This window comes from Aureimonas sp. Leaf427 (genome assembly GCF_001425485.1).
GTDB lineage: Bacteria > Pseudomonadota > Alphaproteobacteria > Rhizobiales > Rhizobiaceae > Plantimonas.
Window position 1 is genome coordinate 54695 of record NZ_LMQW01000005.1, and the last position, 52822, is coordinate 107516.

The window sequence follows — 52822 nt, forward strand, 5'->3', positions numbered from 1 at the left end:
AGGCCGGTCTCGGCGGCGATGCGGTTCAGGATCTCGTCCATAAGCGGTTCTGCCTTCGAAGGATGGTGGAGACCCGGCGTCCCGAGGGATTCGGAAAATGCGCCGCCGGAGGTCGTGCGGACCATTGCAAACGACGCCGGGCCGCGCAACCGTTCGGCGCGGGCCGCTGCATGCGGTGCCGGGCGCGGCAACCGGTTTCTCTCGGCCGGCGGCGCGTTATAACCATCGGGATGGCACCCGCCGATGCGGGGAGAGCGGGAGGCGTCATGCTGGAAGACGGTCGCATTTTTCTCGGCGCCAGCCGCGGACCCGACGACACGGTGCGCGAGGGCGAGTATCTCGACCTGAAGCTCGCCAATCGCCACGGCCTCGTGACCGGCGCGACCGGCACCGGCAAGACCGTGACGCTCCAGATCCTCGCGGAAGGGTTCTCGGAGGCCGGCGTCCCCGTCTTCTGCGCCGACATCAAGGGCGATCTCTCCGGCATCGCGGCGCGCGGCGAGGATAAGGACTTTCTCGTGGCCCGCGCCAAGGAGATCGGCCTAGATCCCTACTATCACGACGTCTATCCCGTCATGTTCTGGGACATTTTCGGCGAGAAGGGCCATCCCGTCCGCGCCACGATCGCCGAGATGGGCCCGCTTCTCCTGTCGCGGCTCATGGGCCTGTCGGAGGCGCAGGAGGGCGTCCTGAACATCGCCTTCAAGATCGCGGACGAGGAGGGCATGCTGCTCCTCGATCTGAAGGATCTTCAGGCCATGCTCGCCCATGTCGGCGAGAATGCCGAGGAGATCGGCCGGCTCTACGGCAATGTCGCCAAGCAGACGGTCGGCGCGATCCAGCGGGCGCTCCTCGTCCTGGAAGGGCAGGGGGCGGCCGAGTTCTTCGGCGAGCCCGCGCTGAAGATATCCGACCTCATGCGCACCGATCGCGACGGGCGCGGCTACGTGAACGTCCTCGCCGCCGACCGGCTGATGATGAACCCGCGCCTCTACTCGACCTTTCTCCTCTGGCTGATGTCGGAGCTCTTCGAGGAACTGCCGGAGGTTGGCGATCCCGAGAAGCCCAAGCTCGTCTTCTTCTTCGACGAGGCCCATCTCCTCTTCGACGGCGCGCCGAAGGTGCTGACCGACCGGATCGAGCAGGTGGTCAAGCTCATCCGCTCCAAGGGCGTCGGCATCTACTTCGTGACGCAGAACCCGCTGGACGTGCCCGACGCCGTGCTGGCCCAGCTCGGAAACCGAGTGCAGCACGCGCTGCGCGCCTACACGCCGCGCGAGCAGAAGGCGGTGAAGGTCGCGGCCGAAACCTTCCGGCCCAATCCCGACTTCTCCAGCTTCGAGGCCATCACCAAGCTCGGCGTCGGCGAGGCCCTCGTCTCGACGCTCGCCAAGGGCGGCGTGCCCTCCATCGTCCAGCGCACGCTGATCCGCCCGCCCGCCGGCCGCGTCGGCCCGATCACCGATGCCGAGCGGTCCGAGATCCGGCGGAGGAGTCCCGTCGCCGGGGAATACGAGACGCGGATCGATTCCGAATCGGCCTACGAAATGCTGGTCGGGCGCACCGAGGAAAAGCTCGCCCGGGAGGCCGAGCGGGAGAAGGCGGAGGCTGAAGGGCGCGCCCGCGCCCGCAGCGCCGAATCCACCCGCCGCGCCGAGGCGGCCCGCCGCCGGGCCGACGAAGCGGCCGAGGAGCCCGAGCCGGAACCGGAGCGTCGCGGCGAGATCGAGATCGGCGGCTTCCGCCTGCCCGATTTCGGCCTCGGCCGCAGCGAGGAGCCGGAGGCGCCGCCCGCGCCCCGCCGCCGCGCGCCGGCCACCCGCGCCAAGACCTCCTCCGGCTATCAGCGCCAGACGATCACCGAGACCGTGCTGAAACAAGTCGGGCGCACCGCCGCGACGACCGTCACCAACGCGATCCTTCGCGGCATTCTGGGAAGCCTGAAGCGGGGGCGCTGACCCGCCTTTCGCAAGGCGCCTCTCCCGATCGCGTTCCGGCCTTCCTATCTAACGAAGAGACGAGATCTTTCGAAACGATGGAGAGCGGACGAGATGCGATCGGGATGGGCGGCCTATCTGACATGGGCCCTGTGCTTCATCGGCTTCTGCGGCCTGCACCGCTTCTATCTTGGAAGGCCCTGGACGGGCCTTCTCTGGCTCCTCACCTTCGGTCTTCTCGGCATCGGCCAGATCATCGATCTCTTCCTGATCCCCGGCATGCTGCGCGAGAATTCGACGGAGCGCCGGCTCGGGCGCATCGAAGCCGAGCAGCGGGCTCTGCGGCGCATTTGATCGATCGGCGGCGATGATGCGCGTCACCCTCGAACGCACCGCCGAACCCGAGGCCGCGGACCTCTCCCGCCTCGGCGCCTCGCTCGCCGCCTTCAACGAGGGCGATGTCGGCCCGTCCGACCGCCGGGCGCTCGCCGTCTTCGCACGCGACGATGGCGGGGAGATCCTGGCCGGTCTATCCGGCTACACGGCCTGGGGCTGGCTCTACGTCCAGTGGCTCTGGGTGGCAGAGGCCGCGCGCGGCCGGGGGCTCGCGGCCACGCTTCTCGCGGAGGCGGAAGCCGAGGCGCTGGCGCGCGACTGCCACGGCGCCTGGATCGACACGTTCAATCCCGTCGCGCTCCGCGTCTACGAGGCGGCCGGCTACACGCCCTTCGGCGCGCTCGACGAGTTCCCCAGAGGGCGCGCCCGAACCTTCCTGCAGAAGCGGCTGCGGGACTGAGAGCTCACGCATTCCCGGCAGCACCTGCCATGGCGCGGGCAAGGCCTTCGTAGACGCGGGCGTCGCTCATCTGGGCGACGTTGAAGCGCATGAAGTCCGTCTGCGACTGCGAGGTGCTGAAGACGTTTCCGGGCGCCAGCACGATGTCCTCGGCCAGCGCGTGCCGCGCGACCTCCGCGGCATCGAGCCCGTCCGGCAGGCGGCACCAGAGATAGAAGCCGCCGCGCGGCATCAGCCAGGGCCGGATGCCCAGCGCCTCGAGCCGCATCGCCGCCTCCCGCCGCGCGCCCGCCAGATAGCGGCGAAGGCCTTCGAGGTGCCTCGCGTATCCCCCGTCGCCGAGGCTGGAGAGGACGATCTCGGCCGCAACCGGGCTCGGACCGCCGAAGGACGTCGCGACCTGGAGGTCCACCAGCCCCTCGATCCAGTCGGCCCGCGCGGCGATGTAGCCGCAGCGGACGGAGGCCGAGAGTGTCTTGGAAAAGCTCCCGATGCGGATGACCCGCGCCAGCCCGTCCAGGGCGGCAAGCCGAGTGGAGGGCTCCGGTTCGAAGCCGGCGAAGATGTCGTCCTCGACGATGGTGACACCCGCGGCCGCGGCCGTGCCGAGCAGGCGATGGGCCACCTGCGGCGAGATCGTCGCGCCCGTCGGATTGTGGAGCGCCGAATTGGTGATGTAGAGGCGCGGCCGGTGCGCGGCCGCAGCCTCCGCGAAGAGTTCGGCATCCGGCCCGTTCGGCCGATAGGGCACGCCGACGATGCGCACGGGATGGGCGCGCAGCAGCGCCTGGAAGTTGAAGTAGCAGGGATCGTCGACGAGCACGGTGTCGCCGGGACGCAGAAGGAAGCGGCAGACGAGGTCGATCGCCTGCGTGCCCGAGCCCGTCAGCACGATCTGCTCGGGGCCGGCCGTGATGCCCTCGTCGGCGAGCCGGCGTGACAGAAGCCGCCGCAGCCCCGGAGAGCCGCGCGTGCCGCCGTAATCGGCGAGGAGCGCATCGTCGGCACGGGCGAGCTGGCGCAGCGCCCGGCGCAGTGCCGCATGCGGCATGCGCTCGGCGGGAAGCCAGCCGCAGCCGGGCTTCAGCATGGCCGCGCCGGCATCGAGCGACTGGCGTGACACCCAGAACGGATCGATCGCCCGGTCGAGCCGGGGCCGGGCGTCGGCGAGGGTCAGCGGTGGCAGGCTGCCCGAGAGGTAGAAGCCCGAACCCGGCCGCGAGCGGATCAGCCCTTCGGCCGCCAGCCGGTCGTAGGCCTCGACGACGGTCGAGGGCGAGACGCCCATCGTCGCGGCAAAGCCCCGGATCGAAGGCAGACGTTCGCCCGGCGCCAGCGACCGGCTCGCGGCCCTCTGCCGGATCGCCTCCATCACCTCGGCCGTGCGCGATCCCGCCCGTTCGCCCATGCCCTCGCCTCCGCCTACCGTATGGGTCGATACAGCCATACGGTTCGGCCGGATCGTATGGGATCGTGCCTGTCTGTGCCAGGGCCGCGCGCGTAGAGCGTTGGCCGGCAGGAGAGGGGCGCGACATGCAGCGGACGACGGATGGATGGGGCAGCGGGCTCCTCGGCGTGATCATCTTCAGCGGCTCGCTTCCCGCGACACGCGTCGCGGTCGGCAGCTTCGCGCCGCTCTTCCTCACCTCCGCGCGCGCCGTCGTCGCCGCGCTGATCGGCGCGGCGCTTCTCGGCCTTCTCCGGCAGGCCCGGCCGAAGCGGAGCGACCTGACCTCGCTTCTCATCGTCGCCCTCGGCGTCGTGGTCGGCTTTCCGCTTCTGACGGCCCTGGCGCTCCGGCACATCACCTCCGCGCATTCGATCGTCTTCATCGGGCTTCTGCCGCTGGCGACCGCGATCTTCGGTGTGCTGCGCGGAGGCGAGCGGCCGAAGCCTGCCTTCTGGCTCTTCTCGGGGGTGGGCAGTCTTCTCGTCGCAGGTTTCGCCCTCTCGCAGAGCGGCGGCGCGTCGCTGGCGGGCGATCTTCTGATGATCGCGGCGATCGTCGTCTGCGGGCTCGGCTATGCGGAAGGGGCCGCTCTCTCGCGGCGGCTCGGCGGCTGGCAGGTCATCTGCTGGGCGCTGGTCCTGGCGCTGCCCGCCATGGCCGCGCTTGCGCTGGCGACGCTGCCAGATGACTGGAGCGGGATCACGGCGCCGGCCTGGGCGGGCCTTGCCTATGTCTCCGTCTTCAGCATGCTGATCGGCTTCGTATTCTGGTATCGCGGCCTCGCCCTCGGCGGCATTGCCGGGGTCGGGCAGCTTCAGCTGCTCCAACCCTTCTTCGGCCTCGCCTTGGCCGGTCTGCTTCTCGGCGAGCCCGTCGCCTGGACCATGATCCTGGTGACGGGGCTCGTCGTCTTCTGCGTGGCGGGAGCCAAGCGCTTCGCCTGAAGCTGAAGCGCCGAAGCGGGCTTCAGACCATGCCGGACTGAAGCACCACGACGGGAGAGCCGTTCGGTACGCGATCGTAGAGATCGATGATGTCGTGGTTCATGAAGCGCACGCAGCCGGACGAGACGGCCTTGCCGATCGTCCAGTATTCCGGCGTTCCGTGCAGGCGGTAGAGCGTGTCCTGCTTGTTCTGGAAGAGGTAGAGCGCGCGGGCGCCGAGCGGGTTCTTGAGGCCCGGCTGCTGGCCGCCGTTGCGATACTTCTCCAGCTCCGGCTGGCGGTCGATCATTTCGGAGGGCGGCGTCCAGGTCGGCCACTTGCGCTTCCACTGCATCACCGCATTGCCCGACCAGGAGAAGCCCTGCCGCCCGATGCCGACGCCGTAGCGCATGGCGCGTCCGCCGCCTTGCGTGAAATAGGCGTGGCGCCCTTCCGTGTCGATCACGACCGTGCCGGGCGCCATGCCCGTCGGGTCCGCGACCTCCTGGCGGTAGAATTCCGGGGGCACGCGCTTCAGGTCGATGCCGGGAATGAGATAGCCCTCGTCCTCGATCGGACCGTACATCGAGGCATAGTCGATGCCGGCCGTGCCGTCGTCGCCATAGCCACCGTAGCCGCCATAGCCGTCGTTGGCCGAGAGGAGGATGGCCCGGCGTCCGCCGGTGGAGCAGCCGGCGAGCGAGGTCGCCGCGCCGAGGCCGAGAGCCGCGAGGAAGTGGCGGCGCGAAAGCCGGCGGTCGGAAAGTTCGGTCATGTCCAGCCTAAGACGTGGGAGGGCGCGGCCTCTTGATGGGCCTGCGCTGGGGAACTCATCGTGTCGTCGGAAAACATGGCGGGACCGGGTTCGTTCCTGGCGGCCGCCAAAGGAAACGCGGAGCGTGTCCTTCCGGTGACAGGATAGTTGACGAAAGGTTGCACGCCGCCCTCAGCCGAGAGCGGGCAGGCCCGTGAGGTCAGGCAGGATGGCGCGCGGCGGCAGGTCGCGATACTCGTCGGGCTCGCCGCCCCGGTTGATCCAGACCGTCGAGAAGCCGAAGCGCCCGGCGCCCGCGATGTCCCAGCGGTTGGAGGACTGGAAGGAGACGGCGGAGGGATAGAGCCGGTAGGCGGTCGTGGCGAGCTCGTAGATCTCGGGCGCCGTCTTGAACGTGCCCGCGTCCTCCGCCGAGAAGACGCGGTCGATCAGCGTGTCGAGCTTGGCCGAGCGGATCGCCCGCTCCAGCATGGCCACCGAGCCGTTGGAGAGGATCGCCAGCCGCGCGCCCTGGTCCTTCAGCGTGCGCAGGACCGAGGGCACCTCCTCGAACGTGTCGAGATCGCGATAGGCTTCGAGCAGGCCCTCGCGCATGGAGCGGTCGATGGCCGGGACCTTGGCCAGCGCGAAATCGAGCGCGTCTTCGGTGAGATCCCAGAAGGTGCGGCTCCTGTCCTTCATCAGCGAGCGCACCCAGGAATATTCCAGCTGCTTGCGCCGCCAGATATCCGCGAGACGCCGGCCCTCCTCGCCGAAATCGGCGGCTTGGCGCGCGACGGCCGCCGATGTGTCGAAGAGCGTGCCGTAAGCATCGAAAACGTAAAGAGAAGGCAAGGTCGTGGTCCCCGGACGGGTCGTTGCATCCCCCGTCTTCTAACGCGAAAGCGGGGCGGGGGTAGAGCCGAGATCGCCGTCTCCGCCCTTTCCCTCCGCGCTCCGGAGTGCCAAGAGTGCCCTTGGCCGCGAAAGCGGCCGATGTTCGCAAGAGCGTGAAGAGGACGATTCCATGTCGCAGGGCTTCAGCCGTACCGTCACCTATGTCGACGGCGCCTGGGTGGAGGGCAATCCCGGCCTCGTCGGCCCGCGCAGCCATGCCATGTGGCTCGGCTCCAGCGTCTTCGACGGGGCCCGCTGGTTCGACGGCCTCGCGCCCGACCTCGACCTCCATGCCGAGCGCGTCAACCGCTCCGCCCTCGCGCTTGGCCTCTCCGCGACCATGGCGGCGCCCGAGATCGTGCGGCTCGCCCTGGAGGGGCTGAAGCGGTTCGACGGCGAGACGGCGGTCTATATCCGCCCGATGTACTGGGCCGAGGACGGCGGCTACATGGGCGTTCCCGCCGATGCCGAGACGACGCGCTTCTGCCTCTGCCTCTACGAATCGCCGATGATCCCGCCGTCCGGCTTCTCACTGGGCCTTTCGCCCTTCCGCCGCCCGACGCCGGAATCGGCGCCGACGGCCGCCAAGTCCGGCTGCCTCTATCCCAATAGCGGCCGGGCCATCCTGGAGGCGAAGGCGCGCGGCTTCGACAACGCGCTTCTCCTCGACGCCGTCGGCAATGTCGCGGAAACCGCGACCTCCAACGTCTTCCTCGCCAAGGGCGGCGTGGCCTATACGCCGATCCCGAACGGCACGTTCCTGAACGGCATCACGCGCCAGCGCGTCATCGCGCTCCTGCGGGCCGACGGCGTCGAGGTCGTCGAGAAGAGCCTGACCGTGACGGACTTCCTCACCGCCGACGAGGTCTTCTCCACCGGCAACCATTCCAAGGTCGTGCCCATCACCGCGTTCGAGAGCGCGAGCTTCCAGCCGGGGCCGGTCTACGAGCAGGCGCGCGCGGCCTACATGGCCTTTGCCCGCGCCGCGAGCCCGCTCGCCGCATAGCCATTTCCCATCCGCGCCCTATCTGACGGGGCGCATTTCGAGCGGGGACTTGCCCGTCGCCACGACGGCGAGACACCCCCGCAACCCTGACGAAGGAGAGACGACGATGGCGTTCACGCTTCCCCCGCTGCCCTACGACTACACGGCGCTCCAGCCCTACATGTCGAAGGAGACGCTCGAGTTTCACCACGACAAGCACCACAATGCCTATGTCGAGATGGGCAACAAGCTCGCCGCCGAAGCCGGTCTCGGCGACGCGTCGGTCGAGGAGGTCGTCAAGGCGTCCTTCGGCAAGAACCAGCCGCTCTTCAACAATGCCGGCCAGCACTACAACCACATCCACTTCTGGCAGTGGATGAAGCCGAACGGCGGTGGCAAGAGCCTGCCCGGCAAGCTGCAGACGGCCATCGACAGCGATCTCGGCGGCTACGACAAGTTCCGCACCGACTTCATCGAGGCCGGCAAGGGCCAGTTCGGTTCGGGCTGGGCCTGGCTCGCGGTCAAGGACGGCAAGCTCTCCATCATGAAGACGCCGAACGGCGAGAACCCGCTCGTGCACGGCGCGGCGCCCGTGCTCGGCGTCGATGTCTGGGAGCATTCCTATTACATCGACTATCGCAACGCGCGCCCGAAATATCTCGAAGCCTTCGTGGACAACCTGATCAACTGGGATCACGTCCTCGAAATGTACGAAGCCGCTACCAAGTAAGCATCGGCTTCTTCGAAACGCGAAGGCCCCGCGCTCCGGCGTCGGGGCCTTTTTAATGCGCGAACTTTTATTCACCCGTCACGCCGAGTTGAGAGCGATTCCAGATTGAAGGTGACGGCGATGTGCCCTCCTTTAGCGAGGGACATATGGACCCTCTCCCGATTCCCCGGGATATCGGTCGCGCCTTTGGGAGACGCCTCATGAAAACCCGGACCTTCGGCCTCGCGGCCCTTCTCCTCACCGCGGCGACCCTGCCGCTCGCCGTGCCCGCGCTTGCGCAGAACATCGACGCCATCAAGGCCCGGCAGACCGCGATGAAGACCATCGGCAAGTCGGCCAAGGCTGCCGGCGGCTATCTCAAGGGCGAGACCGAGTTCGACGCGACCAAGGCCGCCGAGCTCTTCGCCACGATGAAGGCAAGCGCCGTCACCTTCGGCCAGAACTTCCCCGAGGATTCCAAGACCGGCAACGACACGGAAGCCTCGCCCGCGATCTGGGCGAAGCCGGCCGAGTTCAAGGCGCATCTGGCCGATTTCGAGAGCGATCTCGACGCCGCCATCGCCGCCAAGCCCGCCTCGCTCGACGCCTTCAAGGCCTCGTTCGGCGAGGTCGGCAAGAACTGCAAGGCATGCCACCAGGAGTTCCGCGTCGATTGACGCACCGTCCTCGCCTCCCGCTTCGAGCCCATGCCGGGGCGGGCAGCGAGGGCTTGGTCATGTGACGCTCTCGAAACGAAAGGGCAGCCGATGCGCCGCGCGGTGATCGCGATCCTCGTCCTGGCTCTTCTGTCGGGCGCCGCCTTCTTCTGGCTGACCCAGCCGCGCCGGCTGGAGGCCGCCGAGATCGCGGCGGAGGGCTCCGGCGATGTCGCCCGCGGCGAGCGCCTCTTCTGGACGGGCGGCTGCGTCTCCTGCCACGCGCCGGCCAAGTCCGAGGGCGAGGCGCAGCTTCGGCTGGCCGGCGGCGCGCCGCTGGTCACGAAGTTCGGCACCTTCCACGCCCCGAACATCTCGCCGGCCCCGGCCGACGGGATCGGCGCGTGGACGCTGGCCGACTTCGCCAATGCCATGCAGCGCGGCATCGCGCCGGACGGCTCGCACCTCTATCCGGCCTTCCCCTACACGTCCTACGCCCGCATGCCGAAGGAAGAGATCGCCGACCTCTTCGCCTATCTGAAGACCCTGCCGCAGGTGCAAGGCGCGGCGCCCGCGAACGAGCTGTCCTTCCCCTTCAACATCCGCCGCGGCCTCGGCCTCTGGCAGGCCGCATTCCTCGATCCCGCACCCGTCGTGACCCTGCCTGCCGATGCGTCGGAGGCGGCGCGGCGCGGCCAGGCGATCGTCGAAGGCCCCGGCCATTGCGGCGAATGCCACACGCCGCGGCTCTATGGCGGGCTCGGCGGGCTCGACAAGACGCGCTGGCTCGCCGGCGCCCCCGCCGCCGAAGGCCAGGGCAACGTGCCCGACATCACGCCGTCGGACGACGGCATCGGCGACTGGTCCGAGAGCGACATCGCCTACTATCTCGAAACCGGCTTCACGCCCGATTTCGACAGCGTCGGCGGCGCGATGGTCGAGGTGCAGAAGAACATGGCGAAGCTGCCCGCCGAAGACCGCGAGGCGATCGCGGCGTATCTGAAGGCGGTGCCGGCGTTTTAGAGCAGATGGTCGGGCAAGGGTCGCGGGCGGCAACCCCCTCTGCCTGCCGGCATCTCCCCCGCAAGGGGAGAGATCAGGCTCATCGCGAACGGCTGAGGTTTCGATCGACCGGCGAAGCTGCCGATCTCCCTCCTTGCGGGGGAGATGTCCGGCAGGACAGAGGGGGGTGCCTCACGCGGCCTTTATCGGACCATCGATACGATGCCTCAGATCGAAGACGTCCTGCTTCCCGCCCTGCGCCCATTCATCCCGAGCCGACGCGCAACGCCACATGCGCCATGACCGCAAGCGCGTCCCCACCTTGCTCCGGACCACGACGAGGTATATAGTTGCACGATACAACTATATAGGCCCATCATGTCTCCCTCCTCGTCGACCGTCGAAAACCTTCGTGTCCTATCGCGCCGGTTCGTTCGAGAACTCGGCTTCATGGGCGGGCCGTTTGCCGGAACGGACCTCTCGCCCTCCGCCGTGCATGCGCTGATCGAGATCGACGCTCGCGACGGCATGACCGCCAACGATCTCGCCGCCCTGCTGCGCCTGGAGAAGTCGAGCATCAGCCGGATGCTGCGCAAGCTCGTCCTGTCCGGCGACGTGACGGAGACGGCATCGGAGACCGACAGCCGAAGCAAGCGCCTCTCGCTCAGCGCGGCCGGCCGTCGGCGCGTCGCGGCGATCCACGATTTTGCCCGCGCGCAGGTCTCGGATGCGCTGCATCGCCTCCTGCCCGGGCAGGAGGAGACGGTGCTGGAAGGGCTCCGCCTCTATGCTGATGCTCTTCACGCTGGCGGAGATGCCGGGCAGGCGCCGGTGGAGATCCAGTCGGGCTATCGGACCGGGCTCATCGCGCAGATCACGCAGATGCACGCGCAATACTATGCGAACGCCTCGGGCTTCGGTCGAAGCTTCGAGTCCGTCGTCGCCGGCGGCCTCGCCGCCTTCTGCGACCGCCTCGACCATCCGGTCAACGCCATCTGGGTCGCGATGCGGGGACCTTCGATCGTCGGCTCCGTCGCGATCGACGGCGAGGATCTCGGACCCGGCATCGCGCATCTGCGCTGGTTCATCGTCGATGACGGCATGCGGGGAAGCGGCATCGGGAAGGCGCTGCTCGCCGCAGCGCTCGGCCACGCCGATCGCGAGGGGTATGCCGAGACGCATCTCTGGACGTTCGCAGGTCTCGACGCCGCTCGCCGCCTCTACGAGGCGAACGGCTTCACGTGTGTCGAGCAACGTTCCGGCCGCCAATGGGGCAGCGAGGTCCTGGAGCAGCGCTTCGCGCGGAAAAGGCCACGCGGCGCTGTCCAGGGCTGATCGCAGGACTTGCGACCGGTAGGGCTCAAGCGATGCCGGCCCTTCAGCTCTTCCCCATCACCTTCAGCGAAAACGCGTAGATCATCGCGACCTCCTCCAGCCGGTTGAACCGGCCGGACGCTCCGCCGTGGCCGGCGCCCATATTGGTGCGCAGGAGGATCGGGTTCGCGTCCGTCTTCAGCGCCCGCAGCTTGGCGACCCATTTGGCCGGTTCCCAATAGGTCACGCGCGGATCGGTAAGCCCGGCGAGGACGAGCATGGGCGGATAGGCCTTGGGCTCGACATTGTCGTAGGGGCTGTAGCCGGCGATGGCCGCGTAGTCCGCCTGCGAGGTGATCGGGTTGCCCCATTCCGGCCATTCCGGCGGGGTGAGGGGCAGCGTGTCGTCGAGCATGGTGTTGAGGACGTCGACGAAGGGCACGACCGCGACGACGGCGCCGAACTTCTCCGGCGCGATATTGGCGATCGCCCCCATCAGCATGCCGCCGGCCGAGCCGCCCTGCGCGACGATCCGGTCGTAGGACGTGTAGCCTTCCGAAACCAGATGATCGCCGGCCGCGATGAAGTCGGTGAACGTGTTGGTCTTGGCCTGCCGGCGGCCTTCCTCGTACCAGCGGAAGCCCTTGTCCTTGCCGCCGCGGATATGGGCGATGGCCCAGACGAAGCCGCGATCGACCAGCGAAAGCGCGTTCGTGTTGAACGAGGCGGGGATGGTGATGCCATAGGCGCCGTAGCCGTAGAGCATCAGCGGCGCGGAGCCGTCGAGCGGCGTATCGCGGCGGTGGAGGAGGGAGACCGGAACGGTCTCGCCGTCGGGCGCCGGCGCGAAGACGCGGCGCGTCACGTAGTCGTCGGGATTGTGGCCGGAGGGCACGTCCTGCGTCTTCAGGAGCGTGCGTGCGCGCGTCTCGACGTCGTATTCATAGGTCTGCGAGGGCGTCGTCAGCGAGGAATAGGTGAAGCGGACGAGCGTCGTGTCGTATTCGTAGGTGCCGGACAGGCCGAGCGAATAGGCCTCCTCGTCGAAGGCGACGACATGCTCCTCGCCGTCCCAGAGGCACTTGACGACGATGCGTGGCAGGCCGTCCCGGCGTTCCAGCCAGACGAGATGGCGCTTCAGCACGGTGTGGCCGAGAATCAGCCGGCCGGGCTCGTGGGGCACGTAGTCCACCCAGTCCGAACGACGCGAGGAATCGCTCGGTGCGGTCGCGATCTTGAAGTCCTTGGCGCCGCCGGCATTGGTCAGGATGTAGAGCGTGCCTTCGCCCTCGTCGACGCTGTATTCGACGCCCGTCTCGCGCTCGGCGAGAAGCCGCGGCTCGGCGGCGGGGTTGGAGGCCGGGATCAGCCAGGCTTCGGAGGTCTCGTGGTCGTTGATGGCGATGACGACGAACTCGCCCGACTGCGTCTTGTCGACATCCATGAAGAAGCCGGCATCGGTCTCCTCGAAGATCAGCGCGTCCTCGGCCGGGTCGCTGCCGAGGCGGTGGTAGAAGACGCGGCTCGGGCGGTGGTTGGAATCGAGCCGCGTGTAGAAGAGGCCCTTGGAGCGCTGGGACCAGACGGCCCCGCCGCTCGTGTCCTCGATGCGATAGGCCTCGTCCGCGCCGGTCGCGAGGTCGCGCAGGGCCAGCGCGTAGAACTCCGAGCCCTTGTCGTCGTAGGACCAGGCGAGCCAGTTGTGGTCGGTCGAATGGCTGACGCCGCCGAGTGAGAAATACTCGCGCGCGCCGGCTTCCGCCTCGACGTCGAGGATCACCGTCTCCGAGGCGTCGTCCCCGCCGCGCGGGCGCCGGACATAGCGCGGATATTCAGCGCCCTGCCGATAGGCGACGCCGTAGGCGAAGGGGCCGTCCGGCGCGGGAACGGAGCTGTCGTCCTCCTTGATGCGGCCGCGCATTTCCGCGATCAGCGCCTCGCGAAGCGCCGCCGTCGGGGCCATGATCGCCTCCTGATAGGCGTTCTCGGCGTCGAGATGGGCGCGGATCGCGGGGTCGAGCAGGCTCGTATCCTTGAAGACCTCCTGCCAGTTCGGCGCGCGGAGCCAGGCATAGTCGTCGCTGCGCGTCACGCCGTGGCGCGTGTCCTCCACGGGCCGGCGATCCGCGACCGGCGGTTCGGCCGGCACGGAGGAGGCGGCGTTCGGCGAAGCTTGCGGGATGGGGAGGGTCAAGTCGGATTCCGATCGGGCAGCGCGAGGCGCCGGGCGCGTCGCGGGAGTTCGGTGTCGAGGCTCCTCGCCTCGGATGCACCCGGAATCCCATAGCGAATGCGGCCGTGCAAGGGGCCACGTCGTCCCCTCCGTTTCCGCCGGAGCGGAAGCGTTCTTGCCGCGGAGGCGAAGGCGGCTATGTTGCCGGAAACCGGCGACGGGGGAGAACGGGACTGCCAGTTTCGACGGAGGGCGTTTGGGCGCCCGGCTTCATCGCCTTGGCCCTGCCGTTCCTCGGCGCGATCCTGGCCCCTTTCATGGTCCGGCTCTTCGGCCGCGCCGCCGGCTGGCCGCTGGCGCTCCTGCCGGCCGGCGCCTTCGTCCTTCTCTTCGACGGGGCAGGGCGCGCCGAGGCGCTTCTCTTCTCCGCCGAGTGGGTTCCGAGCCTTAGCATCCGCCTCGCCTTCCGGCTGGACGGTCTGTCGCAGGGCTTCGCCCTTCTCGTCACCGGCATCGGCGCGCTGCTCGTGCTCTATGCCGCCGGCTATCTCGGCAGGAGGCCCGATCTCGGGCGGTTCCTCGGCTTCGTCTTCCTCTTCATGGGCGCCATGCTCGGACTCGTCCTCGCCGACGATCTCGTCACGCTCGCCGTCTTCTGGGAACTGACCTCGATCGCCTCCTTCCTCCTGATCGGCTTCGATCACGAGCGGGAGGCCTCGCGGCGCGGGGCGATCCAGGCGCTGGTGATCACCGGCGGCGGCGGGCTGGCGCTGCTGGCCGCCGCCGTTCTCCTCGGCGAGGGGCTCGGCCTGCGCACCCTGACCGAGGTGCTGGCCGCAGGCGATACCATCCGCGACAGCGCGCTCTACGGGCCGCTTCTGGCGCTCGTGCTCCTCGCGGCCTTCACGAAATCGGCGCAGGTGCCGTTCCATGTCTGGCTGCCCAACGCCATGGCCGCGCCGACGCCGGTCTCGGCCTATCTCCACTCTGCGACCATGGTGAAGGCCGGCGTCTACCTGCTCCTGCGCCTTCACCCGGCCTTCGGCGGCACGCCCGCCTGGGAGACGATCCTGCCGCTCTTCGGCGGCGCGACGCTGCTGACGGGCGCCGCCCTCGCGCTGCGCCAGACCGATCTGAAGCTCGTCCTCGCCTATACGACGGTCGGCTCGCTCGGCCTCATCGTCCTGCTGATCGGCATCGGCACGGAGGCCGCGATCGAGGCGGCGGTGCTCTATCTTCTCGCCCATGCGCTCTTCAAGGGCGCGCTCTTCACACTGGCAGGCTCGATCGACCACGGGGCCGGAACGCGGGATCTGCGCGCGCTCGGTGGTCTCCGTCGCGTCATGCCCGCGACCTTCGCCGCGGCGCTCCTCGCCGCCCTCTCCATGGCCGGCATGACGCCCTTTCTCGGCTTCGTCGCCAAGGAGGAGGTCTATGCCGCGACGCTCCCCGGCCTCGCTGTGACGCTCGTTGCGGTCATGGGCAATGCCGCCATGGTCGCCGCCGCCGGCCTCGTCGCTCTCCGGCCCTTCCTCGGCCCGCGGCCGGAGGCTCTATCGAAGGCGCATGAAGGCGCGCCGCTTCTCCTTGCAGCGCCCGTCGCGCTCGCGCTCTGTGGTCTTCTGGCGGGCGTCCTGTCCGGCCTCTTCCATCCGGTCTTTTCAAACGCCATGGCCTCGGCCGCCCTCGGTCGCGGCGTCGCCATCGGCGCCTCCGCGATGCCGCATCCGGGCCTGCCGCTGCTTCTCTCCGCCCTCACGATCGCGCTCGGCGCAGGGCTCTACCTCAAGGCCGACGCGGTTCGCGGGGGGCTCGCCCGGCTGCTCGGCGCCATCGGCTGGGGGCCGGATCTCGGCTTCGATCAGGCGATGCGCGGGCTGATCCGCGCCTCGGTCGCCCTGACGGCCCGGCTCCAATCGGGCCGGCTCGACCGCTACACGGCCGTCGCCTTCGCCGTCTTCGCCCTCGCCATGCTGGTGCCGCTGATCCTCGGCGATGCGCTGCCGGTGGTCCCCGATCTCGCCGGCATCGGCTGGCTGTCGGCCGGCCCGGCCGCGCTGATCCTCGTCGGCATAGCGGTCGTGCTCGCGGCGCGCGAGCGGCTGGTCGCCGTCGTGGCGCTCGGCATCCAGGGGCTGGCGATGGCGCTCCTCTTCGCCTCCGTCGGCGCGCCCGATCTCGCCTTCACGCAGATGATGGTGGAGACCCTCTCGGTCGTCATCCTCGTCTTCGTGCTCCTCCGGCTGGATCTGAAACCCTCCGACCGTCGGCCTCCTCGCTACCGCCTCGCCGATGGCGCCGTCGCGCTGGCCGGCGGCCTCGGCCTCGCGCTCTTGATCCTCGCGGTCTCGGAGACGCCGTTCGACGCCCGCCTGTCCGATTTCTACACCGCCATGAGCGCGCCGCTCGCCCATGGGCGCAACATCGTCAACGTCGTCATCGTCGACTTCCGCGGCCTCGATACGCTTGGCGAGATCGCCGTCGTGCTTGCGGCGGGCCTTGCGATTCTCGGCCTGCTCGGTTTGAGGGCGCCCGCCGAGACCGCCTTGCGGAAAACCCGCCCCGGCCGGGGTCGCAAGACCGCCGCCGCCCCGTTGAAGCCGGCTGGACCGGAGCGATCCTCGTGAACAGCCCGATCTTCCGCGCCGCGAGCCCGCTCATCGCCGCGCTGCTCGTCCTTGCCGCGATCTTCATCGTGCTTCGCGGCCACAACGAGCCCGGCGGCGGCTTCATCGGCGGGCTGCTCGCCGCCGGCGCGGTCGCGATGCGCGCGCTGGCCGGGGAGGGCGCGGCCATGCGCCGGGCGCTGCGCGTCGATCCCGCCGCCTTCGCGGCGGCCGGGCTGCTTCTCGCCGCGCTCGCGGGCCTCTCCGCCCTTCTGGTAGGGCGTCCGCTCTTCACCGGCCTCTGGTGGCTGCCGCAGGTGCTCGGCAGCGAGGTCGCGCTCTCGACGCCCCTCGTCTTCGATCTCGGCGTCTTCGCCACCGTCTTCGGCACGTTCTCCGCGCTGATCCTGGAACTCTCGGACAAGCGCGGGGAGGGCGGCTGATGCAGGCGCTCCTCGCCCTTCTGGCCGGCGCGCTCTTCGGCGGCGCGATCTATCTCCTCCTCTCGCGCCGGATCGTGCGCGTGCTGATCGGCCTCGTCCTCTTCGGCAATGCCGCAAATCTGACGATCCTCGCCGCCGGCCGCGTTTCCGTCCGCAGTCTTCCGCTCGTGCCGGACGGGCTCTACGCGCCGGAAGGCCCCATCGCGAACCCTCTGCCCCAGGCGCTGATCCTCACCGCGATCGTCATCTCCTTCTCCTTCTTCGCCGTGCTCCTGGTGCTCGCCTTTCGCGCCTATCAGGACCTCGGCACCGACGACACCGGCCTGATGCGCGTCGCCGAACCCGAAGGGGAGGGGCCGCCGCCCCTCGGCTACTGACCATGGCGATCGACACCGCCGCTCTCTTCGAAACGGCGCAGACCTTCGCGCCGGTCACGCCGGCCGATGCGCTGGTGGCGCTGCCCGTCGCGCTGCAGCTGGCGCTCGCCGCGATCCTGTTGCTCATGAGGCGGCAGGTGCGGGCGCAAGGAAGGGTCGCGGTCGCCGGGCTCGGCCTCGTCTTCGCGATCGATCTGGCGCTCCTGGCGCAGGTCCTGTCCGGCGGCCCGCGCGTCATGGCGATGGGCGCCTGGTTTCCGCCCTTCGGCATCGCCTTCTCGCTGGACGTGCTGGGCGCCGTCTTCCTCGCCGTCGCCGGCTTCGTCGCGCTCGCCTGCGCGATCCACGCGACCGCCGCGATCCCGGAGGCGGAAAAGCGCGGCGGCTTCTTCCCCTTCCTCGTCCTCATGATGGCGGGCGTTTCAGGCGCCTTCCTGACCGGCGATCTCTTCAACCTCTATGTCTGGTTCGAGGTTCTGCTGATCGCCTCCTTCGGCCTGCTCGCTCTCGGTTCTCGGCCGGCGCAGCTCGACGGGGCGCTCGCCTACGGCATCCTGAACCTCGTCGCGACGACGCTTTTCCTCATCGCGACCGCGCTGCTCTATGGCCTCTTCGGCACGCTCAACATGGCCGACCTCGCGCGTCTGGCGGCGCTGCGGGACGCGGACGGGCCTGTCGTGGCGCTCACCGTCCTCTTCCTCGCCGCCTTCGGCATGAAGGCCGCCGCCTTCCCGCTGAACGCCTGGCTGCCCGCCTCCTACCACACGCCCCGCTTCGTCACCTCCGCGCTCTTCGCCGGCCTCCTGACGAAGGTCGGCGTCTATGCGCTGATCCGCGTTCTCGGCATGGTGCTGGCCGGCGCCCATGGCGGCCTTGCGCCGCTCATCGGCTGGGTGGCGGGCTTGACCATGCTGGTCGGCGCGCTCGGCGCGCTCGCGCAGAGCGATCTTCGCCGTCTTCTCGGCTATGTCGTCATCGCCGGCATCGGCACGATCCTGGCCGGCCTCGCCCTACCCGTCGCGGTCGGCGGTGCCGGCCTTGCCGGCTCGATCGCCTACGCGCTCCATTCGATCGTCGTCATGGCCGCGCTCTATCTCGCCGCCGGCGTCGTGGCGGATCGAACTGGCTCCTCCTCGCTCCACGAGATGGGCGGGCTCTGGAAACGCCATCCGGTCTTTTCCGGCCTCGTCCTCGTCCTGTTTCTCGCTGCCTCCGGCCTGCCGCCGCTCTCCGGCTTCTGGCCGAAGCTCGTGCTCCTGCGCGCCACGATCGGCGGGGGCGAGCCGGTTCTGGCCGCCGTCCTTCTTCTCTCCGGTCTTCTTCTCACGATCGCGACGCTGCGCGTCTTCGCGCTGGCCTTCTGGCGCGAAGCGCCGGGGCGAGGGGATGCGGGCGGTGCGGAGGATTTCGAGGCGCCGCCGCCCGGCCGATGGCAGACCACCCTGCCGCTCGCCGCGCTGACGGCCTTCGCCCTCGCCATGGGCCTCTATCCCGAGCCGCTCGCCCATGTGGCCCGCCTTGCCGCGGACGGCATCGCCGATCCCTCCGCCGCCATCGTCCGAACGCTGGGAGCCACGCCATGAGGCGGCTGCCGACGCTTCTGCTCCTCGCTTTCGGCTGGATGGCGATCGGCTGGTCGTTCACGATCCTCAATCTCGCGCTCGGCCTTTGCGTCGCCTGGGTCGCGCTCCGCCTCGCCGGCGCGTCCGGGCTGCTGCCGACGATCCGCCTCTGGCCCCTGATCGCGCTCGCTCTCCTCTTCCTGAAGGAACTGGCGCTTTCGGCCGTCGCCGTCGTGCGCATCGTCCTCGACCCGAAGCTCGCCGCCACGCCCGGCATCGTGAACGTGCCCCTCGCGCTTCACCGGGACGGCGAGATCGCCCTTCTCGCCTGCCTGATCACGCTGACGCCCGGCACGCTGTCGGTCGATCTGTCGCCGGACCGCCGGCATCTCCTCGTCCACGCGCTCGACGCCTCCGACCCGGCGGGTCTGCGCCGCTCCATCGCGGAGGGTTTCGAGCGGGCGATCATGAAGGCCTTTCCATGAGCGGCGCCTGGATCTTTCTCGACGGCGCGATCGCCGCCTCCGCCGTGATGCTCGGCGCGGCGCTGCTCCTTGCAGCGATCCGTGTCGCGCGGGGCCCGAGCCTGCCGGACCGCGTGCTCGGCCTCGATCTTTGCACGAATCTCGCGATCTGCTTCCTCGGCGTCGCCGCGCTCCAGCCGGGCTCGGCGGCTCTCGTCGATGTCGCCTTCGGCGTCGCGGCCATCGGCTTTCTCGCCACGCTCGCCTTCGCCTGGTTCATCGAGAAGAGAGGCCGCCGCTGATGCTGGAGATCGCAGCGGGAACTCTCGCCATCCTCGGCTCGGGCCTTGCGCTCGTCGCTTCCATCGGCCTGCTGCGCCTGCCGAACTTCCTCGCCCGCACCCATGCCGCCTCGCTGGCGGGCTCCGTCGGCGCGGGGCTGATCCTCGTCGCAGTCGCGCTGGTGGCGCCGGACGGCGGCATCGCCATCCGCGCGCTCGCCGCCATCCTGCTTTTGTTCGTCACCGCCCCGATCGCCGCCCATCTCCTCGCCAAGGCGAGCTACCGCTCCGGCGAGGCCTCGGGTGGGCCGGGCGGGGACGGCAAGGGCCAGACCCCGGAGGCGACGAAGTAGGGATTGGCGAAATCCGCCTCGCCGGCGCGGCCGCGCTTCTCGTAGAGGAGAGGCGCGTGCCCCAGCGTGCGCACCGTGCCGCCCGCCGCCTCCAGGACCGCCTGTCCCGCCGCCGTGTCCCACTCCATCGTGCGGCCGAAGCAGGGATAGAGATCCGCCGCGCCCTCGGCGATCCGGCAGAACTTTAGCGACGAGCCGACCGGCACGACTTCGGCCGTGCGATAGCGCATGAGGAAGGCGGCGACGTCCGGCGTCTGGGCGCGCGACCGGCTGACGAGAACGATCGGGTGATCGAGAGCCTTGCGCGTTTCGATCGTGTGGAGGAGGCCGCTGCGCCCGTCCGACCCGACGCGCCCCTTGAAGGCGCCGGCGGCCGAGCCGACGAAGATCTCGCCATAGGCCGGCGCCACGACGACGCCCGCGACGGGGCGCCCGTCCTCGATCAGCGCGATGTTGACCGTGAAATCGCCGATGCCGCCGATGAACTCGCGCGTTCCGTCGATCGGATCGACCAGCACGAAACGCCGGCCGAGATGGGCGGGAACGTCGCCTGCATAGACCGCTTCCTCGGCGACGACCGGCAGATCGGGAAACGCCTCGGCGAGCCGGGCCTTGATCAGCGTCTCCGCGGCGAGGTCGGCCTCGGTCACCGGCGAGAAGTCGGCCTTCAGCACATGCTCGCGCTCGCCGCCGAAAGCGCCGCGAACGAGGGCGGCGGCTTCCAGCGCGGCGCTCTGAAAGGCGCAGAGGACTGCCCCTGGATCGTCCTGTCTCGTCATGTCCGCCATCGTCGCCGCGCTGGGCCGGCGCGCCGGCATAGGGTGTTCAACTCCGCGTCGCATCGCCGTGTTCCGGTTCCGCCGGGGAGCAGCCTCCGCTAAGAGGTCCTAACAAAGACCCATCAGGGGCGCGAGATCGCCCGGCCGCGAATCCGTGGGGTTCAAGGCCGGCCCGATGCGCTCGCACATCCAGGCCTCGACGGAAAGACCGACATGACCCGAACCGCGATACTTCTGACCGTCCTCTCGGGACTTCTCGGGGCCGCCGGCGCCGCGGGTGCCGCGGCCGCGGCCCATGGATCGGCGGGCGCGGATCTCATGATGCTGGCCGCCGCCATGGCGCTCGTCCATGCGCCCGCTCTTCTGGCGCTGGCCGCCCTGCCGCTGGCGAGCCCGCTCTGGAAGGCTCTGCCGGGCCTCGTGCTGGCGCTTGGAACGCTGCTCTTCTCCGGCGATCTCGCCATGCGGGCGCTGACCGGCGACAGGCTCTTTCCGATGGCCGCGCCGGCCGGCGGGACGCTCCTGATCGCCGGCTGGCTGCTTCTCGCCGTCGCCGCGCTGGTTTCCGCGCGGCGACGGAACTGAACGATCAGATCGCCGCGACGACGATGATCTCGACCCGGTAGTCCGGCGTCGCCAGGGCGATATTGCCGCCGGTCGCGCGGGCCGGCGGATTGGCCGTGTCGACCCAGCCGTCCCAGACCGCGTTCATCGCGCCGAAATCGGCGATGTCAGCGAGCCAGATCGTGGCGGAGAGGATCTTCGACTTGTCCGTGCCGGCCTCCGCGAGGAGACGGTCGATCTCGGAGAGAATCGTCTTGGTCTGCGCGGCGACGTCGTCGCCGGGCTTGCCGACCTGTCCGGCCAGATAGACCGTGTCCTTGTGGATGACGGCCTGCGACATGCGCGGGCCCGGCTCGAAGCGGCGGATGGTCATGGGGACGAGGATCCTCTGGAATCAAAGACGGGCCACGCTCTAGCAGGCGCGCCCCGTTCTCGAAAGCCGCCGGACCCCGCCTCGAGTGTGTCCGGGATAAGTGGAAACCGGTTATCCCGAAAAGACAAACGAAATCAAAGAAAGCTCGAGTCTGGCTGGTTCAGAATGAACCTGACGGACTCGAGCCCCGCCGCCGCCTCAGAGCGTGCGCGAGCGCGATCCGTCCACGCTGTAGGGGCCGGCGCCGCGGGCCGCGAAATAGAGGAAGATGAAGCAGAAGAGGATCGCTCCGTCGCCGCCGTTGACGACGGGATAGAAGCTCGACGGCGCGTGGAACATCCAGTAGGCGACCGCCATCTCGCCGGCCAGAAGGAAGGCGACGGGCCGCGTGAAGAGGCCGATGACGATCAAAAGCCCGCCGACGAACTCCAGCACCGCGCCGATCCAAAACAGGCTGAGAACTGCCGGAAGCCCGCTCTCCGGCGCGACCGGAAACCCGAAGAGCTTCTGCGTGCCGTGCTCCATGAAGAGAAGGCCGGCGATGATGCGCAGAGCCGTCAGCGCGTAGGGCGCGTAGGCGGCGGCTTGGTCGGTGCGGGTCGACATGGGATCGAAGCTCCTGGTGGACGATCGTGCGGAGAGAGTTCCGGCGCGGCGAAAGCTAGCAGCTTCGTGCGGCCTGTCGAGGCACCGGATGCAGGTCAAACACACCGCTTCACGCCCTTCGGGAAGCAAATCTTTGACCGTTTGATAAAAAAATTGACGCTGCCGACCTTTTGGGCTCATCTTCGTTTGGAACGGTTCTCGACTGCGACGCGCGCCAGTGGCCTCGCGGTTCCTCGACGAAGAGGCAGGTGGCCCATGAACGAACTGCGTCCCTTCAGCCCCGACATCGCTGCAGCACGTCTTCGGCCCGACGATCTGGCCCGCAATTTCGACGATCTCCATCCGCCGCTGACGTCCCACGAGGCGCTGGTCGAGGCCGACCGCTGCTATTTCTGCTACGACGCGCCCTGCATGCAGGCCTGTCCGACCACGATCGACATCCCGCTCTTCATCCGCGAGATTCAGGCCGGCAATCCGACGGGCGCGGCCAAGACGATCCTCTCCTCCAACATTCTCGGCGGCATGTGCGCCCGGGTCTGTCCGACCGAGACGCTCTGCGAGGAGGTCTGCGTGCGCGAGGTCGCGGAGGGCAAGCCGGTGAAGATCGGCATGCTCCAGCGCTTCGCGACCGACCATCTCATGGCGCGCGGCGAGCATCCCTTCACCCGGGCGCCCGAGACGGGCCGGCGCATCGCCGTCGTCGGCGCGGGGCCTGCCGGCCTTTCCTGCGCCCACCGCCTCGCCATGCTCGGCCACGACGTCACCGTCTACGACGCCCGTCCGAAGGCCGGCGGTCTCGATGAATACGGCATCGCCGCCTACAAGGCGGTCGACGATTTCGCTCAACGCGAAGTGGCCTTCCTTCTGAAGATCGGCGGCATCACGATCGAGACCGGCCGCGCGCTCGGCCGCGACTTCGATCTCGATGCGCTCGGCAAAGCCTTCGACGCCGTCTTCCTCGGATTGGGGTTGTCAGGTGTCAACGCGCTCGGCCTCGACGGAGAGACCGCGTCCGGCATCCACGATGCCGTGTCCTGGATCGCCGAACTGCGTCAGGCGGACGACCTCTCGTCGCTCGCCATCGGGCGCCGCGTCGTGGTCATCGGCGGCGGCATGACGGCGGTGGATGCCGCCGTGCAGGCCAAGGCGCTCGGCGCGGAGGAGGTGACGCTCGTCTATCGGCGGGGCCGCGAGGCGATGAACGCCTCCGGCTTCGAGCAGGACCTCGCCCAGACCCGCGGCGTCCAGCTGCGCTGCAACCTCCAGCCCAAGGCTCTTCTCACGAGCGGCGGCCATGTCTCCGGCATCGAGCTCGAGCGCACCGCCACGATCGACGGCCGCCTCGTCGGCACGGGAGAGACGGTGATCGTGGAAGCCGACCAGATCTTCAAGGCGATCGGCCAGAGCTTCTCCGAACCCGGCCTCGGCGCATCGATCGCCCTGGAGCGCGGCCGCATCAAGGTCGACGCGGACCACCGCACCAGCGTGCCCGGCATCTGGGCCGGCGGCGACTGCATCTCGGAGGGCGACGACCTCACCGTGATCGCCGTCGAGGACGGCAAGATCGCGGCGATGGATATTCACGCCGCGCTGACGGGCGCGGCGCGGTTGGCGGCGGAGTGAGGTCGATGCCTTCAGCCGAGCGCCCGACGGAACGCCTCTTCGGTGAGGCCGCTCTGCTCCAGGATCGCCCGCAGCGTTCCGATCGGCAGGTCGCGATGGCCGTGAACCGGCACGACGATGGTTCGTTTGGGCGGACCGGGGTGAACGAGCTTATGATGGCTTCCGCGAACGCGCTCGACGACGAAGCCCGATCGTTCCAAGGCCTTGACGACGTCGCGTGCGGACAGGACGGGGAACTTCGCCAAGCCGCTTCAGGCCGCGACGGTCAATTGTTCGATGCGGGTCGGAACGTCGGCCGGAATGTCTCGGCCGTCTTCCCGGTAATCCTCGATCATGAGTTCGATGGCTTCGCGAGCGTTCGCCATCGATTCCTCGAGCGTCAGTCCATAGCTGACGATCTCCGGAAAGGCGGGAACGCGCACGGTGTACCCGCCCTCGGGCTCGGGTTGAAGATTGATCGTGAACCGATGCTCGCTCGCCATTCGCCCAACTCCGTGCCGCCCGATCACAGCCGTTTTCATACCACCGATCCCGCCGGATGCCGACCGGGATTCTCCTGCCTGCCCGATGCCGACCGGCATTCTCCTTGCGTGAAAGAAGGGTGACGACATGGCCGACCTTTCCACCACCTTCCTCGGCATCCGCTCGCCGAACCCGTTCTGGCTGGCCTCCGCGCCGCCGACCGACAAGGAGTACAACGTCCAGCGCGCCTACGAGGCGGGCTGGGGCGGGGTCGTCTGGAAGACGCTGGGCGAGGCCGGGCCCTCCGTCGTCAACGTCAACGGGCCGCGCTACGGCGCCATCCACGGACCGGACCGCCGCCTGCTCGGCCTCAACAATATCGAGCTGATTACCGACCGCGATCTTGACACCAATCTGGAGGAGATGGCGCGGGTCAAGCGCAACTGGCCGGACCGGGCGCTGATCGCATCGCTGATGGTGCCTTGCGACGAGAAGAGCTGGCAGGACATTCTCTCGCGCGTGGACGAGACCGTGTGCGACGGGCTGGAACTGAACTTCGGCTGCCCCCACGGCATGAGCGAACGCGGCATGGGCGCGGCGGTCGGGCAGGTGCCCGAATACATCGAAATGGTCGCGCGCTGGTGCAAGGAGAAGTCGAAGCTCCCGGTCATCGTGAAGCTGACGCCGAACATCACCGACATCCGCTATCCCGCGCGCGCCGCGAAGCGGGGCGGGGCGGACGCGGTCTCGCTGATCAACACGATCTCCTCCATCGTCTCGATCGATCTCGACAAATTCGCGCCGACGCCGACGATCGACGGCAAGGGCAGCCATGGCGGCTATTGCGGCCCGGCGGTTAAGCCGATCGCCCTCAACATGGTCGCCGAGATCGCGCGCGACGGCGAGACGCGAGGGCTTCCCATCTCCGGCATCGGCGGCATCACGACTTGGCGAGACGCCGCCGAGTTCATCTCGCTCGGCTGCGGCACGGTCCAGGTCTGCACGGCGGCCATGACCTACGGTTTCAAGGTCGTGAAGGAGATGGCCTCCGGCCTCTCCGACTGGATGGACGAGAAGGGCTACGCCACGATCGAGGACTTTCGCGGCCGCGCGGCGCCGAACGTCACCGACTGGCAGTATCTAAACCTCAACTACGTGACGAAGGCGCGGATCGACCAGGATCTCTGCATCAAATGCGGCCGCTGCCACATCGCCTGCGAGGACACGTCCCATCAGGCGATCACCAGCATGGTCGACGGCGCGAGGCGCTTCGAGGTGATCGACGAGGAATGCGTCGGCTGCAATCTCTGCGTCAACGTCTGCCCGGTCGAGGACTGCATCTCCATGGAGCAGATCACCGGCTGGGACCCCCGAACCGAAAAGCCGATCCCGGCGGAATATTCCAACTGGACGGTCCACGGCAACAACCCCATGCGCCGCGAGACGCTGCAATTCGCGCCGGAGCCGATGGTGCGGGAAGCCGAGCCGGCTGAGTGATGCGATCAGAACGAGGGAGGAAAGGCGAGAAGCGTGAGAAAGCGCTTACGGGCAACGCCGTCGGCGCCGTTCAACCGGGCGATGATTTCGCGGCTGCTGGTAATGGCCGACTTCGCGTCGGACGTTTTCAATCGGACCGCGGGATCGTAGTCCGCGTCGTGGCGCGCCTCCTGTAGAGCCGGCAGGAGGGTGGCGATCACACGCAGATCCTGCCCGAAACCGTCGGTCGGAACATGCCTTGCGATCCGCTTGCTGGGCTTATGCTTCGCAACTTCGATCAGAAGTTCTTTCAATGCTTTATGGCTGATGCTCCGATAGATGAGTTGGTACTCGTTCGCTTGGCGTTTCGTGCCCCCAATGAACTCGTCCGCTACGGACGTCAGGACGGCGTGAAAAGCCGCGTAGTAGGCGCTCGATATCGCGCGACGAATATCGACCTGTCGCGGCGGACCCGCTGGCGGCGCTTCGATCAGCCGCTCCGCCTGGTCGAGAAGATGCTGTGGGTTAAGAACGGCCAAGGGGCACGCGGGTCATGTTGGAAACGTCGTCGTCCTCTTCGGTCTCGTCCTCGATCTGAATTTCGCCGGCCTCCCCGTAGCCGATATAGGCAAAGCGCTCTTCGCCCGCGGTTGTGAGTTCATCCTGGAGATCGAGGGCGGCGTCGCCGAGAGTGCCGCCCAGCAGCGTATCGATCTGACCTTCTTTCGCGACGATGACGACCTTGACGGCTTCGTTGCCCGAGGAGTCGATGAACTCGTCGACAAGGGCCCCGTCGATCGCACCCTCCCCGAAATGACGTTTGTAGATGCGGACTGCGGCATCGCGGATCGTGGTCATATCGAGTCGCATGGCGATCTCCGGATTTCTACTTTCCATAGCGTTTAAGTCTGACCCAGGCCCGAGTCGAGGTCTGCGCCTATCTCGGCCGCACCCCGTTCAGCACGATCGTCAGCACCGCCTGGGCGCTTTGCTCGGCGAAGCCGGGGCGGCCGACTTCCGTGCCGAGGATGGCGCGGATCTGGGTGTCGAAATCGGCATAGGTCTGCGTCGTCGCCCAGATGGCGAAGAGAAGGTGGAAGGGATCGACCGGGGCGAGGCGCCCGTCCGTGACCCAGGTCCGGATGACGCCGGCCTTCTCGTGGACGAGGCTCTTCAGCCGCGTCTTCAGGAAGTCGCCGATGGCGGGCGCGCCGCTCAGCATCTCGCCGGCGAAGAGGCGGGAGGCCTCGGGGCGCTCCATGGAGAGCTCGATCTTCCGCGTGATGTAGCGCCGGAGTTCCTCGATCGGATCGCCGGCCGGGTCGAGCCGCTCCAGGGGGGCGAGCCATTCGTCGAGCGTCGCCTCCAGCACGGCGGCATAGATGTCCTGCTTGCGCTTGAAGTAGTAGAGGAGATTGGGCTTCGACATGCCGGCGCGCGCCGCGATCTGATCGAGCGTCGAGCCGCGAAAGCCGTGGATGGAGAAGACCTGCAGCGCCGCATCGAGGATCGTTCCGCGATTGATCGCCTGGATGCGCGTCGTGCGCGGCTCGTCCTGCAAGGGGTTCGGATCGACCTTGGCATCCATCCCGGCAGGACCTCTCTTCGACCCGTGCGCCGCACCATGCGGAGCGCCTTGTGGAGCCGGCACCGGAGCGCCGCCGAAGCGGCTTGACCGGCTCCGAACCACCTTCTAGCCTCCATTTTGACCATCCAGTCAAGAAACCGGAAAAGCCGCGGATCGAGCGAGCGCCGGGGACATCGGAGCCGCTGCCCGCCATGAACGAGACCCTTTCCATTCGGGACGGCCAGCCCGTTTCCAACAGTCCCGTCGCGCCGAACAATCTGGAAGCCTTCTGGATGCCGTTCACGGCGAACCGGCAGTTCAAGCAGACGCCGCGCATGTTCGTGGGCGCCAAGGATATGCACTACACGACATCGGACGGACGGCAGGTTCTCGACGCCACGGCCGGCCTCTGGTGCGTGAATGCCGGCCATTGCCGCCCGAAGATCACCGAGGCGATCCAGAAACAGGCGGCCGAGCTCGACTATGCGCCGGCCTTCCAGATGGGACATCCGAAGGCCTTCGAGCTGGCCTCGCGTCTGGCTGCGCTGGCCCCCTCCGGCCTCGACCATGTCTTCTTCACCAATTCGGGCTCGGAATCGGTCGACACCGCGCTGAAGATCGCGCTGGCCTATCAGCGCGTGCGCGGCGAGGGCTCGCGCTTTCGGCTGATCGGGCGCGAACGCGGCTATCACGGCGTGAACTTCGGCGGCATCTCGGTCGGCGGCATCGTCGGCAACCGCAAGATGTTCGGCACTCTGCTCACCGGCGTCGATCACATGCGCCACACGCACGATCCCGAGCGCAATCCCTATCCCGTCGGCGAGGCCGAGCACGGCGTGGAACTCGCCGAAGACCTCCTGCGTATCGCGACGCTCCACGACCCCTCGACCATCGCGGCCGTCATCATCGAGCCGGTGGCCGGCTCGACCGGCGTCCTGCCGCCGCCGAAGGGCTATCTGAAGCGCCTTCGCGAGATCTGCGACCAGCACGGTATTCTCCTCATCTTCGACGAGGTCATCACGGGCTACGGACGCATGGGCGCGCCCTTCGCGGCCGACCATTTCGGCGTGACGCCGGACATCATGGTGACGGCGAAGGGGCTGACCAACGGCGTCATTCCCATGGGCGCGGTCTTCGTGAAGGACACGATCTACGAGGCCTTCATGAACGGCCCCGAACATCTCATCGAGTTCGCCCACGGCTATACCTATTCCGGCAACCCGATCGCCTCGGCCGCGGGCCTCGCGACGCTCGAGACCTACAAAGAAGAGGGCCTCTTCGAGCGCGCCAAGGCGCTGACCCCGCTCTGGTCCGATGCGATCCAGTCGCTGAAGGGCGAAAGGCACGTCATCGACATCCGCACGACCGGTCTCATCGGTGCCGTCGAGCTGGAGCCGATCGCGGGCCAGCCGACCAAGCGCGCCTTCGCCGCCTTCCTCGAAGCCTTCGAGCGCGGGCTTCTCATCCGCACGACCGGCGACATCATCGCGCTCTCGCCGCCGCTGATCGTCGAGGAAGCCCAGATCGGCGAGATCGTCGATACGCTGCGCTCGATCCTGCGGGGCCTGAATTGAGCGCCGCCGCCTCCAACCTCCAGATCGACGCGGACCGGTTGTGGAACGCGCTGGAGGACATGGCGAAGATCGGCCCCGGCATCGCCGGCGGCAGCAATCGCCAGACGCTGACCGACGAGGACGGGGAGGGGCGCAAGCTCTTCCAGTCCTGGTGCGAGGCGGCGGGTCTCTCCATGGGGCTCGACACGATGGGCAACATGTTCGCCCGCCGCGAGGGCACGGATCCCGAGGCGCTGCCGGTCTATGTCGGGAGCCATCTCGACACGCAGCCGACCGGCGGCAAGTATGACGGCGTGCTCGGCGTTCTTTCCGGCCTCGAAGTCGTGCGCACGCTGAACGATCTCGGCATCAGGACCAAGCATCCGATCGTCGTCGTCAACTGGACGAACGAGGAGGGCGCCCGTTTCGCCCCCGCCATGCTCGCCTCCGGCGTCTTCGCCGGGCTGCACGAGGAGGCCTGGGCCAAGGACCGCACGGACGCCAAGGGGAAGCGCTTCGGCGACGAGCTGAAGCGCATCGGCTGGGAGGGCGAGGAGCCCGTCGGCGGGCGGAAGATGAAGGCCTTCTTCGAATATCACATCGAGCAGGGGCCGATCCTGGAGGACGAGGGCATTGACATCGGCGTCGTCACCCACGGCCAGGGTCTGAAATGGCTGCAGGTGACGCTGACCGGCAAGGAGAGCCACACCGGCTCGACCCCGATGTACAAGCGGCGCAATGCCGGGCTCGGCATGGCGCGCATCATCGAGCTCGTCCACGAGGTCGCCATGGACGAGCAGCCGGACGCGGTCGGCTCCGTCGGTCATGTCGAGATCTATCCGAACTCGCGCAACATCATTCCCGGCCGCGCGGTCTTCACCATCGACATACGCTCGCCCGACAAGGACATTCTCGACCGGATGGAGGAGCGGATCGAGGACGGGATCGACACGATCTGCGAGGCGCTCGACATCGAGTTCGACATCGAGGAGGTCGGGCAGTTCGACCCCGTGACCTTCGATCCGGCCTGCGTCGCGGCCGTGCGATCGGCGGCGGAGAGCCTCGGCTACACCCATCGCGACATCGTCTCGGGCGCCGGCCACGACGCCTGCTGGATCAACCGCGTCGCCCCGACGGCCATGATCTTCTGCCCCTGCGTCGACGGCCTCAGCCACAACGAGGCGGAGGCGATCTCGAAGGACTGGGCCAAGGCGGGGGCGGACGTGCTCCTGAGGGCCGTGGTGGAGACGGCGGAGATCGTGGGATAGGGTCGGGCGGAGCCGAGGCGAGGAGGATGAGGATGGGGCGGCCCAAGGAACTGACCGACGTCGAGCGGGCCGACCTTTTGGCGCGGGGGTTCCGTCCGGTCGAAGTTTGGGTTCCCGACTGGAACGATCCCGCCTTCGTCGCTGCCGTCGAGGAGGAATGCCGCGCCATTCGGGAATCCGATCGGCGGACACATATGGACGAGACGCTCGATGCCTTCCTGGCCGATGCCTGGGCTGATTTCGACTGATGGAGCGCGGGTCGATCGTCATCGTTTCGGCGCAGGGCGACTATGGGAAGCCGCGTCCGGCGGTCGTCATCCAAAACGGCAGGATGGCGGATCTCGTGGGAAGCGTGACGGTCTGCTTCATGACGAGTGACCTCATCCCGGATGGTCCGATGCGGGTGACGGTGCCTCCCGACCCCGGCAACGGACTGCAGCTCGTTTCTCAGATTCAGATCGAGAAGATCATGACCTTTCCGCGCGCGAAAGTTCGAGGTCCCATCGGACTGTTGATGGAGCAGCAACTGGCTGCCGTCGAACGAGGACTTCTCTTCTTTCTCGATTTGATCCGGCCCATCGACATTTCGATCGTGACGGCTTTGCCTCGGAGGACCGACTGATGACCATCGCGATCAAGGGCGGCACGATCGTCACCGCCGATCTCACCTACCGCGCCGACATCTTGATCGATGACGGCAGGATCGCTGCCGTCGGCCCGGACCTTTTCGGCGACGAGACGATCGACGCTTCCTGCGCTTTCGTCATGCCGGGCGGCATCGATCCGCACACGCATCTCGAAATGCCTTTCATGGGCACCCATTCCGCCGACGATTTCGACACGGGCACGGCGGCGGCGCTCGCGGGCGGGACGACGATGGTGGTCGATTTCTGCCTCCCCGCGCCGAACGAGAGCCTGATCGACGCGCTCCAGGCCTGGCACCAGAAGGCCGGCAAGGCGCGGTCCGACTATTCCTTCCACATGGCGATCACCTGGTGGGGGCAGAAGGTCTTCGACGAGATGCCGCTCGTGGTGGAGCGCGGCATCAACACGTTCAAGCACTTCATGGCCTATAAGGGCGCCCTGATGGTGAACGACGACGAGATGTTCGCCTCCTTCTCGCGCTGCGCGGAGATCGGCGCCATGCCGCTTGTCCATGCCGAGAACGGCGACGTCGTCGCCTTCCTTCAGCAGAAGCTTCTCGCCGAAGGCAACAATGGCCCGGAGGCGCACGGCTACTCCCGGCCGCCGGAGGTCGAGGGGGAAGCGACGAACCGCGCGATCATGATCGCTGATCAGGCGGGCGTGCCGCTCTACGTCGTCCACGTCTCCTGCGAACAGAGCCACGAGGCCATCCGCCGGGCCCGCCAGAAGGGCATGCGCGTTTATGGCGAGCCGCTGATCCAGCATCTGACGCTGGACGAGCGCGAGTATTTCAACGCCGACTGGGATTATGCCGCCCGCCGCGTCATGAGCCCGCCCTTCCGAGACAAGGCGCACCAGGATTCGCTCTGGGCGGGCCTCGCCTCCGGGTCGCTCCAGGTCGTGGCGACCGACCATTGCGCCTTCACCACCGAGCAGAAGCGTTTCGGCCTCGGCGACTTCACCAAGATCCCGAACGGCACGGGCGGCCTCGAGGATCGGCTCGTTGTTCTCTGGACGAAGGGCGTCGCCACGGGACGCCTGACGATGAACGAGTTCGTCGCCGCCACCTCGACCAACATCGCCAAGATTCTCAACATCTATCCCCGCAAGGGCGCGATCTTGCCCGGCGCGGATGCCGATCTCGTCGTCTTCGATCCCTCGGCCACGAAGACGATCCGGGCTGCGACGCAGCAGTCGGCGATCGACTACAACGTCTTCGAGGGCATCGAACTTAAGGGCCTGCCCGTGGTGACGATCTCGCGCGGCAAGGTCGCCTATCGGGACGGCGAGGTGCGGGCGGAGACCGGGGCAGGGCGCTTCGTCGAGCGGCCGGCCGGGCCGGCGCCGGCCAAGGCGCTGTCGACCTGGAAGGAACTGACGGCGCCGCGACGGATCGAGCGATCCGGCATTCCGGCGGGCGTGTAGATCTGAATGCAGGTGGTACCGCCTTTGAGTTCCGCATCCGCCGACGCCGTCATATCCGCCCGCAACCTCTCCCTCGTCTTCGAGACCTCCGACGCCCCCGTTCATGCCCTGAAGGACATCGATCTCACCGTCTCGCGCGGCGAGTTCGTCTCCTTCATCGGCCCGTCCGGCTGCGGGAAGACGACGTTGCTGCGGGTCATCGCCGATCTGGAGCGGCCGACTTCGGGCGAGATTTCGGTGAACGGCCTGACGCCGGAAGAGGCCCGACTCGCCAAGGCCTATGGCTACGTCTTCCAGGCCGCCGCGCTCTATCCCTGGCGCACGATCGAGAAGAACGTCGCTCTGCCCTTGGAAATCATGGGCTTCACCAAGGCCGAGCGCGCGCGGCGCGTGGCGGAGGGGCTCGATCTCGTCGGCCTATCCGGCTTCGGGCGCAAGTACCCCTGGCAGCTGTCCGGCGGCATGCAGCAGCGCGCCTCGATCGCCCGCGCACTGTCCTTCGATCCCGATCTCCTTCTGATGGACGAGCCCTTCGGCGCGCTCGACGAGATCGTTCGCGACCATCTCAACGAGGAGCTTCTGAAGCTCTGGGCGAAGACGAAGAAGACCGTCATCTTCGTCACCCACTCGATTCCCGAAGCCGTGTTCCTCTCCACCCGCATCGTCGTCATGAGCCCGCGCCCCGGCCGCATCCACGAGATCGTCGACTGCGACCTCGGCCCCGACCGTCCTCTCGAAATCCGCGAAACGCCGGAATTCCTGAAGATCGCGCATCGCGTGCGCGAGGGGCTGAGGCTGGGTCATGGCTATGAGTGAGGCGTCTGTCTTAGCTGGACACCCCTCATCCGGCCGCTTCGCGTCCACCTTCTCCCCGGAGGGGAGAAGAATGGCGGTGCCGTCTGATCGCTTGGTTTCTTCTCCCCTGCGGGGAGAAGGTCGCGGCAGCGGGATGAGGGGCGTTCCATGAACGGAGGCCACAAGCCCACGATCGAGCGTGCGCGCGGCCTTCGCCGCAATGAGACAGATGTCGAGTACCGCCTTTGGTACGAGCTTCGCGCCCGTCGCCTCAATGGGTTCAAGTTCGTCCGCCAATTCCCCGTCGGTCCTTACTTTGCCGACTTCGCCTGCCGTACACATCATCTCATCGTTGAACTCGACGGCAGCCAGCACGCCGGGTCGAAAGGCGATATTCTGCGAACGGCCTTTCTCAACGCCAACGGATTTTCCGTTCTCCGCTTCTGGAACGGTGAAGTTCAAGGAGAACTGAACGCCGTTCTCGAAACGATTCTCGGAGTTCTCGAAGGACGGATTGTGGAACGATCCGATGGCGATGGTCTGCTATGCGGTGTGCGGTTCGATCCGGCAACGATGCGGCAGGAGAGATCGCTGGCGGCTTCTGTAAGCCGTGAAGTTTCTCGTCCCCGCCGGGAAGAAGATCCCGTTCGAGGATTGAGGGTTTCTCCATGACCACAGCCGCCAGCCTCTGGCTTCTCGCCACGATCCCCGTCTTCCTCGCCGCCGCTTCCATGTCGCGCTTCTACGTGGCGACGGACAAGCTGTGGGCGGTCGGGGTCATGCTCGTGCTCTATGCAGTGGGCAATCTGATGATGGTGCGGCTGATGCGCGAGAGCGGGCTGGCCGTCGCGATTTCGGTCTCGTCGATCGCGCAGCTCGTGCTCGTCAATCTCGTCGCGTTCCTCGTCTTCGACGAGCGGCTGCCGCCGATGCAGCTGGCCGGCATGGCGCTCGGCACGGTCGGGCTGGTGCTGATGATGTGGCCGGAGACCGCGCCGTGAGCGCCGCCGCCGCCGTGCCGGCTCGCCGTTCCGTGGCTAAGCCGGGACGGGCGCTGCCGGTTCTCGCGGTCGTCGCGGTCATCGTCCTCGTCTGGTATGCGGCCGCCGTTTTCATGAACTGGCAGACGACGGTCGACCGACTCGCCCGCGCGGGGACGGAGACCACGCTGGCGCAAACGATCGGCGAGACCTGGAGCGCGGAGCGGCCGCTTTTGCCGGCGCCCCATCAGATCGTGGCGGAGATTTGGAAGACGACGGCCGGCGTCAAGCCGAGTTCGGCGCGCTCGCTTCTCTTCCATGCCTGGATCACGCTCTCCTCGACGCTCACCGGCTTTGCGGCCGGCACGCTTCTCGGCGTCGCGCTCGCCATCGGCATCGTCCACTCGCAGACGCTCGACAAGAGCCTCATGCCCTGGATCGTCACCTCGCAGACGATCCCGATCCTCGCGGTCGCGCCGATGATCATCGTGGTCCTAAATTCGGTCGGCGTGCAGGGGCTGATCCCGAAGGCCGTCATCTCGACCTACCTGTCCTTCTTCCCCGTGACGGTCGGCATGGTGAAGGGCCTGCGCTCGCCCGATCGTCTGCATCTCGACCTCATGCGCACCTACGCCGCCGGACAGGGCGCGGTTCTCGCCAAGCTGCGCCTGCCGGCCTCGCTCTCCTTCCTCTTCGCCTCGATGAAGGTGGCGGTCGCCGCGGCGCTGGTCGGCGCCATCGTCGGCGAGCTGCCGACGGGCGCCGTCGCGGGCCTCGGCGCGCGGCTTCTGGCGGGATCTTACTATGGGCAGACGATCCAGATCTGGGCCGCCCTCGTCGTCGCCGCCGCCATGGCCGCCGGTCTCGTCGGCCTCGTCACGCTGGCGGAGCGCCTCGTCCTGAAGCGCACGGGAGCCCCGCGATGAGCGGCGGGGCGGCGAGCCTGCGCGGGAGCCCGCTCGTTCCGGCCGTGCTGGCCGGGATCGGGACGGTGGTGCTCCTGGATTCGCTGGCGGAGGGGCCTCATGGAGCCGGCTTCTGGCTGCTTCTCCTCGCCGTCTGGCTCGTCGCATGGCAGCTGACCGCGCGGCTGGCGGCGCTGCGCCCGAAGACGCAGCTCGGCCGGCGCCTCGCCGATATCGCCGTGCCGCTCGTCTTCGGCGCGACCCTCCTGCTTCTCTGGGAGGCCGTCGTGCGGGGTCTTGCCGTGCCGGCCGTTCTCCTGCCGCCGCCCTCGGCCATCGGGGCCCGCATCGCCTCCTCGCTGCCGATCCTCTGGGCCGACTTCCGGCAGACCTTCCTGAAATCGGTGATCGCGGGCTATGTGCTCGGCTGCGGCACGGGATTTCTGGCCGCTCTCCTCATCGACCGCTCGCCCTTCCTGAAGCGCGGCCTTCTGCCGGTCGCCAATCTGGCTTCCGCGCTGCCGATCGTCGGCGTCGCGCCGATCATGGTCATGTGGTTCGGCTTCGACTGGCCGTCCAAGGCGGCCGTGGTCGTGGTCATGACCTTCTTTCCGATGCTGGTGAACACGCTGGCGGGCCTTTCCGCCGCCGGCGCGATGGAGCGCGACCTCATGCGCACCTATGGCGCCGGCCATGGCGCGACGCTCGCCAAACTCCGGCTTCCCGCCGCCATGCCCTTCGTCTTCAACGCCTTGAAGATCAACTCGACGCTGGCGCTGATCGGTGCCATCGTCGCCGAATTCTTCGGCACGCCGATCGTCGGCATGGGCTTTCGCATCTCCGCCGAGATCGGCCGGCTCAACACCGACATGGTCTGGGCGGAGATCGCGGTCGCCGCGCTGGCGGGCTCGGCGAGCTACGGCCTTCTGGCGCTGGTCGAACGGGCCGTCACGTTCTGGCATCCGTCCTACCGGAAGTAGGCATCAGGGGCGGTGCGGGTGGCACGCCTTTCGCAACGAAGGAGTTCGACGATGAGAACCTCTCTCCTGGCCGGCATGGCGCTCGCGCTCGGCCTGTCCGCCTCCGCCCCGGCGCTGGCGGCCGACGCGCTGACGCTGCAGCTGAAATGGGTCACGCAGGCCCAGTTCGCCGGCTACTACGTCGCGGCCGAGAAGGGCTATTACGAGGAGGCCGGCCTCGACGTCACGATCAAGCCGGGCGGCCCGGACGTCGCGCCGACGCAGGTTCTGGCCGGCGGCGGCGCCGATGTCGTGATCGACTGGATGCCCTCGGCGCTGGCCGCGCGCGAGAAGGGCCTGCCGCTCGTCAACATCGCCCAGCCCTTCGCCAAGTCCGGCCTCATGCTGACCTGCCGCAAGGAGACCGGCATCGCCAGCCCCGCGGATTTCAAGGGCAAGACGCTCGGCGTCTGGTTCTCCGGCAACGAGTATCCGTTCCTCTCCTGGATGTCGAAGCTCGGCCTGAAGACCGATGGCGGGCCGGAGGGCGTCACCGTCATCAAGCAGGGCTTCAACGTCGATCCGCTAATCCAGAAGCAGGCCGACTGCATCTCGACCATGACCTACAACGAATACGGCCAGGTGCTCGACGCCGGGCTGAAGCCCGAAGACCTCGTCGTCTTCAAATACGAGGACCAGGGCGTCTCGACGTTGGAGGACGGGCTCTACGTCCTCCAGCCGACACTCGACGATCCCGCCATGGTCGACAAGCTCGCCCGCTTCGTCTCCGCCTCGATGAAGGGCTGGGCCTATGCCAAGGACCATCCGGACGAGGCGGCCGGCATCGTTCTCGACAACGACACGACGGGCGCCCAGACCGAGGCCCACCAGACCTTCATGATGACCGAGATCGCCAAGCTCCTCGGCGACAGCCCCAAGCTCGACACGGCCGCCGCCGAAACGACGGTCAAAGTGCTCATGTCCGGCGGCTCCGACCCGGTCATCACCAAGCAGCCGGAGGGTGCCTGGACGAGCAAGGTGACGGACGCGGTGAAGTAGGCGCCGTCATCGTTTCGACCGCGTGGCCCATTCCGGCTCCACGATGGAGCGGGGCCGCGCGGCCGGGGTCCGATCGACCTCACATGCCTTCGAAGACCGCGTAGACGCGAAGTCGGTGTCCGTCGGGATCGAGGGCGACGAAGGTGCGGCCGAAGTCGAGGTCGGTCGGAGCAAGGGCGATCGTCGCGCCTTTCGCCAGCCAGTCCGCATAGGTCTCGTCGACCGCCGCGGGCTCGGCGAGCTTGAAGCCGAGTTCGCTGCAGCCGGCTTCGGCGGTCGGGGCCGGTTCGACCCCCTGCCGCTTCCAGAGCCCGAGCGCCAGGCCGGACGGAAGCAGGAAGAGGGCGAAGCCCGGGCTGGCCTCCAGTGGTTCGTATCCAAGGAGGCGCGTGTAGAAGTCGGCGCTCGCTTTCGTGTCGCGAACGAAGAGAAGGAGCGTGTTCGTTTCGGTCATGGGAGGCATTCCGTCGTCAGTTGAGACGAGACGGGTCTACCGCGCGATGCTGCCAGTTTCCGGCAGTATCATGGTTCGGGCGCGATCCCCTGCTTCGCCCGCCATTCCTTCAACAGGATCGGACGACGCTTGGCATAGCGCGCGTCGCTCAGCGCGGCGGCGGTGATGCGGTCCGTGCGGAAATGGCGAAAATCCTCGCGGATCTCGCACCAGGCGAGCAGCACGCGGACCTTGTCGAAGAAGGAGAGGGCGAAGGGCCAGACGATCCGCTCCGAAGCCGAACCGTCTTTGTCGCGATAGGCGATGGAGAGTTTGCGCTCCATTCGGATCGCCTTGCGCAGAAGGGCGGAGTCCACCGCATCCGGGAGGATGGCTTCGCCGGGGCCGACGAGAAGCGGCGAGGCGTGGATCGTCTCCGAAAGATCGGGCGGCAGCACGGCGGCGATGCGCGCGAGGGCGGATCGCGCGGCCTCTCGCATCGGGGCGTCCGCCCGGCTCGCCACCCAGCGGGAGCCGAGCACGAGCGCCTCGATCTCCTCGACCGGAAACATCAGCGGCGGCAGGAGAAAGCCCGGTTTGAGCACATAGCCGACGCCCGGCTCGCCCTCGATGCCCGCGCCTTGCGCCTGCAGGCTCGCGATGTCGCGATAAAGCGTGCGGATGCTGACGCCCATTTCCTCGGCCAGCACTTTGCCGCTGACGGGGCGTCGATGCCGGCGCAGCGCATGCAGAAGGTCGAAGAGGCGCCCGGAGCGGGACATGGTCGAATGATAGCAGTATCCGCGCCGTTGCCTCCATTCCCGTCGGCTAGAAACGCCGGATGGACGCCATAAGCTTGCCCGATGTTGAGAAAGCGTCGTACGCCTTCATCGGCCATGGGCTAGCTCACCGAGCGCATGTCCGCAGGGCTGCCCCGTTCCGCTCATCGAGGAGTTTCGACCATGCAGAGTTCCGCCGCCCTCGCACCCACGTCCGTCTTTAGTCCGCTTGCCCTGACCTCGCGCTCCCGCCCGGTCCAGATCGCCGCGGTTCTGGCGGGAACGCTGGTTCTGGCCCTGTCGTCCTATGTCGAGGTGCCGATGATCCCGGTTCCCATCACGCTGCAGACGCTGGCCGTGACTCTGATCGGCGCGCTCTATGGCTGGCGGCTCGGGGCGGTCACGATCGCGGCCTGGCTGGTGGAAGGCGCGCTCGGCCTGCCGGTCCTGGCGGGCGGTGCGGCGGGTGCGGCCTATTTCGTCGGGCCGACCGGCGGGTATCTCTTCGCCTTCCCGATCGTCGGCGCGCTGGTCGGCTGGCTCGCCGAGCGCGGCTGGAACGGCAACCGGGTCGGGCTCGCCTTCCTCTCCATGCTCGCGGGCAATGCGCTCTGCCTCGTCCTCGGCGCCGCCTGGCTCGCGGCCTCGATCGGCGTGGAATCGGCCGTCGTCTACTGCGTCACGCCGTTCATCGTCGGCGGCGTCCTGAAGTCCGCACTCGGCGCGGCGCTTCTGAAGGCGGCCTCGCGCGGCAAGGGTCGCGCCGCCGCATGACCGTCCGGCTGCGGCCGCACCATCTCCTTTGCCTGCTGACCTATGTGGGCAAGGGCTATAGCGCCGCCTTCACCGCCAATTACGATGCGGTGGCGGCGCGCATTGCCGGTGGGGAGCCCGTCCTGATCGTGGCGGGCCCCGACGACATCTGCACGCCGCTCTTGGCCGAGGTCGATGCGCATTGCCGGGAGAGCCGCGTCGCCGATCGCGACGACCTTGCGGCGCGCGACGTCGGTCGTCTTCTCGGCCGGTCCATCGAACCCGGCACCAGCCTCGTTCTCGACCCCGCACGCCTCTTTGCCATGCGGGGCGCCTTCGCCGCCGGCTCGACGCGGGAGGCGTGCTTCGACTGCCCCTGGTCCGACCTCTGCACCTCGGTCGCCGGCGGCGGCTATCACGGCACGATCGTCCCGCACGAGGGCGTTTAAGACTTAGTTCACTCTCCCGAGACGATTGACGTCGCGCAACGAGGGAGGAGACGGTGATGTCGAGATCCAAATGGCTGCGGCTGGCGCTGGTCGCCGCGGTCCTGTCGCCCGGCGCCGCCGGCGCGAGGACGATCTGCACGGTCGTCGCCGACGCGAGCGACGGCCGGGTCCTCGTCGAGGAGGGCGATTGCCGAACGCGGGTGACGCCGGCCTCCACCTTCAAGGTTCCGCTGGCCTTGATGGGCTTCGACTCCGGCCTTCTCGCCGATGCCAAGTCGCCCGTGCTCCCGTTCAAGACCGGCGATGTCGACTGGGGCGGCGAGAACTGGCGGCAGGACACCGATCCAACGCGCTGGATGACGTATTCGGTCGTCTGGTATTCGCAGCGCCTGACCCATCGCCTCGGCGCCGATCGGCTGAGCGATTATGCCCGGCGCTTCGGCTTCGGGAATGCGGACTTTTCCGGCGATCCGGGCAAGGACAATGGTCTCGACCGCGCCTGGATCATGTCGTCCCTGAAGATCTCGCCTGTCGAGCAGGTCGCCTTCTGGCGCAGGTTCGTGAACCGTGAACTGCCCGTCTCCCGCCATGCCTTCGAGGAGACGGATGCGATCGTCGAGTCCTGGCCGCTGAAAGCCGGCTGGACGGCGCGCGGCAAGACGGGCTCCGCCCTCCCGCGTAAGAGGGACGGTAGCTTCGACGAGGCGCGAAGCTTCGGCTGGTTCGTCGGGTCGGCCGAAAAGGCAGGCCGGCGCCTCGTCCTCGCGCGGCTCATCCAGGACGATCGCAAGGAAAAGACTTCGGCAGGCCTTCGGGCCCGTGAGGCGATCCTCGAGGAACTGCCGGGCTTGGTCGAGGCGGCACGCGAGCCATGACGCCGCGCGCCGCCGAGACTGCCGTCAGTAGCCGACGGTGAAGCGCTTGCGCGAATGGGCCGGCTTTTCCAGCTCGTCGACGAGCGCGACCGCGTAGTCCTCGTAGGAGATGCTGCTGCCGGCCTCGGTGGCGAGGAGCTGGTCGGTGCCGAGACGGAACGTGCCGGTGCGGGTGCCGGGGCCGATCAAGGCGGAGGGGGAGAGGAAGGTCCAGTCGAGCTCGGTCTCGCCGCGAAGGCGGTCGAGGAAGGCTGCGCCCGCCGTGGCCTCGGCCTTGTATTCGGCCGGGAATTGCGGCGTGTCGATGAGCTTGACGCCCGGCGCGACCTCCAGGCTGCCGGCGCCGCCGACGACGAGATAGCGCTTCACGCCGGAGGCGCGCACGGCCTCGATCAGCTTGACCGGATCGCTCGCGAGGAAATGGACGGAGCTGATGACGGCGTCGTGGCCGGCGACGAGCGCGGCGAGACCGTCCTGGTCGTAGACGTCGCCGCTCTTGGGCGTGACGCCCGGCTTGCCGTCGAGCGAGGAGGGATCGCGGGCGATGGCCGTCACGGAATGGCCGCGCGAGAGGAGTTCGGCGAGAATGCGCGAGCCGACATTGCCGGTGGCACCGATGAGAGCGACGTTCATGGTCATTCCTTCTGGTTTCTGTTAGAAACCAAGTGGCGGAACGTTGTGCAGGTGTAAAGAAGGCACTTTGCGCTCACCAAGTTACCCGGAGGAGACCTTTCATGAGCTGGGCCGAATGCGCGGGACACAACCCGAACGCCTATGCCGCGTCCTGCCCGACGCGGATGGTGCTCGATCGCGTCGCCGACAAATGGGCGGTGCTGATCCTCGGGCTGCTGACAGGCGGCCCCGTCCGTTTCAACCAGCTTCGCCGGGCCATCGAGGGCATCTCGCAGAAGATGTTGTCGCAGACGTTGAAAAGCCTGGAGCGCGACGGCCTCGTCACGCGCAAGGTCACGCCCACCGTGCCGGTGACGGTGGAATACGCGATCACCCATCTCGGCCGCACCCTGGCGGCGACCGTCGATCCGCTGCGGCTCTGGGCCGAGGCCCATTTCGACGCGGTGCTCGAAGCCCAGCGCCGCTACGATGCCGGATCGGCGGTGGCGGCCTGAGCGGTCGGCCTCCTGCGGCTCAGCCCGCCTGGACCATGCCCGCCTTCAGCCGCCGCGAGAGCTCCTCGAAGGGCTCGGTCGTCACCTCGTCCTGCGGGTGTTGCACCAGCGCCCCGTAGAGATGGGGCACGAGGTCCACCGCCTGGTCCAGCGTGGCGTCGGCGCCGCGCTGGTAGCCGCCGAGAAGCCGCAGATCCTTGGTGTCCTCGAAGCGCGCGATCATGGCGCGAAGGCGCACCACGAGTTCGCGCTCCTGCGGGTTCCAGGAGAGGTCGGCGAGGCGCGAGATGGATTTCAGCACGTCGATCGCGGGGAAGCGGCCTTCCTCGGCGATGCGCCGGTCGAGCACGATATGCCCGTCCAGCGTGCCGCGGATCGCGTCGGCGATCGGCTCGTTGTGGTCGTCGCCGTCGACGAGCACGGCGAAGATGCCGGTGATCGTGCCGGTGCCCTCCGGGCCGGGGCCGGCGCGTTCGAGAAGCCGGGGAAGGTCGGAGAAGACGCTCGGCGGATAGCCGCGCGCGACCGGCGGCTCGCCGGCGGCCAGCGCCACGTCCCGCGCCGCATGGGCGAGGCGCGTGACGGAATCCACGATCAGAAGCACGCTCTGGCCGAGATCGCGGAAGTATTCGGCGATCGCCATGGCCGTCTTCGGCGCGAGGCGGCGCATCATCGGGCTCTCGTCGCCGGTCGCCACGACCGTGACGCAGCGGTGGAGCTGGCCCTTCATCGTCTCTTCCAGGAACTCGCGGACCTCGCGTCCGCGCTCCCCGACGAGGGCGACGACGACCGTGTCGAACCCCTGCGCCCGGGCGAGCATGCCCATCAGCGTCGACTTGCCGACGCCCGAGCCCGCGAAGATGCCGAGCCGCTGGCCCTTGATCAGCGGCGTGAAGATGTCGATCGCCTTGACGCTCGTCTGCACGGGCTCGCGAATGCGCCCGCGCTTCATGGCGCCGTCCGGCTGGGTGTCGGCGACGCGAGGGGTCGGGCCCTGTTCGAGGGGGCCGAGATCGTCGCAGGGATGGCCGAAGGCGTTGATCGTGCGGCCCCGCCAGCTTTCGGCCGGCGACAGCGTCACCGGTCCGGTGCGCCAGGCGACCGAGCGCACGCCGCTCTGGAAGCGCACCGCGAAGGGCTTGACCGTCGCCGCGCTCTCCTCGATGCGCACGACCTCGCCGAGCTCCTCGCCCTCCGGTCCGTCCGCGACGATGCAGTCGCCGAGGCGCAGGAAGGGGGAGAGGCCCGCCACGCGGAAGGCCTGGGGCGACACGTCGACGATATGGCCGGAAACGCGGATGCGCGGATCGTCGAGCCGGCCCGGCGCCGGCTCCGGCGTGCTCTTTCGGCTCACGAGCGCGATCCGAGCGTGTTGATGGCGCTGTCGAGCGACTTCTCGGAGGTCTCGACGAAGTTGGAGGCGCTTTCGAAGGCGCGCTGGACGGCGATGAGCCGGGTCATTTCCAGGATCGGATTGACGTTGGAGCCTTCGGTGAAACCCTGGAGGACGCTGTTGGTGTCGAAGTCGAGAAGCGGCGTCGCGGGCCGGTCCGGCACGACGCCGGAATTGCCCGCGCGCGAAAGCTTGGCGCCGGCCGGCATCTCGAAGAGGCCGACCGCGCCGATCTGGCGTCCGGCCTGCGAGACCATGCCGTCGCGGGCGATCTGGATCGGGCCGGCGGACGGATCGATCTGGATCGGCGCGCCGCCGACGTCGAGGAAGGGATTGCCGGTCAGCGAGACGACGTCGCCCGTGTCGAGAACGGTCATGCGCCCGTCCTTGGTGTAGATCGGCCCCTTCGGCCCCTGCACCGCGAAATAGGCCTCGCCGTTGATCGCCATGTCGAGCGAGTTGCCGGTCTGGGTCATCTCGCCCTTGCGGGTGGAGATGTAGGTCTCGCCCGTCGAGGCGAAGGCGACCGGCTCTTCGGCGGCGCGCGAGATGAAGCTCTCGAACTTCACCTCGGTGGAGCGAAAGCCCGCCGTGCGCGAGTTGGCGAGGTTGTCGGCGATCGTGTCCAGACGCTTTTCCATCGCGAGCTGGGCGGAGAGCGCGACCGGCAGAGAGGTTTGCATGAGATGTCGTTCCCTGGCGCCGAAAGCCGGCTGGTCGTTGGGGCGGCACGATCGGACGGCCGCGAGGGCGACCTCGAACGAGGCGCCGCGAGGCGGTCCGGGCAGGCGAGGGCGCCTTGCCGTCATCGCCAGACCATCGGCAAATTCGCTTGCGCCAGCCTGTTCGGCGAGCCGGCGTTCGGAGCGCCTCCGGCCTTGTCCCGCGCCGGTTCCAAGGCTCGCGTCAGCTTCGCGCGGCGCTGCAAAAACCCGTCAGGCTCACGCAAGTCCCTATCCGTAGCACCGAAAGGAACGGTCAGAAGGGTTCGAACATGGGTATTCTCCTCGGTCTTGTCGTCACGATTGCCTGCGTGCTCGGCGGATACATCGCCGGCGGCGGCCATCTGGCCGTGCTCTGGCAGCCATACGAGCTTCTCATCATCCTGGGCGCCTCGCTCGGCACCTTCATCGTCGCCAACCCGATGAAGGTGATCAAGGACACGGGCAAGGCGATCGGCGAGGCCTTCAAGGACAAGGTGCCCAAGCAGGCCGATTACCTCGCCCTCCTCAGCCTTCTCCACGCGATCATGCGCGAGATGCGGTCCAAGCCGCGCTCCGAGGTCGAGGAGCACGTCGACAACCCCGCGGAGTCCGCGATCTTCAGCGCCTATCCGACGATCCTCAAGGACAAGGCGATGCTGAACTTCATCTGCGACTATTGCCGCCTCATCATCATCGGCAACGTCAAGGGTCACGAGATCGAGTCGCTGATGGACGAGGAGATCCAGACGATCGGCCGCGATGTCGGCAAGCCGAAGGCCGCTCTCCAGGACATCGCGGACGGTCTGCCCGCGCTCGGCATCGTCGCCGCCGTTCTCGGCATCGTCCACGCCATGGGCGCGCTCGACCAGAGCCCGGAAATCCTCGGCCACCTCATCGGCGCCGCGCTCGTCGGCACCTTCGCCGGCATCTTCTTCGCCTACGGCGTCTTCGGCCCCATCGCCCACAAGGTGAAGGTCGTCCGCGACAAGCAGCTGCGCCGCTACGTCATCGTGAAGCAGACGCTCATCGCCTACATCAACGGCGCCATGCCGCAGGTCGCTCTGGAATACGGCCGCAAGACCATCTCCGCCTACGAGCGCCCCACCATCGACCAGGTCGAGGCCGAGACGATCGGCGGCGGCGCGTCGGCCGCGGCCTGATCCAGGGACCATCGACATGCTGGACACCGCCGAACGGGCCAATATCGAGGCGCAGCTCCGCTCCGCCACCAAGCTCGAGCCGGACCGCCTGTCCGGGCTGAAGCTCCTCGCCGAAACCTGGGCGGAAGCGAGCGCCGAGCGGCTGAACGCGGTCTACGCCGCGCCGGTGACAATCGAGTTCGTCGCGCTCTCCGCCTTCACCTTCAAGGCCGCGGCGCCCGAAATCGCCTCCGCCGTCCTCGCCACCACGGTCCGCTCCTCCAAATGGCGCGAGACCGGCTACATCGTCGCCGAGGCAAGTCTCGCCAACACGCTGGTCGAGGCGATGTTCGGCGGTGGCGGGCTCGGCGAGCCGCCGGCGCCGCGTGCCATGACCAAGCTCGACCGCAGCTTCGTCGAGGTCGCGCTCGCCAGCTTCGTGGAAGCCGCCAATCCGGTCTTCGAGACCGTCGCCCCGCTGGACATGACGGCGGGCGAGGTCCTCGCCGGCGCCATCGGCCCGGCGCTCGAGGAGCGCCTCGCGCCCGACGCCCGCGCCTTCCTCCAGCTGACCTTCCGCGTCAGCATCGGCCGGCTGGAGAGCACCGTGCGCTTCGCCCTGCCGGAAAAGGCCGTCGTGCCACACCGGCGCAAGCTTTCCATCGTTCCGGAGGAAAAGCCCTTCGAGGACGCCGGCTGGGCCCGCGAGATCGAAGAGGGTCTCAGCCATGCCGATCTCGAAGTGCGCGCCCTTCTCGACGAGAAGCAGATCACGCTCGGCGAGGTCGCCAGATTCACGCTCGGCCAGACGATCGTGCTCGACGCCACGATGGAGAGCCTGATCATCATCGAGTGCGAGGAGCAGCGCCTCTTCCGCGGCCGGATGGGCGTCCAGCGCGACTCCTATGTCGTGCGCATCGAAGAGCGGGTCGATCCGACGGAGGAGTTCATCGATGATATCCTGGCTGATTGACGGCGTCCTTCTCTCCGCCCTCGTCGTCACGAGCTGGCGCACGGGCCGCATGGTGCAGGAGCTTCGGCGCCTGCGCAGCGAGGAGGCGAGCTTCGGCAAGGCGCTCGCCGAATCCGACCTCGCCATCAACCGCGCCGCCCATGCGGTCGTCATGCTGAAAAGCGAGGGCACGCGCACGCTCGCCGCCCTCGAAGAGCGCATCGCGGAGGCCCGCCTCCTCGCCGGACGCCTGGAAGATGCCGCGAGCCTTGCCGCGCTGCAGCTGGAACTGGCCAACGACAACGGGTTCACCGTCGTCCCGCCGGTTTCCGACGCCACCCCCGAGAGCGAGTGGATGCGGCGACTGGAGTCCCGCCTCGCGTCAGCCTCGACCCTTAAACGTTAACGAGTGGTGCCGGCGACGACCGGCGCAAACCGAATCACCGGGTCGCATCGGCCTCCCCCGACCCGATGCGGACCTGCCCTCAGGGGCCTCTTCCAGGAGATCCAAGCCATGATCGACGAAGACGACGACACCGACACGCTGCAGCCGTCGACGACCTTCGAAGAGGACGAGGACGTGTCCTTCTCCGGCGCCGCCGACATGATGGATGCCGAGGACGAGGTCGAGGAAGAAGCGTTCGTCCAGCCGGAAGGCAAACCGGACCTCAACCTCATCATGGACATTCCCGTCACGATGCAGGTCGTGCTCGGCACGGCGGTCATGCCGGTGTCCAATCTCGTGAAGCTCGGCCGCGGCGCGGTCGTCAAGCTGAACACCTCGATCGGCGACCCCGTCGATCTCATCGTCAACGGTCGCATCGTCGCCCGCGGCGAGGTCGTCGTTCTGGAGAACGAAGAGTCGCGCTTCGGCATCACGCTCACCGAGATCGTCTCGCCCGGTTCCCGGCCGCAGCGGTCCAAAGCCACGGGCGCCTGATAAGCCATGGGACTGCCGGCATACTCCGAAATGGAAAGCGGCGCGGATTCGCACGATCTCCCGGGTCCCGCGCGTGCGGCGATCCTGCTCCTGGCCATGGGTGCGACAGGCGCCTCGCGCCTCCTCAAGCACCTCAGCCCGGACGAGATCCGGGCGATCCGGCAGAGCGTCTCCGATCAGCAGCCGGTTTCGGCCCAGCAGATCGAGCGCCTCGTCGGCGAGTTCCAGGAAGAGTTCAAGACCGGCCCCGGTCTCGCCGGTCTCGACGAGGAACTGAACAAGCTCCTGCGCAACACGATGTCGGCAGACGAATACACCAACATCTTCGGCTCCGACGACTTCATCGACCCGTCCCTCTTCTCCGGCCCGACCCTGTCGGTCTGGGAGGAGCTGGAGAATCTCGGGCCGAAGAACCTGACCGCGCTTCTGTCGGCGGAACATCCGCAGGTGGTCGCGATCGTCATCGCCCGCATGCCGCCGGAAACCTCGGCCGCCGTGGTCGTCGGCTTCGAGCCCGCGTTCCGCAACGACGTGATGCGGCGCGTGCTCAGCGCCAAGCCGCTGTCGATGGAATCGGAATCGGTCATCGAGACGATCCTCAACGACATCTTCGTCGCCGGCTCCGGCAATGCCGAGAAGACCGCGCGCCGCTCGATCCTCGCCGAGATCGCCAACCGCATGGAGAAGACGCAGACGGACGAGTTCCTCGCCTCCATCGAGGAAAGCGAGCCGGAAGAGGCGGTCGCCATCCGCTCCATGCTCTTCGCCTTCGAGGACTTGCCGCGCCTTCAGAAGAAGGCCCGTCTCATCCTCTTCGACGACATCCCAAGCGAGACCGTCACGCTGGCGCTTCGCGGCGCCGCCGCCGAGCTGGTCGAATGCGTCACCTCCTCGCTGGCTGCCCGCGCCCGGCGCATGGTGGAGGCCGAACTCGCCCGCGCCGCCGACGTGTCCCAGAAGGACATCACGGCCGCCCGCCGCGTCATCGCGGCCCAGACGCTGCGCCTGGCAGCGGAAGGCCGGATCAGCATCGGCGAACCCGGCCAGGAGTAAGGGCCGGGCTGAACCGCAGCGCGTCCGAACTCGCGGGGCGCGATGCGGCAAGGGTTGGGGCGAAGCATGTTCGCGCCGCCCGGCGCCGTTCGAAGCCCCTCGGGGCTCTTGCGTCTGCGGCGCCGTCGCGTCCGAGACGGCGAACCGGGCGCAACGCTTCGTTAACGCTCCCGCGCATAGGCCACGCCGGCCCGGCGCCCACGAAGCGAAACCTTAAGGCGAGATAGGGCAGGGTCGCAATGTCGGAGGGTGCAGACAAGGACTCACGGACAGAGGAAGCCACCGAGAAGAAGATCAGCGACACCGTGGAGAAGGGCAATCTGCCGTTCTCGCGCGAAGCGCCGATCCTCGCCTCGCTCCTCGCGTCCATGGCCTTCGTCGGTTTCCAGGCACGCGGCATCACAGGCGAGCTTCTGACGAGCCTCAAGGCCACGTTCGAAAACCCTGTCCAGTGGAACATTCAAAATGGCGTCGACGCCCTGCAGTTTCTTCGCATGGTCGGCATGGACGGCGCCAAGTTCGTGCTGCCCGCCACGAGCTTCTTCCTCGTCGCCGGCATTCTCGCCTCCGTCCTCCAGAACCCGCCCCAGATCAATGTCGAGCGCATCCGGCCCAAATGGTCGAACGTCTCCATGGTCTCCGGCTGGGGACGCCTCTTCGGCCTGCGCGGCTTCACCGAGTTCGGCAAGGCGCTGTTCAAGTTCGGCGCGGTCATCCTCATCGTCGGCTCGCTGCTCGCGAACCGCATGCAGGACACGCTGAAGACCATGTTCTCCGATCCGAACCAGCTACCCGAGACGCTGCTGACGCTCGCCATGCAGCTTCTGTCGGCGGTCTCCATCGCCACGCTCGTCCTCGTGGCGGCCGACCTTCTCTTCTCCCGCATCCACTGGAAGCGCGATCTGCGCATGTCCAAGCAGGAGATCAAGGACGAGATGAAGCAGTCCGAGGGCGACCCGATGGTCAAGGCGCGCCAGCGCCAGATCGCCCGCGAGCGCACCAAGAAGCGCATGATGGCGGCCGTTCCCAAGGCGACTCTCGTCATCGCCAACCCCACCCACTACGCGATCGCCCTGCGCTATTCGCGCGAGGAGGGCGGCGCGCCGATCGTGGTCGCCAAGGGCGTCGATCTCATCGCGCTGAAGATTCGTGAAATTGCAGAGGCGAACAACGTTCCCGTCATCGAAGACAAGCTGCTGGCAAGGTCGATGTACGATCATGTCGAAATCGAGCAGATGATCCCGTCGCAGTTCTTCAAGGCTGTCGCCGAGCTCATCTACTTCCTGCAGTCGAAGTCCTCTTCGAGAGCGGGCGCGGCCTGATCCTCGAACGTCGACGAAGACGTTCGGCCTTCCCAGCCCGTCGAACAGCATGCCCCGCTCCGGTCGCCCGGCCGTGCGGGTCCGGTCTGCTCCTCCGAGCGGGCCGGATACAGGGCGCCGCCCCGGACCGGGAGGGTCCGTGGCTTCGTTGAAGCCTCGCGGCTGAGATCGGCTTCCGGCCGATCTCGCGTTCCGCATCCGTTGGACGGTGTCTATGGGTTCTCACTTCATGCTGAACGTCCGCAACAAGCACACCGCCGAGCGCGAGCGCATCATCGCCGAGGGTATTTCGGAGGTCGTCGCGGAACTTCGGCTGGTGGAGCCCGCCGATTACGTGGCCTTCCTGCGCCTCGACCGGCTCGGCAACATCGCCGACATCGTCCAGTCGTCGAGTCAGCTCTTCCTCAAGGTCGGCACCCTGCGCTTCGCCAACGAAGGGGAGGCGACGCTGCCCTGGGGCGGACCGCCCGAGATCGATCTCGCCATGGAGTTCAGCCATGCCGGCGTCAGCGTCCACTTCCGCCTCGGCATGACCGCGACGCAGGCCTCCGTCTCGATCACCTACCTGTCCTATCCGGGCGGCGCCGGCGATCCCGATGCCGAGACCGATGCGCTGCGCGAGGCCGTCGCCAAGGCGCGCCTGTCGCGCTGAGGGCTTCGGCCTTTCGGGCACAAGAACGAGACAGCACGAAAAGATCCGGCGAGCGAAGGCTCGGCCGGATCTTTTCGTTTCGGGGTCTGCCGGGAGGGCGCTTCGGTCCAAGACCCTCGCGCCCTCACGGGAAATCAGCAGATCAGGCCGCGACCTGGGAGGACGAGCGCGGCAGGATCGCGTCGAGCGCGACGATGCCGACGATGCGCCCGTCGATCATGACCATGCCGTCGAGGCATCCCGAGGCGCCGTCGTCGCCGACGTCGGGCGTCGGCTGGATCATCTCGTCCGTCACCGTGATGATGTCGCAGACCGCATCCGCGAGGAGGCCGATCAGGCGCTGGTCGAACTCGACGACCACGACCACCGAGGAGGGGCTGGGTTCGCCGCCTTCGAGGCCGAGCTGGGCGGCGAGGTCGATCACCGGAACGATCGTGCCGCGAAGATTGATCATGCCCATGACCGAGGGCGGCGAGTGCGGCATCGGCGTCGACGCCATCCAGCCGCGGATCTCGCGGACCTGGATGATGTGGATCATGAACTCCTGGATGCCGACGCGCACCGAGAGAAACTCGCCGCCGCGCGGAGCCTGCCCATCGGACCTCATCCCCTCAGTCATCATTGTCTCCAGCCTTGAAACGGCGAACATCGCTCACCTTGCGCCCATGGCCTTAAACAAGCGTTGAGATCGGCCCCACGAAAGCCTCGGGTCTCTCGCTGCCGTCCCGGCAAGTTTCGGACAAGTGCCTGTCCCTAAACACTTGATGATCACGACAAGTCGGATGGGAACTTCCTTGGACCAGGTCTATCTCTTCGGTCTCGCCTCGCGCCGCGCGGAATGGTTGTCCAACCGCCAGGCGGTCGTCGCCGAGAACATCGCCAACGCCAACACGCCGGGCTTCAAGGCCAAGGACATCAAGCCCTTCGGCGAGGTGATGGAGACGACGCGCCTCGCCATGGCCGGCGACAACGCGCTTCACCTTTCCGATGCCAGCGGCCGCGCCGCCGACATCGACCAGACCACCGAGACGACCTGGGGCACCGTCCATTCCGGCAACTCGGTGAGCCTGGAGCAGGAAATGCTGAAGGCCGGCGAGATCCAGCGCGACTTCTCCCTCGATACGTCCGTCGTCAAGGCGTTCCACCGCTTCCTCCTCACCGCCACGAAGGGCTGACCCGCGATGTCCGATGCGATCCTGTCGTCCCTCAAGATCGCCGCGAGCGGTCTCGAGGCCCAGTCCAACCGCCTGCGGATCGTCTCCGAGAACGTCGCCAACATCCGCTCGACCGGCAAGACGGCCGGCGCCGATCCCTATCGCCGCCAGACCGTGACCTTCGAGAGCGAACTCGACCGGGCGAGCGGCGCCGAGCTGGTGCGCGTCGGCAAGTACGGCACCGACCGTTCCGAGTTCACGACCGAGCACGATCCGGGCAACCCGGCCGCCGACGCCAACGGCTACGTGAAGATGCCGAACGTCAACATGCTGGTCGAGATGTCCGACATGCGCGAGGCCAACCGGTCCTACGAAGCCAATCTCAACGTGATCAAGCAGTCGCGGGATCTGATCTCCATGACCATCGATCTCCTCAGGAGCTGACGCACATGATCTCCGCCATCGGCTCCGGCCTTCCCAGCATCAAGACCTCCGGCATCGGCGCGACCGAGGGACCGGGCGCGGCCGCCTTCTCCGGCGTCCCCGCCGCGGGCGGCGCCGACTTCGCCTCCGTCATGAAGGACGTCGCGGGCGATGCGATCAACACGATGAAGTCGGCCGAGCAGATGTCGATCCAGGGCGTCAACGGCAATGCCTCCACCCAGGCCGTCGTCGAGGCGGTGATGAACGCGGAGCGCACGCTCCAGACCGCCGTCACCATCCGCGACAAAGTCGTCTCGGCCTATCTCGAACTTTCCCGCATGGCGATTTAAGGACCCGATCCAATGAGAGCTCTCGCCATTGCCGCGACCGGCATGAACGCGCAGCAGACCAATGTGGAAGTGATCGCGAACAACATCGCGAACATCAACACGACGGGCTTCAAGCGCGCCCGCGCCGAATTCACCGACCTTCTCTATCAGGTCGAGCGCTCGGCCGGCGTGCCGACGCGCGGCGGCGAGGCGGTCGTGCCCGAAGGCGCGCAGCTCGGCCTCGGCGTTCGCACCGCCGCCATCCGCACGACCCACATCCAGGGCTCGCTCGAGCAGACCGGCAACACGTTCGACGTCGCCATCAACGGCAACGGCTACTTCCAGGTCCAGGGACCGGCCGGCGAGACGCTCTACACCCGCGACGGCGCCTTCAACACGAACGGCCAGGGCCAGCTCGTCACGCTGGACGGCTTCCTCGTCGATCCCGAGATCACGATCCCCCAGAACACGATCAAGACGACGATCTCCTCCTCGGGCGAGGTCTACGCCACCCAGCAGGGCCAGGACCCGCAGCTGCTCGGCCAGCTCACGCTCGTGAACTTCGCCAACGAGCCCGGCCTCGAGGCGCAGGGCGGCAATCTCTTCAAGGAGACGGTCGCCTCCGGCGGTCCCGTCGCGGGCGTGCCCGGCGATCCCGGCTTCGGCGTCCTCCACCAGGGCTATCTGGAAGGCTCCAACGTCGATCCCGTGAAGGAGATCTCGGAGCTGATCTCGGCCCAGCGCGCCTACGAGATGAACTCCAAGGTCATCCAGGCGGCCGACGACATGTCCAAGGTCGTCTCCACCGGCATTCGCTGACGGCGCCGGCGCCGCCGCAGCGCGGCGCCCGCTCTACACCGCCCGGTCATCCGCACGGGCGCGGCCGGTCGTCCCGGCTGCCCCCCAATCCCACGCAAGCGTCAGGAAGGGTGTCCCGTCATGGAATGGGCCTCGAAATCGGAACGGGTCGTCGTCAGCTTCTACGCGCTGGGCCTCTTCCTCGTCGCGATCATCCTTCTCGCCATTCCGGTGCGCGCCTTTGCGGCCGACATCGAGATGCCGGTCCCGACCGCCGTGATCTATCCCGGCCAGAACATCCTCGACCGCGGCGTCTCCGATGCCCGCTTCAAGGTGCCGGCCGACAAGCTGAACGCCTACGTGATCGAGCGCGGCATGCTGACGGACATGATCGCCAAGCGCACGCTGATGCCGAACAAGCCGATCATGCTCTCCGACCTCAAGTCGCCCGATCTCGTGCGCGCCGGCGTGCCCGCTCCGATCGTCTACCGCGAGCCCGGCCTCGTCATCACCGCCGTCGGCCTGCCGCTTGCGTCCGCAGGCGCCGGCGACGCCATCCGCGTGCGCAACGCCGACAGCGGCGTCACCATCTCCGGCGTCGTCGCCAAGGATGGCTCCATCGAGGTTCTCGCTCCATGATGCGTTTTCTGAAGAGCCTGGCGCTCGGCCTCGCCCTTCTGGGGCAGGGCACCGCGCTCGCCGCCGACTACGGCGCCGGGGCGGGAGAGGGCGGCTACCAGGCCGAGGCCGGCATCGGCGCGCGCGAGAGCTTCCGCCCGCAGCGCCCCGGCGCCGACGCGCTTCGCACCGGCGGCGTGCGCATCAA

At 67.9% G+C, this 52822-nt stretch carries 66 protein-coding genes (2 of these 66 cut by a window edge); 47 read left to right on the forward strand and 19 right to left on the reverse strand.

Going from position 1 to position 52822, the window contains the following annotated elements; translation table 11 throughout:
- Positions 1-41, reverse strand: the 5' portion of a protein-coding gene (locus ASG62_RS05405; protein ID WP_056696214.1) for a hypothetical protein. Its footprint begins 307 nt before the window's first position; 41 of the gene's 348 nt are visible here — the first part of the coding sequence; the start codon lies at positions 39-41; its stop codon lies beyond the left edge, outside the window.
- A 225-nt stretch (positions 42-266) separates the two neighbouring features.
- Here ASG62_RS05405 and ASG62_RS05410 point away from each other — a divergent pair, with 225 nt between their 5' ends.
- From ASG62_RS05410 to ASG62_RS05420, 3 genes are all read left to right on the forward strand, one after another.
- A complete protein-coding gene (locus ASG62_RS05410) occupies positions 267-1958 on the forward strand; it encodes a helicase HerA-like C-terminal domain-containing protein (protein ID WP_056696095.1) in 1692 nt (563 codons plus the stop codon).
- A gap of 93 nt (positions 1959-2051) precedes the next feature.
- Entirely contained in the window at positions 2052-2291 is a 240-nt protein-coding gene (locus ASG62_RS05415) for an NINE protein (RefSeq protein WP_056696097.1), read from the forward strand.
- Between the two features lie 16 nt (positions 2292-2307).
- Positions 2308-2733, forward strand: coding sequence for a GNAT family N-acetyltransferase (locus tag ASG62_RS05420; protein WP_056696217.1), 426 nt, complete (start codon positions 2308-2310; stop codon positions 2731-2733).
- 4 nt (positions 2734-2737) lie between these two features.
- On the opposite strand, the gene ASG62_RS05425 is transcribed toward ASG62_RS05420, so the two are convergent.
- Complete coding sequence (locus ASG62_RS05425) at positions 2738-4141, reverse strand: PLP-dependent aminotransferase family protein (RefSeq protein ID WP_056696099.1); 1404 nt, start codon at positions 4139-4141, stop codon at positions 2738-2740.
- A 125-nt stretch (positions 4142-4266) separates the two neighbouring features.
- Here ASG62_RS05425 and ASG62_RS05430 point away from each other — a divergent pair, with 125 nt between their 5' ends.
- A complete protein-coding gene (locus tag ASG62_RS05430) occupies positions 4267-5127 on the forward strand; it encodes a DMT family transporter (RefSeq protein ID WP_056696101.1) in 861 nt (286 codons plus the stop codon).
- Positions 5128-5149: 22 nt separating this feature from the next.
- Here the strand turns inward: ASG62_RS05430 and ASG62_RS05435 are convergent, their stop codons facing one another.
- Together ASG62_RS05435 and ASG62_RS05440 are read right to left on the reverse strand one after the other, a co-directional pair.
- Complete coding sequence (locus tag ASG62_RS05435; protein ID WP_056696102.1) at positions 5150-5881, reverse strand: L,D-transpeptidase family protein; 732 nt, start codon at positions 5879-5881, stop codon at positions 5150-5152.
- 171 nt (positions 5882-6052) lie between these two features.
- Positions 6053-6715 (reverse strand): haloacid dehalogenase type II, encoded by a 663-nt coding sequence (locus ASG62_RS05440; RefSeq protein WP_056696103.1) that lies wholly within the window; start codon positions 6713-6715, stop codon positions 6053-6055.
- 172 nt (positions 6716-6887) lie between these two features.
- Here ASG62_RS05440 and ASG62_RS05445 point away from each other — a divergent pair, with 172 nt between their 5' ends.
- The 5 genes from ASG62_RS05445 to ASG62_RS05465 all read left to right on the forward strand — a co-directional run bounded on the left by ASG62_RS05445 (position 6888) and on the right by ASG62_RS05465 (position 11444).
- The gene (locus ASG62_RS05445; protein WP_056696104.1) at positions 6888-7763 is read left to right on the forward strand and encodes a branched-chain amino acid aminotransferase; all 876 of its coding nucleotides are present in this window, start codon (positions 6888-6890) and stop codon (positions 7761-7763) included.
- Positions 7764-7869: 106 nt separating this feature from the next.
- A complete protein-coding gene (locus tag ASG62_RS05450; protein WP_056696105.1) occupies positions 7870-8472 on the forward strand; it encodes a superoxide dismutase in 603 nt (200 codons plus the stop codon).
- A 200-nt stretch (positions 8473-8672) separates the two neighbouring features.
- Positions 8673-9128 (forward strand): c-type cytochrome, encoded by a 456-nt coding sequence (locus ASG62_RS05455; RefSeq protein WP_056696106.1) that lies wholly within the window; start codon positions 8673-8675, stop codon positions 9126-9128.
- Between the two features lie 90 nt (positions 9129-9218).
- Complete coding sequence (locus ASG62_RS05460) at positions 9219-10130, forward strand: cytochrome c (protein ID WP_056696108.1); 912 nt, start codon at positions 9219-9221, stop codon at positions 10128-10130.
- Between the two features lie 429 nt (positions 10131-10559).
- The gene (locus ASG62_RS05465; protein ID WP_200944724.1) at positions 10560-11444 is read left to right on the forward strand and encodes a helix-turn-helix domain-containing GNAT family N-acetyltransferase; all 885 of its coding nucleotides are present in this window, start codon (positions 10560-10562) and stop codon (positions 11442-11444) included.
- A 43-nt stretch (positions 11445-11487) separates the two neighbouring features.
- On the opposite strand, the gene ASG62_RS05470 is transcribed toward ASG62_RS05465, so the two are convergent.
- Entirely contained in the window at positions 11488-13572 is a 2085-nt protein-coding gene (locus ASG62_RS05470) for a S9 family peptidase (protein WP_056696218.1), read from the reverse strand.
- A gap of 341 nt (positions 13573-13913) precedes the next feature.
- Here ASG62_RS05470 and mbhE point away from each other — a divergent pair, with 341 nt between their 5' ends.
- The 7 genes from mbhE to mnhG are packed head-to-tail and all read left to right on the forward strand — an operon-like array spanning position 13914 to position 19682.
- Entirely contained in the window at positions 13914-16223 is a 2310-nt protein-coding gene (gene mbhE, locus ASG62_RS05475) for a hydrogen gas-evolving membrane-bound hydrogenase subunit E (protein ID WP_082537321.1), read from the forward strand.
- The gene (locus ASG62_RS05480; RefSeq protein ID WP_056696112.1) at positions 16220-16645 is read left to right on the forward strand and encodes an MnhB domain-containing protein; all 426 of its coding nucleotides are present in this window, start codon (positions 16220-16222) and stop codon (positions 16643-16645) included. Before mbhE ends, ASG62_RS05480 begins: the two co-directional genes overlap by 4 nt.
- The gene (locus ASG62_RS05485) at positions 16645-17022 is read left to right on the forward strand and encodes a Na+/H+ antiporter subunit C (RefSeq protein WP_056696114.1); all 378 of its coding nucleotides are present in this window, start codon (positions 16645-16647) and stop codon (positions 17020-17022) included. The genes ASG62_RS05480 and ASG62_RS05485 overlap by 1 nt, the downstream gene beginning before the upstream one ends.
- A gap of 2 nt (positions 17023-17024) precedes the next feature.
- The gene (locus ASG62_RS05490; protein ID WP_056696116.1) at positions 17025-18605 is read left to right on the forward strand and encodes a Na+/H+ antiporter subunit D; all 1581 of its coding nucleotides are present in this window, start codon (positions 17025-17027) and stop codon (positions 18603-18605) included.
- Positions 18602-19069, forward strand: coding sequence for a Na+/H+ antiporter subunit E (locus tag ASG62_RS05495; RefSeq protein WP_056696119.1), 468 nt, complete (start codon positions 18602-18604; stop codon positions 19067-19069). The genes ASG62_RS05490 and ASG62_RS05495 overlap by 4 nt, the downstream gene beginning before the upstream one ends.
- Entirely contained in the window at positions 19066-19350 is a 285-nt protein-coding gene (locus ASG62_RS05500; protein ID WP_082537312.1) for a monovalent cation/H+ antiporter complex subunit F, read from the forward strand. Before ASG62_RS05495 ends, ASG62_RS05500 begins: the two co-directional genes overlap by 4 nt.
- Positions 19350-19682, forward strand: coding sequence for a monovalent cation/H(+) antiporter subunit G (mnhG, locus tag ASG62_RS05505; RefSeq protein WP_056696121.1), 333 nt, complete (start codon positions 19350-19352; stop codon positions 19680-19682). The genes ASG62_RS05500 and mnhG overlap by 1 nt, the downstream gene beginning before the upstream one ends.
- On the opposite strand, the gene cysQ is transcribed toward mnhG, so the two are convergent.
- On the reverse strand, positions 19610-20461 hold the full coding sequence (gene cysQ, locus ASG62_RS05510; RefSeq protein WP_056696222.1) for a 3'(2'),5'-bisphosphate nucleotidase CysQ: 852 nt from the start codon (positions 20459-20461) through the stop codon (positions 19610-19612). The two genes, mnhG and cysQ, sit on opposite strands and share 73 nt — an antisense overlap.
- A gap of 213 nt (positions 20462-20674) precedes the next feature.
- Between cysQ and ASG62_RS05515 the strand changes: the two genes are divergently transcribed.
- On the forward strand, positions 20675-21046 hold the full coding sequence (locus ASG62_RS05515) for a DUF423 domain-containing protein (protein ID WP_056696123.1): 372 nt from the start codon (positions 20675-20677) through the stop codon (positions 21044-21046).
- Between the two features lie 4 nt (positions 21047-21050).
- Here the strand turns inward: ASG62_RS05515 and ASG62_RS05520 are convergent, their stop codons facing one another.
- Both ASG62_RS05520 and ASG62_RS05525 read right to left on the reverse strand, forming a co-directional pair.
- The gene (locus ASG62_RS05520) at positions 21051-21398 is read right to left on the reverse strand and encodes a RidA family protein (protein WP_056696125.1); all 348 of its coding nucleotides are present in this window, start codon (positions 21396-21398) and stop codon (positions 21051-21053) included.
- 198 nt (positions 21399-21596) lie between these two features.
- Positions 21597-22004, reverse strand: a complete 408-nt coding sequence (locus ASG62_RS05525; protein WP_056696127.1) for a DoxX family protein — start codon at positions 22002-22004, stop codon at positions 21597-21599.
- Between the two features lie 255 nt (positions 22005-22259).
- Here ASG62_RS05525 and ASG62_RS05530 point away from each other — a divergent pair, with 255 nt between their 5' ends.
- Entirely contained in the window at positions 22260-23627 is a 1368-nt protein-coding gene (locus tag ASG62_RS05530; RefSeq protein ID WP_056696129.1) for an NAD(P)-dependent oxidoreductase, read from the forward strand.
- Positions 23628-23638: 11 nt separating this feature from the next.
- Here ASG62_RS05530 and ASG62_RS05535 read toward each other — a convergent pair whose 3' ends face one another.
- Complete coding sequence (locus tag ASG62_RS05535; protein WP_056696131.1) at positions 23639-23872, reverse strand: type II toxin-antitoxin system HicA family toxin; 234 nt, start codon at positions 23870-23872, stop codon at positions 23639-23641.
- A gap of 6 nt (positions 23873-23878) precedes the next feature.
- Positions 23879-24238, reverse strand: coding sequence for a type II toxin-antitoxin system HicB family antitoxin (locus tag ASG62_RS27505; RefSeq protein WP_244488594.1), 360 nt, complete (start codon positions 24236-24238; stop codon positions 23879-23881).
- On the opposite strand from ASG62_RS27505, the gene preA reads away from it, so the two are divergent.
- Positions 24237-25586, forward strand: coding sequence for an NAD-dependent dihydropyrimidine dehydrogenase subunit PreA (gene preA, locus ASG62_RS05545; protein WP_056696135.1), 1350 nt, complete (start codon positions 24237-24239; stop codon positions 25584-25586). The genes ASG62_RS27505 and preA overlap by 2 nt on opposite strands.
- 5 nt (positions 25587-25591) lie before the next feature.
- On the opposite strand, the gene ASG62_RS05550 is transcribed toward preA, so the two are convergent.
- The 3 genes from ASG62_RS05550 to ASG62_RS05560 form a co-directional block, all read right to left on the reverse strand.
- Complete coding sequence (locus ASG62_RS05550; protein WP_056696137.1) at positions 25592-26104, reverse strand: hypothetical protein; 513 nt, start codon at positions 26102-26104, stop codon at positions 25592-25594.
- A complete protein-coding gene (locus ASG62_RS05555; protein ID WP_156381975.1) occupies positions 26091-26423 on the reverse strand; it encodes a hypothetical protein in 333 nt (110 codons plus the stop codon). Before ASG62_RS05555 ends, ASG62_RS05550 begins: the two co-directional genes overlap by 14 nt.
- Before the next feature lie 79 nt (positions 26424-26502).
- The gene (locus tag ASG62_RS05560) at positions 26503-27153 is read right to left on the reverse strand and encodes a TetR family transcriptional regulator C-terminal domain-containing protein (protein ID WP_056696139.1); all 651 of its coding nucleotides are present in this window, start codon (positions 27151-27153) and stop codon (positions 26503-26505) included.
- A gap of 191 nt (positions 27154-27344) precedes the next feature.
- On the opposite strand from ASG62_RS05560, the gene ASG62_RS05565 reads away from it, so the two are divergent.
- The 11 genes from ASG62_RS05565 to ASG62_RS05610 all read left to right on the forward strand — a co-directional run bounded on the left by ASG62_RS05565 (position 27345) and on the right by ASG62_RS05610 (position 36721).
- The gene (locus tag ASG62_RS05565; RefSeq protein ID WP_056696141.1) at positions 27345-28706 is read left to right on the forward strand and encodes an aspartate aminotransferase family protein; all 1362 of its coding nucleotides are present in this window, start codon (positions 27345-27347) and stop codon (positions 28704-28706) included.
- A gap of 59 nt (positions 28707-28765) precedes the next feature.
- Positions 28766-29953 carry a Zn-dependent hydrolase gene (locus ASG62_RS05570; protein ID WP_413814178.1) on the forward strand — a complete coding sequence of 396 codons (1188 nt, stop codon included), beginning with the start codon at positions 28766-28768 and terminating at the stop codon, positions 29951-29953.
- Positions 29954-29985: 32 nt separating this feature from the next.
- The gene (locus tag ASG62_RS05575) at positions 29986-30201 is read left to right on the forward strand and encodes an antitoxin MazE-like protein (RefSeq protein WP_056696143.1); all 216 of its coding nucleotides are present in this window, start codon (positions 29986-29988) and stop codon (positions 30199-30201) included.
- Positions 30201-30575 (forward strand): type II toxin-antitoxin system PemK/MazF family toxin, encoded by a 375-nt coding sequence (locus ASG62_RS05580; protein WP_056696145.1) that lies wholly within the window; start codon positions 30201-30203, stop codon positions 30573-30575. Before ASG62_RS05575 ends, ASG62_RS05580 begins: the two co-directional genes overlap by 1 nt.
- On the forward strand, positions 30575-32023 hold the full coding sequence (hydA, locus tag ASG62_RS05585; RefSeq protein WP_056696146.1) for a dihydropyrimidinase: 1449 nt from the start codon (positions 30575-30577) through the stop codon (positions 32021-32023). The genes ASG62_RS05580 and hydA overlap by 1 nt, the downstream gene beginning before the upstream one ends.
- A 6-nt stretch (positions 32024-32029) precedes the next feature.
- Complete coding sequence (locus tag ASG62_RS05590) at positions 32030-32839, forward strand: ABC transporter ATP-binding protein (protein ID WP_056696148.1); 810 nt, start codon at positions 32030-32032, stop codon at positions 32837-32839.
- Between the two features lie 147 nt (positions 32840-32986).
- Positions 32987-33490 carry a DUF559 domain-containing protein gene (locus ASG62_RS25320; protein WP_082537316.1) on the forward strand — a complete coding sequence of 168 codons (504 nt, stop codon included), beginning with the start codon at positions 32987-32989 and terminating at the stop codon, positions 33488-33490.
- A complete protein-coding gene (locus tag ASG62_RS05595) occupies positions 33487-33819 on the forward strand; it encodes a hypothetical protein (RefSeq protein ID WP_056696150.1) in 333 nt (110 codons plus the stop codon). Before ASG62_RS25320 ends, ASG62_RS05595 begins: the two co-directional genes overlap by 4 nt.
- Positions 33816-34724: an ABC transporter permease gene (locus ASG62_RS05600; protein ID WP_244487619.1), complete on the forward strand. Its 909-nt coding sequence runs from the start codon at positions 33816-33818 to the stop codon at positions 34722-34724. Before ASG62_RS05595 ends, ASG62_RS05600 begins: the two co-directional genes overlap by 4 nt.
- Positions 34721-35683: an ABC transporter permease gene (locus ASG62_RS05605; RefSeq protein WP_082537317.1), complete on the forward strand. Its 963-nt coding sequence runs from the start codon at positions 34721-34723 to the stop codon at positions 35681-35683. Before ASG62_RS05600 ends, ASG62_RS05605 begins: the two co-directional genes overlap by 4 nt.
- 51 nt (positions 35684-35734) lie before the next feature.
- A complete protein-coding gene (locus tag ASG62_RS05610; protein WP_056696151.1) occupies positions 35735-36721 on the forward strand; it encodes an ABC transporter substrate-binding protein in 987 nt (328 codons plus the stop codon).
- A gap of 79 nt (positions 36722-36800) precedes the next feature.
- Here the strand turns inward: ASG62_RS05610 and ASG62_RS05615 are convergent, their stop codons facing one another.
- Positions 36801-37175, reverse strand: a complete 375-nt coding sequence (locus ASG62_RS05615) for a VOC family protein (protein ID WP_056696152.1) — start codon at positions 37173-37175, stop codon at positions 36801-36803.
- A gap of 68 nt (positions 37176-37243) precedes the next feature.
- Positions 37244-37936: a helix-turn-helix transcriptional regulator gene (locus ASG62_RS05620; protein WP_056696155.1), complete on the reverse strand. Its 693-nt coding sequence runs from the start codon at positions 37934-37936 to the stop codon at positions 37244-37246.
- Positions 37937-38116: 180 nt separating this feature from the next.
- Between ASG62_RS05620 and ASG62_RS05625 the strand changes: the two genes are divergently transcribed.
- The 3 genes from ASG62_RS05625 to blaOXA are packed head-to-tail and all read left to right on the forward strand — an operon-like array spanning position 38117 to position 40010.
- Complete coding sequence (locus ASG62_RS05625; protein WP_056696166.1) at positions 38117-38707, forward strand: biotin transporter BioY; 591 nt, start codon at positions 38117-38119, stop codon at positions 38705-38707.
- A complete protein-coding gene (locus ASG62_RS05630) occupies positions 38704-39135 on the forward strand; it encodes a DUF1284 domain-containing protein (RefSeq protein WP_056696168.1) in 432 nt (143 codons plus the stop codon). Before ASG62_RS05625 ends, ASG62_RS05630 begins: the two co-directional genes overlap by 4 nt.
- A 56-nt stretch (positions 39136-39191) precedes the next feature.
- Positions 39192-40010, forward strand: a complete 819-nt coding sequence (gene blaOXA, locus ASG62_RS05635) for a class D beta-lactamase (RefSeq protein ID WP_056696169.1) — start codon at positions 39192-39194, stop codon at positions 40008-40010.
- A gap of 24 nt (positions 40011-40034) precedes the next feature.
- Here blaOXA and ASG62_RS05640 read toward each other — a convergent pair whose 3' ends face one another.
- Positions 40035-40643: an NAD(P)-dependent oxidoreductase gene (locus ASG62_RS05640; RefSeq protein WP_056696228.1), complete on the reverse strand. Its 609-nt coding sequence runs from the start codon at positions 40641-40643 to the stop codon at positions 40035-40037.
- 101 nt (positions 40644-40744) lie between these two features.
- Between ASG62_RS05640 and ASG62_RS05645 the strand changes: the two genes are divergently transcribed.
- Positions 40745-41137 carry a winged helix-turn-helix transcriptional regulator gene (locus tag ASG62_RS05645; protein ID WP_056696171.1) on the forward strand — a complete coding sequence of 131 codons (393 nt, stop codon included), beginning with the start codon at positions 40745-40747 and terminating at the stop codon, positions 41135-41137.
- A 19-nt stretch (positions 41138-41156) separates the two neighbouring features.
- Here the strand turns inward: ASG62_RS05645 and fliI are convergent, their stop codons facing one another.
- Entirely contained in the window at positions 41157-42491 is a 1335-nt protein-coding gene (gene fliI / locus ASG62_RS05650; RefSeq protein ID WP_082537318.1) for a flagellar protein export ATPase FliI, read from the reverse strand.
- Positions 42488-43213, reverse strand: a complete 726-nt coding sequence (gene flgF, locus ASG62_RS05655; RefSeq protein ID WP_056696173.1) for a flagellar basal-body rod protein FlgF — start codon at positions 43211-43213, stop codon at positions 42488-42490. Before flgF ends, fliI begins: the two co-directional genes overlap by 4 nt.
- A gap of 311 nt (positions 43214-43524) precedes the next feature.
- On the opposite strand from flgF, the gene motA reads away from it, so the two are divergent.
- From motA to ASG62_RS05690, 7 genes are all read left to right on the forward strand, one after another.
- Entirely contained in the window at positions 43525-44394 is an 870-nt protein-coding gene (gene motA / locus ASG62_RS05660) for a flagellar motor stator protein MotA (protein ID WP_056696176.1), read from the forward strand.
- A gap of 16 nt (positions 44395-44410) precedes the next feature.
- Positions 44411-45346, forward strand: a complete 936-nt coding sequence (locus tag ASG62_RS05665) for a FliM/FliN family flagellar motor switch protein (protein WP_056696179.1) — start codon at positions 44411-44413, stop codon at positions 45344-45346.
- Entirely contained in the window at positions 45327-45731 is a 405-nt protein-coding gene (locus ASG62_RS05670) for a hypothetical protein (protein ID WP_056696181.1), read from the forward strand. Before ASG62_RS05665 ends, ASG62_RS05670 begins: the two co-directional genes overlap by 20 nt.
- Before the next feature lie 198 nt (positions 45732-45929).
- The gene (gene fliN, locus ASG62_RS05675) at positions 45930-46265 is read left to right on the forward strand and encodes a flagellar motor switch protein FliN (protein WP_056696233.1); all 336 of its coding nucleotides are present in this window, start codon (positions 45930-45932) and stop codon (positions 46263-46265) included.
- 6 nt (positions 46266-46271) lie between these two features.
- Entirely contained in the window at positions 46272-47318 is a 1047-nt protein-coding gene (locus tag ASG62_RS05680; protein WP_082537319.1) for a flagellar motor switch protein FliG, read from the forward strand.
- A 239-nt stretch (positions 47319-47557) separates the two neighbouring features.
- On the forward strand, positions 47558-48640 hold the full coding sequence (gene flhB, locus ASG62_RS05685) for a flagellar biosynthesis protein FlhB (RefSeq protein ID WP_056696185.1): 1083 nt from the start codon (positions 47558-47560) through the stop codon (positions 48638-48640).
- A 214-nt stretch (positions 48641-48854) separates the two neighbouring features.
- On the forward strand, positions 48855-49292 hold the full coding sequence (locus ASG62_RS05690; protein WP_056696187.1) for a hypothetical protein: 438 nt from the start codon (positions 48855-48857) through the stop codon (positions 49290-49292).
- Positions 49293-49434: 142 nt separating this feature from the next.
- Here the strand turns inward: ASG62_RS05690 and ASG62_RS05695 are convergent, their stop codons facing one another.
- Positions 49435-49899: a chemotaxis protein CheW gene (locus ASG62_RS05695; protein WP_056696189.1), complete on the reverse strand. Its 465-nt coding sequence runs from the start codon at positions 49897-49899 to the stop codon at positions 49435-49437.
- Positions 49900-50086: 187 nt separating this feature from the next.
- On the opposite strand from ASG62_RS05695, the gene flgB reads away from it, so the two are divergent.
- The 6 genes from flgB to ASG62_RS05725 form a co-directional block, all read left to right on the forward strand.
- Entirely contained in the window at positions 50087-50467 is a 381-nt protein-coding gene (gene flgB / locus ASG62_RS05700; RefSeq protein WP_156381976.1) for a flagellar basal body rod protein FlgB, read from the forward strand.
- A gap of 6 nt (positions 50468-50473) precedes the next feature.
- On the forward strand, positions 50474-50890 hold the full coding sequence (flgC, locus tag ASG62_RS05705) for a flagellar basal body rod protein FlgC (RefSeq protein WP_056696195.1): 417 nt from the start codon (positions 50474-50476) through the stop codon (positions 50888-50890).
- A gap of 5 nt (positions 50891-50895) precedes the next feature.
- Positions 50896-51219: a flagellar hook-basal body complex protein FliE gene (locus tag ASG62_RS05710; RefSeq protein ID WP_056696197.1), complete on the forward strand. Its 324-nt coding sequence runs from the start codon at positions 50896-50898 to the stop codon at positions 51217-51219.
- A gap of 12 nt (positions 51220-51231) precedes the next feature.
- Positions 51232-52017 carry a flagellar basal-body rod protein FlgG gene (gene flgG, locus ASG62_RS05715; RefSeq protein ID WP_056696199.1) on the forward strand — a complete coding sequence of 262 codons (786 nt, stop codon included), beginning with the start codon at positions 51232-51234 and terminating at the stop codon, positions 52015-52017.
- Between the two features lie 120 nt (positions 52018-52137).
- Positions 52138-52635 (forward strand): flagellar basal body P-ring formation chaperone FlgA, encoded by a 498-nt coding sequence (gene flgA, locus ASG62_RS05720; RefSeq protein WP_056696201.1) that lies wholly within the window; start codon positions 52138-52140, stop codon positions 52633-52635.
- Positions 52632-52822, forward strand: the 5' portion of a protein-coding gene (locus ASG62_RS05725) for a flagellar basal body P-ring protein FlgI (protein WP_413814176.1). The gene runs 1027 nt beyond the window's last position; 191 of the gene's 1218 nt are visible here — the first part of the coding sequence; its start codon is at positions 52632-52634; the stop codon falls past the right edge of the window. Before flgA ends, ASG62_RS05725 begins: the two co-directional genes overlap by 4 nt.

What these genes read in the sequence shown, in the direction of transcription:
- ASG62_RS05575 (WP_056696143.1), top strand. Translation starts at nt 29,986, where the DNA reads ATGGGGCGGCCCAAGGAACTGACCGACGTCGAGCGGGCCGACCTTTTG.
- ASG62_RS05495 (WP_056696119.1), top strand. Translation starts at nt 18,602, where the DNA reads ATGAGGCGGCTGCCGACGCTTCTGCTCCTCGCTTTCGGCTGGATGGCG.
- flgC (WP_056696195.1), top strand. Translation starts at nt 50,474, where the DNA reads ATGTCCGATGCGATCCTGTCGTCCCTCAAGATCGCCGCGAGCGGTCTC.
- ASG62_RS05690 (WP_056696187.1), top strand. Translation starts at nt 48,855, where the DNA reads ATGGGTTCTCACTTCATGCTGAACGTCCGCAACAAGCACACCGCCGAG.
- ASG62_RS05435 (WP_056696102.1), bottom strand. Translation starts at nt 5,881, where the DNA reads ATGACCGAACTTTCCGACCGCCGGCTTTCGCGCCGCCACTTCCTCGCG.
- ASG62_RS05670 (WP_056696181.1), top strand. Translation starts at nt 45,327, where the DNA reads ATGATATCCTGGCTGATTGACGGCGTCCTTCTCTCCGCCCTCGTCGTC.
- hydA (WP_056696146.1), top strand. Translation starts at nt 30,575, where the DNA reads ATGACCATCGCGATCAAGGGCGGCACGATCGTCACCGCCGATCTCACC.
- ASG62_RS05595 (WP_056696150.1), top strand. Translation starts at nt 33,487, where the DNA reads ATGACCACAGCCGCCAGCCTCTGGCTTCTCGCCACGATCCCCGTCTTC.
- ASG62_RS05645 (WP_056696171.1), top strand. Translation starts at nt 40,745, where the DNA reads ATGAGCTGGGCCGAATGCGCGGGACACAACCCGAACGCCTATGCCGCG.
- mbhE (WP_082537321.1), top strand. Translation starts at nt 13,914, where the DNA reads ATGGTCCGGCTCTTCGGCCGCGCCGCCGGCTGGCCGCTGGCGCTCCTG.
- ASG62_RS05565 (WP_056696141.1), top strand. Translation starts at nt 27,345, where the DNA reads ATGAACGAGACCCTTTCCATTCGGGACGGCCAGCCCGTTTCCAACAGT.
- ASG62_RS05615 (WP_056696152.1), bottom strand. Translation starts at nt 37,175, where the DNA reads ATGACCGAAACGAACACGCTCCTTCTCTTCGTTCGCGACACGAAAGCG.
- ASG62_RS05680 (WP_082537319.1), top strand. Translation starts at nt 46,272, where the DNA reads ATGGGACTGCCGGCATACTCCGAAATGGAAAGCGGCGCGGATTCGCAC.
- ASG62_RS05445 (WP_056696104.1), top strand. Translation starts at nt 6,888, where the DNA reads ATGTCGCAGGGCTTCAGCCGTACCGTCACCTATGTCGACGGCGCCTGG.
- ASG62_RS25320 (WP_082537316.1), top strand. Translation starts at nt 32,987, where the DNA reads ATGAACGGAGGCCACAAGCCCACGATCGAGCGTGCGCGCGGCCTTCGC.
- ASG62_RS05630 (WP_056696168.1), top strand. Translation starts at nt 38,704, where the DNA reads ATGACCGTCCGGCTGCGGCCGCACCATCTCCTTTGCCTGCTGACCTAT.
- ASG62_RS05460 (WP_056696108.1), top strand. Translation starts at nt 9,219, where the DNA reads ATGCGCCGCGCGGTGATCGCGATCCTCGTCCTGGCTCTTCTGTCGGGC.
- ASG62_RS05530 (WP_056696129.1), top strand. Translation starts at nt 22,260, where the DNA reads ATGAACGAACTGCGTCCCTTCAGCCCCGACATCGCTGCAGCACGTCTT.
- ASG62_RS05560 (WP_056696139.1), bottom strand. Translation starts at nt 27,153, where the DNA reads ATGGATGCCAAGGTCGATCCGAACCCCTTGCAGGACGAGCCGCGCACG.
- ASG62_RS05425 (WP_056696099.1), bottom strand. Translation starts at nt 4,141, where the DNA reads ATGGGCGAACGGGCGGGATCGCGCACGGCCGAGGTGATGGAGGCGATC.
- ASG62_RS05570 (WP_413814178.1), top strand. Translation starts at nt 28,766, where the DNA reads ATGGCGAAGATCGGCCCCGGCATCGCCGGCGGCAGCAATCGCCAGACG.
- motA (WP_056696176.1), top strand. Translation starts at nt 43,525, where the DNA reads ATGGGTATTCTCCTCGGTCTTGTCGTCACGATTGCCTGCGTGCTCGGC.
- ASG62_RS05710 (WP_056696197.1), top strand. Translation starts at nt 50,896, where the DNA reads ATGATCTCCGCCATCGGCTCCGGCCTTCCCAGCATCAAGACCTCCGGC.
- ASG62_RS05625 (WP_056696166.1), top strand. Translation starts at nt 38,117, where the DNA reads ATGCAGAGTTCCGCCGCCCTCGCACCCACGTCCGTCTTTAGTCCGCTT.
- ASG62_RS05620 (WP_056696155.1), bottom strand. Translation starts at nt 37,936, where the DNA reads ATGTCCCGCTCCGGGCGCCTCTTCGACCTTCTGCATGCGCTGCGCCGG.
- ASG62_RS05590 (WP_056696148.1), top strand. Translation starts at nt 32,030, where the DNA reads ATGCAGGTGGTACCGCCTTTGAGTTCCGCATCCGCCGACGCCGTCATA.
- ASG62_RS05525 (WP_056696127.1), bottom strand. Translation starts at nt 22,004, where the DNA reads ATGTCGACCCGCACCGACCAAGCCGCCGCCTACGCGCCCTACGCGCTG.
- ASG62_RS05520 (WP_056696125.1), bottom strand. Translation starts at nt 21,398, where the DNA reads ATGACCATCCGCCGCTTCGAGCCGGGCCCGCGCATGTCGCAGGCCGTC.
- flgG (WP_056696199.1), top strand. Translation starts at nt 51,232, where the DNA reads ATGAGAGCTCTCGCCATTGCCGCGACCGGCATGAACGCGCAGCAGACC.
- ASG62_RS05430 (WP_056696101.1), top strand. Translation starts at nt 4,267, where the DNA reads ATGCAGCGGACGACGGATGGATGGGGCAGCGGGCTCCTCGGCGTGATC.
- ASG62_RS05515 (WP_056696123.1), top strand. Translation starts at nt 20,675, where the DNA reads ATGACCCGAACCGCGATACTTCTGACCGTCCTCTCGGGACTTCTCGGG.
- flhB (WP_056696185.1), top strand. Translation starts at nt 47,558, where the DNA reads ATGTCGGAGGGTGCAGACAAGGACTCACGGACAGAGGAAGCCACCGAG.
- ASG62_RS05555 (WP_156381975.1), bottom strand. Translation starts at nt 26,423, where the DNA reads ATGACCACGATCCGCGATGCCGCAGTCCGCATCTACAAACGTCATTTC.
- ASG62_RS05640 (WP_056696228.1), bottom strand. Translation starts at nt 40,643, where the DNA reads ATGAACGTCGCTCTCATCGGTGCCACCGGCAATGTCGGCTCGCGCATT.
- ASG62_RS05500 (WP_082537312.1), top strand. Translation starts at nt 19,066, where the DNA reads ATGAGCGGCGCCTGGATCTTTCTCGACGGCGCGATCGCCGCCTCCGCC.
- flgF (WP_056696173.1), bottom strand. Translation starts at nt 43,213, where the DNA reads ATGCAAACCTCTCTGCCGGTCGCGCTCTCCGCCCAGCTCGCGATGGAA.
- ASG62_RS05415 (WP_056696097.1), top strand. Translation starts at nt 2,052, where the DNA reads ATGCGATCGGGATGGGCGGCCTATCTGACATGGGCCCTGTGCTTCATC.
- cysQ (WP_056696222.1), bottom strand. Translation starts at nt 20,461, where the DNA reads ATGACGAGACAGGACGATCCAGGGGCAGTCCTCTGCGCCTTTCAGAGC.
- ASG62_RS05450 (WP_056696105.1), top strand. Translation starts at nt 7,870, where the DNA reads ATGGCGTTCACGCTTCCCCCGCTGCCCTACGACTACACGGCGCTCCAG.
- ASG62_RS05420 (WP_056696217.1), top strand. Translation starts at nt 2,308, where the DNA reads ATGCGCGTCACCCTCGAACGCACCGCCGAACCCGAGGCCGCGGACCTC.
- mnhG (WP_056696121.1), top strand. Translation starts at nt 19,350, where the DNA reads ATGCTGGAGATCGCAGCGGGAACTCTCGCCATCCTCGGCTCGGGCCTT.
- ASG62_RS05490 (WP_056696116.1), top strand. Translation starts at nt 17,025, where the DNA reads ATGGCGATCGACACCGCCGCTCTCTTCGAAACGGCGCAGACCTTCGCG.
- fliN (WP_056696233.1), top strand. Translation starts at nt 45,930, where the DNA reads ATGATGGATGCCGAGGACGAGGTCGAGGAAGAAGCGTTCGTCCAGCCG.
- flgA (WP_056696201.1), top strand. Translation starts at nt 52,138, where the DNA reads ATGGAATGGGCCTCGAAATCGGAACGGGTCGTCGTCAGCTTCTACGCG.
- blaOXA (WP_056696169.1), top strand. Translation starts at nt 39,192, where the DNA reads ATGTCGAGATCCAAATGGCTGCGGCTGGCGCTGGTCGCCGCGGTCCTG.
- ASG62_RS05610 (WP_056696151.1), top strand. Translation starts at nt 35,735, where the DNA reads ATGAGAACCTCTCTCCTGGCCGGCATGGCGCTCGCGCTCGGCCTGTCC.
- ASG62_RS27505 (WP_244488594.1), bottom strand. Translation starts at nt 24,238, where the DNA reads ATGTCGTCACCCTTCTTTCACGCAAGGAGAATGCCGGTCGGCATCGGG.
- ASG62_RS05455 (WP_056696106.1), top strand. Translation starts at nt 8,673, where the DNA reads ATGAAAACCCGGACCTTCGGCCTCGCGGCCCTTCTCCTCACCGCGGCG.
- ASG62_RS05695 (WP_056696189.1), bottom strand. Translation starts at nt 49,899, where the DNA reads ATGAGGTCCGATGGGCAGGCTCCGCGCGGCGGCGAGTTTCTCTCGGTG.
- preA (WP_056696135.1), top strand. Translation starts at nt 24,237, where the DNA reads ATGGCCGACCTTTCCACCACCTTCCTCGGCATCCGCTCGCCGAACCCG.
- ASG62_RS05665 (WP_056696179.1), top strand. Translation starts at nt 44,411, where the DNA reads ATGCTGGACACCGCCGAACGGGCCAATATCGAGGCGCAGCTCCGCTCC.
- ASG62_RS05485 (WP_056696114.1), top strand. Translation starts at nt 16,645, where the DNA reads ATGCAGGCGCTCCTCGCCCTTCTGGCCGGCGCGCTCTTCGGCGGCGCG.
- ASG62_RS05465 (WP_200944724.1), top strand. Translation starts at nt 10,560, where the DNA reads ATGGGCGGGCCGTTTGCCGGAACGGACCTCTCGCCCTCCGCCGTGCAT.
- ASG62_RS05605 (WP_082537317.1), top strand. Translation starts at nt 34,721, where the DNA reads ATGAGCGGCGGGGCGGCGAGCCTGCGCGGGAGCCCGCTCGTTCCGGCC.
- ASG62_RS05410 (WP_056696095.1), top strand. Translation starts at nt 267, where the DNA reads ATGCTGGAAGACGGTCGCATTTTTCTCGGCGCCAGCCGCGGACCCGAC.
- ASG62_RS05580 (WP_056696145.1), top strand. Translation starts at nt 30,201, where the DNA reads ATGGAGCGCGGGTCGATCGTCATCGTTTCGGCGCAGGGCGACTATGGG.